The sequence below is a fragment of the Amycolatopsis sp. NPDC043889 genome, assembly GCF_056435645.1.
Window position 1 is genome coordinate 57,672 of the sequence record NZ_JBWKEC010000006.1, and the last position, 54,530, is coordinate 112,201.

The window sequence follows — 54,530 nt, forward strand, 5'->3', positions numbered from 1 at the left end:
ACTCGAGCGTCATCTCGCTTCAGGAGCACATCGCCGATCTGTGGCCGGCCCATTCCTGGCAGGATTCCCCACGGGGGAAACCAGTCTGACCGACCAGGAGAAGATGTGACACACCGCCGAGACGGTCGCACGTCGACGAGATCTGCGAGCTCGTCGGCTGGCGGGCCGGAGACTTCCGGCCGGAGCTGGACTGGACCACCGTCGAACGCGAACTGGGAACACCGCTGCCCAGTGACTACAAGGAGTTGCTCACGCGGTTCCCTTCCGGCGGTTTTCGTGACGTCATCGAGATTTCGAATCCCGGCCAAAGCGCCGAGGAATGCGCGAACGTCAAGAGGAACAACCACCAGATGCTGGGGTTCTTCCGTGACGAAGACCTCGGCTACCTGCGCGGTGTCCCTTACCGGTTGTTCCCGGAACCCCGGTGGCCTCTACCCCTGGGGGAACGACGGTGCGGGCGGAACGTTCTGGTGGATCACCGGGCAGGCGGATCCGGACGAGTGGCCGGTCGTCTACCACGATCGGGATGCCTGGCACGAGGAGCATCCCGGGCCGATGACGAGCGTCATCCGGGACGTGCTGGTGAGTATCGGGGAGGACAACATCTTCGGCTGGAGCATCGCGGAAAAACCGGTGGAGTTCGGCGGCTTCTGGGGAAACCGGTTCGTCGCCCGCCCTGGCTGAGGCCCGCTTCCGGAACCGACAAGGGTTTCCGAACGTCGAACCACCGACAGGCCGACAGCCCGCTCGGCCCGTCGGATCCGGCGCCTCGCGCCGCAAGAGAGGGAAGGACGTGTCGATGCGCGAAAGCATCAGCAAGATCGGCCTGGCCAAAGGAACGATGGTCATGATCGGAGCGTTCACCGCCGCGAGCCTTGCGCTGCCCGCCACCGCGAACGCCGCACCCGCCGCCGGGTGCTCGGCCTTCATGAACTCCGCGGTCAACGGCGGTTACAAAGCCACCCTCAACTGCAAGGGCATCGGGCTTTCCTTCATCGACGGGCTCGGCACCACCCTCACCGATGCCAGTACGGAAGCGCGTGCCCTGGCACAGATCGCGCTCGGCGGTGGCGACACCTGCAGCGCCTTCGTGTACGCAACGACTCCGGGTGGCTACAAAGTCACCCTCACCTGCGTCGACACCGGTCTGGTCTCCGGTGTGGGCACCACCTTGACCGACGCCTCACGGGCTGCCCGCGCGTCCATTTAAGAACGATCCGCCGTCGGCGACCGCCATCGAGATCCGGTGGTACCGCACCGGCCGGTGCATGCTTGACCGGTCCGGGGCGCACTACCTCGTCAACGGCGATGTGACCGGAACTGTCGTGCATGCCAAACGGCGGGTTCCGCATCGGCGAGCTGTGCGGGATGCACTTGGTCGATCTGCACTTGCGTGAGGGGGCGGCGTGCGGGGACTGCAGGTCGCCCCACGCGCACATCTGCCATCGGGAGACGAATCCGAACCGGGCGCGGGTCAAAACGAAGCAACTCTGGCTGATCGAGGACAGGATCGTGCGCGGAGGAGGTGTCCGTCGGGTTAGCCCGGCGATGATCCGCACCGACTTCGAGTACATGACCACCGAGTACCCGCGCGACGCCGAGCACGACATGCTCCTGGTCCAACTGCACGACGCTCGCCGCGGACAGCCGTGGGCGGCCGCGGCGGCCCACGGCGTGCTGCGCCGTGCCGGAGTGCGGCTGGACCTTGGCAGAATCCGGCCGCATTCCTGGCGGGCCCTTCTGTCGCCGTGCGGCAGCCATTGTCATCGCTCCCATCGTCGCGTGCCTGATTGGCAGGGCATGTATCGGCCCACGCACGTCGTCGTGTTCTTCTGGTCTGGACGAGTTCACCGGTCCGGTGTGTCCGTGCGCTCGAGCGCGTACCCGATCTCGTAAAGGTGGCCTGGCAACGCGGTCTCGTTGACCTCGCAGATCCGTCCGTCCGGGCTGCGGGCGATCCGCCGCAGTCGCAGCATCGGCGCACTGGGTGGGAGGGCCCACAGTTCGCGCTCGCGCGCGGACGGCGGGCGGGCGCCGACTCGCTCCTCCATGTCCAGCTCCGCCTGCAGGTGCTCCTCCATCCGGTCGAGGATCCCGCCCGGCCCGGTCTCGGCTTCGGCGATGACAGGGAGTTCGTCGACCAGCCACGGTGGCAGGTAGCTGAGGGAGACGTGGTGCACCTGGCGGGTGTCGGGGTCGCCCATCACGCGATCGCGGATGACCACCGGTTGACCCGGTGTGGTCCCCAGTAGCACGGCGAGATCGGCTGGGGGTGGCACTGTCCGGACCTGCGGCTCACGAACAGCGACCCAGGACTGTGCCGCCAGGTCGAAGAAGTATCCCCGCTCGTCGCGGAAGATTTTGCGCTCCCGCACGATCACCTCGCGCACGGGCGCGGCCGTCACCACCGTGCCGCCACCCACCCCGCGCCTCGTCTCGACCAGGCCCTCCGCGATCAACTCCCGCACCGCACGCTGGACTGTCTCTTTCGACGCGTCGAACTGGCGGGTGAGCTGGCTGAGCGGCGGAAGCATGTCACCCGGCTGGTACGTGCCGTCGACAATCGAGTCCCGCAGCTCCGCCGCGATCACCTCGTACGTCGGCTTCTTGACCATCACACCAGCCCCTCGACGCCGCCGAAACCAAAGTCCTAGGACTATTGCGCATCCAAGCTCGGCATGCAATTCTCAAAGTCCTAGGACTTTGAATCTGCGCTGGTATCCGGTCGGTACCTCGCACCACGTCGTGTACCACGTCCAGCGGGGGAGTCAGTCGTGTCCACCATCGTGTTGCCCAGCAAGCGGCCGGCCACTGCCCTCCGCGTTCAGCGAACCGCCGGTCGGCGGACGACCCCTCAGAATCGCCACCAGGCCGCGGCACCAGTCGTCACGCCCGATGTTCCCGCCGGACAGCGGAGTGACGCAGACCTGCTGCGGATCGTGCGTCAGGGAGAGCCCGCCACGAGCGCGGCCGCCTTCGGCGCGCTGTACCTGCGGCATCGCGCCTCGGCGTACCACCTGGCCGGGCAGCTGGCCTGTCCGGACCACGAGGCCCACGACCTGGTCTCCGAGGCATTCCTTCGAGTGCTGGACATCCTGCAGGGCGGGGACCGTGGTCCGGAGGACGCGAGGTTCCGCGCGTACCTGCTCACGACCCTGCGGCACGTCGCCTACGACAGGACACGCCGGGAACGCAGGATCGCCTTCACCGCGGACGTCGAGGCCGCCGCGATCGACACGGGAAACCCGGGCGCGATCACCGAGCCGTTCCGGGACACCGTGCTCGCTGGCCTGGACCGCCTGCTCGCCGTGCGTGCCTTCACCCGGCTCACCGAGCGGCATCAGGAAGTGCTGTGGCATCTTGAAGTCGAGGAACTGACTCCCCTTCAGGTCGCTCCGATGATGGGGCTGACCCCGAACGGGGTATCCGCCCTGGCTTACCGGGCTCGTGAACGCCTGAGGCAGGAATACCTTCAGGCGCACGTGCCCGAGCCGGACGAAAGCTCGCGGGGCTGTGTGGAGACGGCGGCAAAGCTGGGCGCGTGGGTTCGGGGCGGGCTGCGGCATCGGGACAGCACGCGGGTCGGTCATCACGTGAGGGAGTGCGTGGCCTGCGGCGCCGTTGTCGCCGAGCTGCGCCAGGAAATTCCAGCCTGAGCCAGAGATTCCCGCCTGAGCCAGGCTGAACCACGGTGCCCTCGGCGTCTTGCCAGTGTGGGGAGGGTGTTTGGCATGGTGAGCGGCAGTTCAGCGTCGGCGCTGTATCGCTCGCGCCGGGCGGGGACGAGGGCGTAGCCGGGCACGCAGCTGACTCGGGTGGCCAGGTGATGGTCCTGTTCGCTAAGGGTGTGGGTTTGGGGCGGGCACACCCGGCTGGCGGTGAACGGCGTCGTCCAGGCCGGGCGCCGCACAGCGGATCGGCAGGTATCGGGCTGCAAGGGCGAGTGCGACGGCTATCGATAACCCGCTTCGGAGGCGATCGCGAGCAGGAACCACCCCAGCTCGCGTGGCCGTGGCACTGCGTGAACGACTTGGAAAGCATCAGCTTGACGGTCGGGAGGCCGCCGGATCAGGCGGACTTCCCGTGGCGTGCGAAGACGTCGGCGAAGAATTGCTCTGCTCCCAACGCTCGCACGAACTTGTACATCAGCCTGCTCACCACAGGCCCTGGGGCTTCCTGCAGCTCACCTGTCCCGGCTGACGTTCCTTGCACGTATCGGCTTGCGCTGTATCGCAGAAGCTGGTCGGGCTCACCCAGAGACGGTGTGCTGCTGTGGACTAGCCCGTTGAGGTTGGTCAATCCGTCGACGTGACGATCCCGCTGGGCAGCCTCATGGTTGCTGCTCACTGTCGAGAGTGGTGTGCCCCGGTAGGAGCGGTCCTTCGATGAGGCGTGTGGGTCTGAAGTTGACCCAGACCACCTTGTCGGTCACCGTCCCCAGTCGCGTGCGGGCGGTGACGAGCACCAGACTTCCCGGGGCGCCGCCGACGAAACAGCGCACGGCTGGTGCGCCGTGCGCGTTGTGCAGCCGCAGCAGGACTTTCCGATGCTGCACGATCCTGCGGTACCAGGCGATGCGCATCAGCAGCGTTCGTGGACGGAAGCGCCAGGGGTTGACCGCGGCCAGCAGGTTGGCCGCGACCGCCCACGGGACCACCAGGGTCCGCCGGTAGGCGTAGGTGTAGAGGTCGACGCGCAAGTGGGTATCCCACAGGCCACCGTTCTCGGCCACCCAGTTGTCCACGAGCGGTATCGCGACGTCCGCGGGTCCCTGGACCACCACGAAGTCGGCTCCTGTGTGCAGGGCTTCGAGAACCCCGCCCTCAAGCATCTGAACCTTGATGTCGTGTGGCAGCTCCACCATCTTTTCCCTTTCCGAGCGTCCTGAATGGACAACAGCTGTGTGGGTCCGTTCGCCGGACGGGAAAGGATTTGTGCGTCACGGGTCAGGGGGCACGACCAGGGGTGCTATGCGGTACGGCTCGGCGAGGATCCCGTAGCGGTGCATGAGGTTCGGGATGCGCTGGAGCTGAGAGACCGAGGGCCCGTGGGTCAGGTAGATGGGGATGCCCATGCGGGCGGCGGTGTCCGGGGCGATGCGGAGGTGGCGCACGGCGAGGCCGCTGAGGGCGGCCCGGTCAGTCCGGAGGTCTCGGGCGGCTTTGTGCAGGGCTCGCCGGTAGGCCGGGATGGCGTCGGGATGCTGCTCGGTCCAGGCGGTGGTGGCGACGTAGGTGGAGGTGGGGTGGATGAGGCTGGTGTCGCTGAGGTAGGCAAGGGCGGTGAAGCCGTGTGCGTGGATGGCGTCGGTGAGCCACGGTTCCCGCAAGACCGCGGCGTCGACGTCCCTGTTCGCGAGCCGGGTCGCTGCGCGCTCGGACATGTCCATGGGCACCCACTGGACCCGGTCGCTGGCGACAGCGTCGGAGTCGTTGTCCAGGCGGACCTGGGCGAGTAGGCGGTCCTGGGAGCCTGTGGAGGGTGCGCTGATGGTGCGGCCGGTGAGGGCGGCGAGATCGGGAACCGAGCTGTCACCACGGATGACGATTGCCGCGGTCCGCTCGCCGAGCCATCCGGCCTCGGCGAGGATCTTCACGTCGAGGCCGCGGTAGGCCGCCTCGACCACGACGGTGCCGTCGCTGAAGGCGATGTCGGCGCCGCCGTCGACGAGCGTGTGCAGCCCGGTGTAGGGGTCGGTCGCCGGGATCGTGGTGACGGCGAGACCTTCGGCGGCGAAATAGCCGCGCTCGATCCCGTGCCGCAAGGGCAGCGTGTCGAGATCCGGACCGGCGACGACGCGGACCGCCAGCGGGTGCTCGGGAGAGAACGCCGGCCCGCAACCGGCTGTGGCAAGCAGCGTCGTCACGATGGCCAGAACGACGCGCACGACGGCAGCGATCCGGCCGGAGAAATTGACCATGATCAGCGGTCCTTCCGGGTTCGGGGGTCAGCGGCGGGGTTCGGTGTGGACGGCGTGCTGCCCCGGTAGACCGCCCTGAATGGGTGACCGGAGGGACCGTCCGGGCCGGTGTCCAGCGACCGCGGCTCCAGTGGGGGCAGCGGGCCGTAGATCCGGGTGAACTCGCGTGTGGAGCGGCGCTCGGCGTCAGCGACGTACCAGGCGAGAAGCCCGCCGAGGACCACGACAGCGGCGACGCAGGCGGCCAGGGAAATCGCGGCCACCGCGATGATCGCGTCAACAAGGGGCATGGGAGCTACCCGCCGCCCGGTTCCGCCCGCGACAGTGACTCGCCGTTCGCGAGCTGCCGACTGCGAACCTGCTCCGACACGTCGACCCGGGCACGGGTGCTCCACTGGTAACCACATCCGGAGATTGGCGCGCCGACGACAGGATTCGCGAAGCCAGCCGGTCGGAGCGCCGCGACGACGGGGCCCCGCGCGACGCATCGCCTGAGAGGCCGCGACGACCGTGCGCGGAAGGCGGCAGTGCCGTGCATTCGGTCTCCTGTCGGTGCTGTGCGTCATGGGAGGGTTCGGCTGGGGCGGACCTGGCCGAAGTGCCGCGAGTTCGCGCGGAGCGTGTGGCTAGCACCGTCGAATCCAGTCAGGTGCGGCGTGTCACGGCCCTCGTACATGACCGGACTCCGCCGTGTTCTGCGGACTAATCGCTGGCGCGATCCACGGAAGGCCGACGCTTGTTCTCGATGTAGCGGACCGCCCATTCAAACAACTGCTCTCGCGGCATTTCCAGAGCGTCGGCAAGCCGGATGATGACGGAAATGTTGCTGATACCGTTAATACCCTTTTCGATTTTGGAGAGGGTCGCGTCTTTCATGCCCGCGCGTCGCTGTACCTCTCTCTGTGAGAGGCGACGTGCACGTCGAACCAGAGTCACAAGCTCACCAAGCGGCACAGACACCTCGGTCTCGAGGTCCGCAAAAGTCACCCTCCGCGGTGTTGCGAAATCCTCTGTCATGGCAACTTCACCAAGCCTTCCGTGTTTCATCTTGTGGTGGCGAGGGCCTGCGGCGCCGGACGGAACTGCTAGCTGCAGCCGACGGCGGCGAGTGCACGACGCGTCGCGCGGTCCCGCGGTACGACACCGCTGCCCCCGATCTCGGCGCGGCCCGGGGACGGCCACCTGTCGTCTGTTCTGGTGAACCGCAGCGTGCCGCTGCGGGAGCCGATAAGCGTCACGACGTCGGCGGTGATGCTGAGCCGGGCTCCCGCGTCGGTGAATTCAGTGCCAGTGAGGCACTTGCCGCGGTAGTCCCGGACCCCGGCCCACGTGTCCGGTGGGAAACCGGTGTCCTCGGGCAGGCCTGCGGTGACCAGGCCCAGGGTCACGAACACCAGGATGGTGGCCGTCCACGCGCGCGGTACGGCGTGTCGGACTGCACTCAGGCTCTCCAGCGCCCACCCGACGGCGGCTCCGGCGACGCCCATCACCAGGACCGTGGCAAGCCACCAGGGCATGGGCAGGTAGAACGTGCCGCTCCAGGTCGCCAGCCCGCCGCCGGCTGCGAGCATGACTCCCCAACACGCCGAGGCGACCGCGCGCAGTGCTGCGACGTCGTCGTTGTCCCGGTGAACAGTGGCGGGGCTGCGAGGGGCCAACACGTCGTGATCCGCGAGGTGGTCAGCTCGGCGAATCCGGTGCGCGGAGCGACGGAACAGCGGCTGACGCACGTCAGCGCCGGGAGGCCGTACGGGACGCTTCTTGTGTTGCGGCGCCCCTGGCTCTCTGGGTTCGGCAGGGTCTGGTTAGGGGCTGGTCGGTGGCGGGTGTTTGGCGCCGTTCGTTGGCAGTTGCCTCAGGTTTTTCAGAACGCGTGCCATGACGGCCTGGTCCGGTATGGGGAGAGGAAGGCGGGCGTGCTGTGCTTCGGCGAAGGACAGCACGCGCCGTGCGAGCGGCAGCGGTGGTGTGCGGTAGGGTCGCAGGTCCGCGGCGAGCAGTGCTGCCGCGGGCAGTCTGTGCCGGGGAACAGTGGGGGCCACCATCACGACGCGCTCTCGGTCGAAGTCCAGGGATCCGGCCAGCGGCAGGTAGGCGGTGGGCGGGTCAGGGCGGCGGGCACGGGCGGCGACGGTGGTTTCGCCTTTCCCGCAGTGACAGCGGCAGACGCAGTGTCGTCGGGTCAGGCGCACGGTCCAGGCGGTGACGTCACGTTCCGGTTCGGTGGCTGCCGGCCCCCAGGTGTGCTGGTCGCGGTCGCAGTCGCCGCAGTGGGCGGGATGCGGGTGCATGGCACGGTGGCCTAGCGGCCGAGCCGGAGGAGACGGTGCGGGACGTCAGGTTCGATGACCGGGCGGTGGGCCAGAGGGTCCAGGTCCCGGTCCGTGAGGGGCGCGGTCCGGGACAGCTGTGTCGTGATCATCGGGGACTGTCCTGGCCGGATGCGGCGTGGCGGGCCTCGAGGACCTGCGAGCGCCACATGACGAACCCGTGGTCACATTGGTAGCCGGCCCGTTCCCAGGTCCAGGTGTCGCAGCAATGACCTCCGACAGCGAAGGACACACCGCGCTCGACGACGAGCATGGTGTTGGCGGGTGGGCCAGCGGTCTGGTGTGACACTGGGATCAGCTCCTCAAAAGTCGTGGACATGCGTGGGAGTGGGTGCTCCGCGCCGGGGCGGGAACGCGCCGGACAGCGGCGGCCGCCTGCGCTGCCCGGCGTCGGGGGCCGTCCGGGCAGCGAGCTGGTCACGGCGCGCGCGGCGCGGAGCACCTGGTCGTGGTGACTGCTGGGGTCGAGAGGTCGCCCGCGGTGCCGTGGGCGAGCAGGGATCTCACCCGGTGGTTTCCGGCGGTGAGCAGAGGGATGGTTGTGCTGTGGTGGCGGGAGCGGCCGGTCGTTCGTCGGAGGCGAGGGGAAGGGTGTCGAGGACGCGGTCGACGGCGCTTCGCGAGCCGGGGGAGCTGTCGCGCAGATGACGCCACCGAACCCCGCGGACGTCCGGGGCCCGCATGCGCAGGTCGGTGCGGGTGGAGACGGTGGCCATCACCAGCGTCCCGGCCTGCACCACGCCGTGCGCGGTCTGGCTGGTGGCGCCGAGGTGATGCACCGGGGTCCGGGGGAAACCCCAATCCGACAGAAGCCACGTGGCGGCGTGCTCGATCGAACCTTGCGGTACGTGGGGGACCGAGGGCAATTGCCATTCCGGTTCCTGGAAAGGCGGTGTAAGAGTGCATTGCAGGACGTCGTCCTGGTGAATGATGGCCACGATGAGGCAGGTGTCACTGCTGTCGGAGGTCACGGTGTTCCTCGTGTCGTCGTCTATTTCCGGATCCGTCGCCGGAGGCGGCCGGGATCCGTTGGTGCTGTGCGGATAAGCGGTGGGTAACGGGGTGTCGATGCCGTGCCTCGAGCGTGCCTCGCCCGCGTCTTCCTCGGAACCCCTTGGTGTTGCAGCCAGTTGCAGCACGCTGCAATTCGCGTTGCAGCGCTATTGCAGTTCACGGTTCCGGACGGCACAGTGGAGCGGGATAGGGAGGGCGTAGATAATGGATTTCCGGTGGACGGCGCAATCGGCGATGGCTCTGAAATCGGCGCTGAACCTGAACCTGGCTACTTTTGCCGAGCATCTCGGGCTGAGCCCCAGCACCGTCAACCATTGGAGCGCGCCCGGATCGTCGGTCACACCGGGCAGGGAAGCTCAGGAGTTGCTGACCGTGGCCTTGAACCAGGCCCCTGGGGAGGTGAGGAACCGGTTCTGGGCCACCGTGGGGGCCGGTACCGACGACCCGGCCGGCGACTCCGAGCGGCTCGACCTCGGCGGGCAGATCCGGGACGGCGCGAAGCTGTCGATGACGATGGCCGACGAGGCCGCCCAGCTGGCCTCCAGCGACGAACAGCTGCGCTACCTGCGCGACGAGCTGTGCAGGATCGCCGTCGCCTATGTCCACACGCCACTGTCCACCGTGGTCGACGACCTCTGTGACGCGCAGAAGACCCTGGCGGCCATCACCCAGACCTCGCACCGCCCGCGCAGCGCGCAGGAAGCAACTGTCCTGTCCGGAGTGCTGTGTCTGCTTCTCGCGCACGCCAGCCAGAACGCGGGCGACCCCAAAGCGGCGCTGCAGCAGCTGCGGTCGGCGAGCACCTTCGCGAACGTCGCGGGCAGCGACGCGCTGCGGGCCTGGACACTGGGCTCCGCGGCGCTGATGCTCGAGTGGTCCTCGCGACCCGGGGAAGCCGCCGCACGGGCCAGGGAAGGACTCCAGTACCCGGTCAGCGCGCAATCGCAGCAGCGGCTGCTGGCGATCGTCGCCAGGTCGGCCGCGCGAGCCGGGGACTCCCCGGCCGCGCGCGACGCGCTCGCCCGGCTCGGAGACCTGGACCCGGCACCCGCAACCCGTGACGAGGTCGTCGACTTCGGCGGGCTGCTCAGTTTCCCGGTGACGAAGCTGACCTACTACCAGGGCGGTGCCCTGACGCTGCTCGGCGACTACGACGGCGCCGAACGCCACTCCTTGACCGCGATCAACGGCTACGAGACCGGTCCCCTGGAAGACCGCTCCTACGGCGACGAGGCACTCGCCCGGCTGGACGTGACCCGCGCGCGGCTCGGCCAAGGCGACGTCACCGGCGCTCTCGCCGCCGCCGAGCCCGTCCTCACATTGGATGACCAGCTCCGGATCCGGCAGATCGACACCACCATCGGGCTGCTGCGCGCGGACGCGCTTACCCTCGCCGGACGTCGTCACGGCGACGCCGCCGAGCTCACCGACCGTCTCACCGGCTACCTGACCACGGCCCGGCAGGCGCCACGAGCGCTACCATCAGCTCGTGCCTGATCTCCCGGACACCGCCGCCCTGGTCCAAGCGTGCCGCGAAGCGGGCCTCGACCCCGGTGACGCGGTCCTGCTGCGGCGGCACGCCACCACCGTCTACCGCATCCCCGGCCCCGGCCAGGGCCTGATCGCCAAGATCGCCCCGCACACCGCCTGGGCCAGCGCGCAGCGCGCCATCAACCTCACACGCTGGCTCCGCGCCCACGACTTCCCCTGCACCGAACCAGCCGACGTCAGCCAGCCCATCGACGCAGGCGCCTTCGTCGTCACCTTCTGGAAGCACTACGACCAAACCCAGCGAGACCTGCCCAGCGCCGCGCACCTCGGAGCGCTGCTCCGGAAGCTGCACGCCCTGCCCACACCGCCCATCGACCTGCCCGCGGCCGCGCCGCTACGACACTTCGCGGACCTCGTGACCTCCTCGGCCGCCTTGTCCAGCGACGACAAAGCCTGGTTGGTGGCCGAACGCGACCGCCTGCTCGCCGAATACGCCGACCTCGACTTCCCCCTCGGCGTCGGGATGCTGCACGGAGACGCCTACCCCGGCAACACACTCTGGGACGGGAACACCGCACTACTCGGCGACTGGGACGAACCGGCCTTCGGCCCCCGCGAACTCGACCTCGCGCCGACCCTGCAGGGCGGGATCAGGTTCGGGCGCAGCACCGCCGAACTCGACGCCTTCATCACCGCCTACGGCTACGACCCCCGCGGCTGGCCCGGCATGGCCACCCTGACCGGCCTGCGTGACCTGCACACCCTCGGCTCTTTCATCCGCCGCGCCCAGCACGGCGACACCGACGCCGTCAACGAACTTGACGTTCGGATCGCGTCCCTGCGCCGGCGTGACAATTCCAGCTGGCGCGCCGCCTAGACCGGCGAACCGATGCCGGATCTCACTGTCACATCAGCTCAGCGCCCAGCCGCCGACACCAGCGACGACAGAATTTTCAGCACCCTCAGCGCGGTCATCGTTCTCGACGGCGCCAGTGCCTACGCACCCGTCCCGGTCAGCCCCTCCACCTACGCCGACAGCCTCGGCCGACACCTGCACGACCACCTCGACCACGACACCGGCATCGACCTGGCCGACGCCCTCGCCGACGCGATCACCGCGACCACCACCCAACTGGACCTGACCGCGGGAGCATCTCCATCTAGCACGGTGACCATCCTGCGCCGCCGTGACGAGCACGTCGACGTGCTCATGCTCGGCGACAACATCCTCGTCGCGCCCGGCCGCACGATCACCGATCCCCGGCTCGGCCACCTCGACATCCCCGAACGCCACCTGTACAAGCAGCGCCTCGCGACCGGAACGGGATTCGACGACACCCACCGCGGACTGCTGGTCACACTCCAACGCCGGCAAGCGGCACGCCGCAACCGGCCGGGCGGCTACTGGATCGCCGAAACCGACCCCGCCGCGGCCTACCACGCCATCCGCGCCACCATCCCCGTCCACCAGATCCCGTGGGCGATTGTGGCGACCGACGGCGCCTACACACCCATGGAACACCTAGGCATCACCGACTGGCCCACCATCAGCGCGATGACCACGGCAGACCTGCACGACATCGTGACCCGCTGCCACACCTGGGAACACGACGCCGATCCCGACGCGCGGACGCTGCCGCGCGCGAAACGCCACGACGACAAAACCCTTGCAGCAGTGCGGATCCAGCTGCAGGGATGCTGACGTTCGACGAGGAACGGACGGCGTGGTGCCTGCGACCCGACGGCAGCTGGCCACTGTTGTGAGACCGCGAGAAGTACACGGTTCACCGCTGCTGTCCTCGATCGCGGTAAGGAGAGGTGAGAGCAGATCCTGCTCGACGATGTGCTCGCCTCGCGTGTCTCCAGCCGACCTGTGCGGCTGTCGCGGGAGGTACTCGCGGCACGCTCTGCACGTGCTGACTGGAATCATGCGGGCATGTCCGAGTTTCCGACCGCGTTGACGAAGCTGTGGCCGCTGGCCCCGGCCGGTGTCACAGACTGGTTACTGACGGTGTGCGGCGACGGCCTGACCGGGTTCATGCCACCGGCGATGCCTGACGCGGCGTGGGTGCTCAACGCTATGTACGAGCACGAACGAGGGCCGATGGAGACGTCTCATCACGAGTACCACCAGGCGCGCCTCGCGGATGGAAGCGTCCAGCCCCACATCATCGACGGCGTCGACCTCGACGCCGTCAGCGTGACCACCGGAGGCGGGCTGGGCCGTGCCGAGCACCCCGGTTCCGGGTGGCGACGCTTGCGCTGGGCGGAGCTTGCCCGGCGCACCGACGACCCTGTGGTTCCCGACGGATTGCTGCCCTCGTACCGATGCTTTCCCTCAGTCAGGAAGGAGGGCAGTTGGCCGCTCGGTATCGTTCCGCCCACCGAGGGAAGCCTGGACCGCGAGACCTGGACGCGGCTGCTCGAGATCCTCACCGAACATAGTCCCGCAGGTCCGGTCACCCGCTGCCTGGCCTATTACAGCCCGCTGACGCTCGGGGCCAGGGACTTCGAGAATCTCCATGTGCGTGTGGGGAAGCTCGGCGACGCCGCGATCTTGTACGACGATCCTGAGACCGACTTCAGCCCGTCCAACCTGTGGGCTGAGGATCGCTCCTGGTGCCTGTGTACCGACTATGACCTGTGGGCCACCAAGGTCGTCGGCTCGGAGGCGCTGGTCGAAGCGTTGGTGAGCGACTCCGAGATCGAAGCGATACGGCTACCCTGGACAACCACCTGAACGCCCGGAGGCGAAGCGCGCCGTACAACGTCGCTCACGAAAGTTGCGGCTTTCCAAGGGATGTCCGGAGAACCGGGGCAACATCACCCTCTCCGTCAAAACGGGGCAGGCCCACAGCCTGCTCAGTGAATGTGGCCGTGACCGGCCATGCCCCACGGCCCAAAAGATCGAGGACGATTGCGGCGATGTTCCACGCGTCGTCCTCGCCGCGGTGATGGCGTCCCTCCAGCGGCAGTCCGGCGATCTGCAGAGCGTGATCCATGCCGGGTTTCTTGCGCAGCCCGTAGGCCGCGGCGAACACGGCCTTGGCGTTGGTGTGGGTGCGCTCAGTCGGATAGCCGAACGGGTAGGCCACCCCGTCAGCTTGACTCTGCCGCGCGAATTGCCGACGGTCGTACTCGCCCCAACTCGCCCAGGGGCGCTCCCGAGCCTCGTACTCCTCGACGAGGATCCGGCATGCCTCGCCGAAGGAGACGCCCCGCTCCACCTCAGCTTGCGTCAGTCCGGTCAGTTCAGTGCAGAAGTCGCTCACCGTCGACCGGACAGGTCGGATCAAGACACGATGCCGGGACACACGGCGCCCTGCCGACACATCCACGACGGTGAGACCAATCTCGATGATCTCGTTCACAGAGCCGGGCGGCGGCTGCCCGTCCCAGCAGGTGGCTTCCACATCAATGACGTTCAGCAGGGCGGATTCATGGTGCATGGGGCCGACGGTAGGGATGCTCGGCCTGTCCTGGCACCTCAATTTCCGCGTGTCCGCGTTGTCGCCGCCAGCACCCACTTCTTCCAGGCGAACCTCACGCCTTGATCTGAGCTAGGTCTCACCTGCGTCAACAGGGAGGATGTTCTGGTGCCTGCACCACACCCGCCTGAGTTTCGTCAGCGTGCCGTCGAGTTGGCCCGTCTGGGTGACAAACCGGTCGCCGCGCTGGCGAATGATCTCGGGCTCAGCGAGTCCGGCCTGCGGAACTGGATGGCCCCGGCCGACGCCGATGAGAACGGCTCGGCAACGAGACTGATCAGCGGAGAGAAGAAAGAACTCGCCGAGCTGCGCCGGAAGAACCGGCAGCTGGAGAACGCGATCCTGACACGCGCGGCCGCGTACTTCGCGCGGGAGAACATCCTCCCAAAGTAACGTTCCCGCTGGTCCACGAACTCGCCGCGGACGGCATCGATATCGTGATGGCTTGCCGGGTGTTGCACGTGTCCCGTTCCGGCTATTACGAATGGCGGGACCGCCCAGCCTCGCCGCATCAGGAAGAGAACGCGTTGCTGCTGAAAACATTGAACAAATCCATGCCGACTCGAGGGGCACTTACGGCTCCCCGCGGGTGCACGCTTGGGATGCACGCCCTGGTCACGTTTGAGGCCATCCACACGCCCCCAGACGCGACTGCCTGACCCCACACCCGCCGTCTCCGGCGAACAGAGGAACCTCAGACACGGGGCAAGAAGGAAACCGAGGCGTCCTGAATGGCCATCAAGGTGCCGCGTCTGTCCGGTTGCAGGATCGAGGACGTCAGGGCACTGACCGCACTGTCCACGTCCCGCTACCTCGGACTCGCCAACCCACCTTGCCGGACGCCTCGCCGGCTAGACGACAATGTGGACATGGGGTATCGCCTGCAAGCAGTCATCGCGAGCGACAACGTCCTTCGAGACTTGGCCGACACCGTCGAGGATGCGCATATCGTGCCCCTCGGCCAGCACCTGGCGCTGTTGCCGATGACCGACGCGTACGTCGACGCGGTCACCGTCCCCGGGGCGCCGAAACTCGACGGATTCTGGAAAGTACCTCGTGGCTTCGGCAGTGCCTTGGCCGCGTGTTCCGCAAAGGGCCCCACGGCCTATGTCGAGGCCGAGTACTTCGGCGGCACCGGCACACAGGCCGCCCAGGTGTGGAACGACGGGGAGGTGGTCCTTGGACCTCTGCAGCTGGCAGTGAAGGAACCCATCCCCGCAAGTGGCAGCGTCTGTGCCGGGTCTTCGACCGGAACACCGCCGGCATCGGAGGCCAGCGCGGTCAGCGCCGCGTCCGCGACCGGGTCCTCGGAGTCGGGTTCCGTCACCTGATCGCGCAGCCACGAGACGAGTCGGTCCTCGGCCCGATCGCGGGCCTTGAACGCGGTCTTGAGCGCTGTCCCACGGCGCTGTGCCCACTCGGCCACCGACTCTTCGCCGAGCCGTGTCGCCGAGATCAACTCCGCTTCGGCGGGGGTGAGAATCTGTTCACCGACTGCCCGTGCGAGCACCAAGTCCGGGTGCCCGTAGGGCGGCCGCGGCGCGGTGGAGCGATAGCCCGAGCCTGCGGGCAGTGGAGCGTCGAGCGACTCTTCCAACGCCGCCTGCCCGGCGCGGCGGGCCGCGAAATGCAGCCGGACCGCGATGCCCGGATCGGTCAGGTCCACCGTCGCAAGTGCCTGGATGAACCCGGCGAGAACCGCCGCGTGCACGTCCGCGCGATCACCGCGATACCTTGCCGCCAGCCAGCGTGCGCTCGAGGCCAGTGACGGCAATGCCATCCCGACGCACGCCACCGTCCACGCGCCACCTCGGGCACGCGACTGCAGCACTAGATGCGCCCAGACGTCGTCGCGTGCGCGGGGCGGGCATTGCTTGCTCATCACCCGGTCCCGCAGTTCGTCCAACGGCACCGGCCGCCGCGGCAGCCCGGGGAACTTCGCGCCGTGTAGCGCCATCGGTTCCGGTCCGGTCACCAGCCAACCGAAGGCATCGCGTGCCGTGTCCAAGGGTAACCATTCTCTTGTCATCGCCTGCTCCTGTCCGGGTAGTGGAATTGCCCCATCAGGAGGCCGGAGCGGCGACAAGAAAAGAACAAGAAAAGCTACTAAAGAATCGCTTCTGAAAGGGTTCAGTGCGGTGATCTCAGTGCTGGCAGAGCATCACGTTTGCGATCCTTACGTGCTCGCTGAGCTGGGCTTTAAGTGCTTCTTAGTTTGATCGCAGTCGCGCTGCTGGTCGAGGAATTGAAACACTTCTGACGGCCGGAGCTGAGAAACCTGGGGGGATGGATTGGTCGATTGACCCAGTTGGAATGTTGTTGACGAGTTTTCGAAGAAGTGTCGATTTCGGTGTCGAAAAACGGGCTCGAAACCCGCCTCTTGGAGTGACCTGGCAGACCACGCCGCGAGGAAGGGCAACCCATGACATCGACACCTCACGATGAGCCGGGACGCCGCCGACACCGAACGACCCATCGGCGAACGCCGACACCGTCGCACCGCAGTAACCACCGGCGCAGGGTTCGCCTCCGGCCGCCCGCTGCCGGACGCGGTCGCGCGACGCGTCTGACCACTCTCTGGCCCTTCGCCGACGCCGAGCAACTGCCCGGAACCGCGCTGCTTGCCGGCTGGCTCGGACGCACGATCCTCACCCTCGTCAGGACCTACACCCGTCCCGGCGACCGCGTGCTCCTCCTGACTCCACCGACGGCGACGCGCACACTGCGGTCCGCCTCCGACCGGACCTGCGGCACCACCGCCTACGCCGGACTAGCCGAAGCGGTCTGGACCGTCACCCGGCTCGGTCGCGGCGTCGACACCGCGACCGCTGCGCCGGAATCGGGTCACCTCGGCGACGACACCGGCCCGGCCTCTTCCGACCGGACTGAGTCCGAGTCGGGACCCCGACTCAGTCGGCCCGATCTTGGCTCGGTCGCCGAGCCGGATACCGACTCACGGCGCAGGCGCCGTCGGGCCGTGCACCGACTGCGGGGCCAATTCGACCTCGTCATCACCGCCGTCGATCCGCTCACCGCCGACTGGCTCGGTCACACCGATTGGGATGCCCTCCTTGCTCCGCGAGGGCTCGCCGCCGTCATCACACACTGTGAAGACCGAGGCGGACGGCTGGTTGCTCCTCAGGCGCAGATCGTGGACACGATGGGTAGGCGCGGGTTGCGTTGTATGGACGCCATCGCCGTGCTTACCGCACCGGTTACTCCGGAAGCCGCAACTGTCGCCGGGCCGGTCCGCGGCGTGCTGCCGTCGCGCAGGGTCCACCACGATCTCGTGCTCTTTGGACGACTCCCGGACGCTGCCGACCGGACGGAGATCCCGAATGCCTGAACAGCCAGACAGCCCGGCTCTGGCTTCGGTCTGGCCGACCGGGACGGCCAGTGTCGCGACCCAACTGGACGAGGGTGGATACTGCGACGCCACCGGCACCGACACCGCGTTGATGGCCCCGGCTATCGCCCGGCACGCCATCGGAGTCTTCACCCCGCCCGGCGGGGTGGTGCTCGATCCGGACTGCGGAGCCGGAACGACCATCGTCGAAGCACTGCGCTGCGGGCGGCACGCGATCGGGCTCACCGGACAACGCCGATGGTGGCGCCTGGCCCGCGCGAACGTGACCGCCACGAAAGCGCGCGGCGTGTTCGTTGACGGGATGGTTCTCGTCCTCGACAGACGTCCCGGCACGGCTGTCGCCGCGGCAACGGCAGGGCTGACTGGCCGCATCGACCTCCTACTGACCACCCTGCGCCGTGGCCCGGTCGGTGATCTCACGGCGGCGCTCGACCGGCTGAACACACTGCTGACTCAGTACCGGCACCTGGTACGGCCAGGTGGGTATGTCGTTGTCACATGTCCAGCCGAGCGGCATCCGGCCGGGCGCGAATTGCTCGACGTTCCCAGCCAGATCATGGCCATTGGCGCCGCCGTCGGGTTCGCGCCGGTCGCGCGCAGCGTCGCCCTGACCGCCGACGTTTGCCGGCGTCGAGTCCGCGCGTACGTTACCTCTGCCGAACGGCGCGCCGTGGCCCACGCGGAACGCGCTCTCGGCCACCCCATCGCACTGTCCGCGCACCACACCGCACTCGTGTTTCGCGCCGATCCCGATGCCACAAGCCGTGCGACTGCGCTCCCAATTCCGCCGCTGCCGACCCGACGTGGGCTGCCGCGGCTGGGTGACACGGCACGCGTTCTATCGAACGCGGCGTAGGGGCCCAAGATGACCGGTGACTTGTCTGAGTTCGGCATCAGAACTCGGAGGGAGCGACCGTCCACTGGGGACACGGTCGGGATGTCCGGCCGACGCGAGGCCGGCCTCGGACTCGGCCGAAACGGCATCCGGGCCGTCCACTGTGAAGCAGTCGGCGGCATTGCGGCGATAGCCGGTCTGGTGTCGAGGCCGTGCATGTCTTGTCGTGGTGGAACGGAGGTGTCGAAGTGGTTTTGAGAATCGTCCCGGTCACCTTCCGCCAGGCGTGCGAGTTCATTGCCGCACATCACCGGCATCATCGGCCGCCGCGCGGGATGAAGTTCGCGGTGGGCGTCGCTCACGAGACGGAACTCGTCGGCGTGGCGATCGTCGGTCGACCGGTCGCTCGCCACCTCGATGACGGGGTGAGTGTCGAGGTCACGCGGACCTGCACGATCGGGACCCGGAACGCCAACTCCAAGCTCTATGGAGTCTCGTGGCGCGTCGCGCGGACCCTCGGGTTCCAGCGTCTGATCACCTACACACAGGAAGGGGAGAGTGGCGCGAGTCTGCGCGCGGCGGGCTTTCGTCCGGTTGCGGACCTTCGGCCGCGTCCGGGTTGGTCCACTGTGTCCCGCCCCCGTGAGACGCGCGGTGTCGATGGGATCCGGCGAACGCGGTGGGAGATCCGGGCGGAGCGATAGTTCACGCGATCGGGTAGGTCGTCCGGTCTGCTCAGGATTGCCTTGTGCGCCAGCTGTTTCAGCTGGTACAGCTGGCGATCGGCCGACGCTACCGCGTCTGATCAGTTGATCCGTTGTCACGAGCCCTCACGTCCGCGGGTGCCGGAACCGTCCGGTGTCGCAGACGTGACAGGGCTGAGTCGCGCTGTCCGCATCGCTGGAGGAGGTGAATTGTTGTGACGGACGACAGTCCGCGAGTGAGCACTTCCGCGCTGGACTCCGTCGATGGTGGTGCGGCGCTGGCGGCTTCGATCCGGGAGCTCGCCAGCGCGATCCGCGCGTTGGCGGCGCACGCGCCTCGCGATCCCGACGCGCTGCTGACAGCGGAAGACGTCGGAGCGTTGCTCGGCTTGTCGCCGAGGACGTTGAAGGACCGTGCTGCGGCTGGGGTGCTTCCGCATCGCCGGTTCGGCAAGCACTACCGGTTCAGCCGGGAGGACGTCGCGGAGATCGTGCAGTTGACGAAGAGCGAGGTGCGTCCGTATCGCGGTGGCATGCGTGTGGCGTGAGCGTCGGCCGATCACGTCCCGGAACAAGCCGGGGCCGTCACCAAAGAAAGAGAGGTATCCGTCGTGGCCTACGCACAACCGAACGACGGTGATCCGCCGGGCTGGCGCGCTCGGTTCAAACGTCCTGACGGGACGTGGGGAAGCAGGTCCGGTTTCAACACCGAGAAGGCGGCCGAAGCGTGGGGTGTGGAGCAGGAGGCGTTGATCCGGCGCAACCTGTGGCTGGACCCGCGTGAGGCGGAGATGTTGTTCGGCGTATTCGCCGAAGAGTTCATGGACGCGGTCGGTCCGCGGCTGGAGCCGACGACATCGGCGAAGTACCGGTCTTTTCTGGACAACCATCTGCTGCCCCAGTGGTCGTCCTGGCCGCTGGCCGGGATCTTCAACAGCTACGTCGAGATCGAGAAGTGGCTCTCGGAGTTGCACGAGGACTACGCCGACTCGTCGGTGGCGTCGATCTTCTCGCTGTTCTCCACCATCCTCGGTGCCGCGGTCAAGGCGAGGAAGATTCCGGCGAACCCGTGTGCGGGGATCCGGGTCACCTCGGGCGAGTTCGAGATCGAGAACCTCGTCGCGACACCGGTGCAGGCACTGAGGGCGGCGATGCGGCTCTACGAGAGCGGGCTCGGGCTTGCCGGGTTCGTGCTCGGGCTGCTCGACTTCTACACCGGCTCGCGCTGGGGCGAGCTGGTCGGCCAGCAACGCCACGAGTACGACAGTGAGGCCCGGTCGATCCAGATCCGTGAGCCGCTGAAAGAAGTCGGTGGACGTTTGTTCAAGGGTGGCCGCAGGGTCGACACCTCGCGGCTGGCTGATCTCGGGCCGCGGCCGACTCGTCCGGTGACGCCGAGGCGGCAGGGCGGTCGGGCGAAGAAGGGCCGGACGAAGACCCCGGCTGGTACGCGAAGCGTGGAGTTGCCGCCGAGTATCGCAGTTTTCTACGAAGAGTTGATCGACAGTCACAGCTTCCCGTTCGTGCTGTGCAGTGCGGAGGGTGCGCCGTTGCGGCGGTCGAACTTCCGCAACCGCTACTGGCGTCCGGTGTGGGATGGCAGTGACGCTGAACACACGCGGTCTGCGGAAGTGGTGCAGCCGATCCTGCCGACTTGCACCTTCCACGAGGGGCGGCACAGTCACAGCACCTGGCTGGCCGAAGACGGCATCCCCGAAGTCGCCCGGCGGGCGCGGCTGGGTCAGAAGATGAAGGGGATCGCAAGGGTCTACGACCATGTGACCCCGCTGATGCGCCGTCAGATCCTGCAAGCACTCGAGACCCGCTGGATCGGCTCGTTGGTCGCGCTGACCCCGAGTGAGCGGACGAAGCTAGGGGAGTGGTTCCCGCACCCGCACGCCACGTTCCGTGATGGGCAGTTGGAGACGGCTCCGAAGGCCATCGCCATTTCATCGCCATTTGACGACTGAAGCCCCGCCCCTCCGAGGAGGAACAGGGCTTCTGACCTCCGAAAACAGATGGTGCGCGATACTGGGATTGAACCAGTGACCTCTTCCGTGTCAGGGAAGCGCTCTCCCGCTGAGCTAATCGCGCGAGGTGGAGACGGGATTCGAACCCGTGTACACGGCTTTGCAGGCCGTTGCCTCGCCTCTCGGCCACTCCACCGTGTCAGGCCCGAGAGGGCCTTCCGAGCGGATGACGGGATTCGAACCCGCGACCCTCACCTTGGCAAGGTGATGCGCTACCAGCTGCGCTACATCCGCACATCCTCGGTCCGGCTGAAGCTCAGAACCTCGTGGTTCTGTTCCTCACCTCGTCGCCGTGGTGTGTGTGAACACTATCCGATCCCGAAAACGGCCCTGCAACCGGGGTGCCACTTGCTGTTCGCAAGGCTGTCATCAGGCCAGATCGTTGGGGATCAGGTGGGTCAGGGCGTCGTCGACGTCGACCCACAGGTGCTCGTTGCCCGGGAGCACGACGTCGTAGGTCCGGTCGAGGAAGTCGGCCAGCTCCTGAGCGGACGCCTCGAACATGGCGTGCCCGGACGGCGAGTTCAGTTCGATGAGGACGGACTCGGGGTCTTCGACGGAGGGGCGGATGCGTACGTCGCCGTCGCCCGCGTCGGCCAGGAGGCCGTCCGCGAGGAGGTCGCGCGCGTAGACCCACTCGACCCAGCCGGCGCGGCCGGTGCGGAAGGCGGCCACGACCGCGTACGGGTCGCGTGTGTCGTATCGCAGTTCCACCTTGACCGGAACCGCGGGGGTCCGCGGCGCCAGGAGGTCGAACACCGCCGTCGAGCGGAGCGTCACGTGATCGTTGCGCATCGTCCTACCCTTCGTCTCCTTCCCGGCCCGGTCGAACCGAGTGGCGATGATGTGACGCATCGGCCGGCTGATCGGAACGCGGTTTTGCCGCAGATCACCCGGACGGGGTCATCGGACCCCGGGGCCATCCTCCGTCACCCCATCATCACCCGCGCGACGCGCAGCCCTACATGCGTCCTGCAGGCAGTCCACATGTACATACTGCGCGGTTTAGTCGTCACGCGATAGCACCGTCGCACGAATGTCGAAACGCGTCGCGGGCGGCCCCCTGCCGGGAAAGCCCCGGCTAGCTCGCGGTTGTTCGCTCCGTATTTGCTGGTGAGCGGAGTGTGGTCGGACGGAACCACCCGTTTGCAGGCGCCCTAAAGTCGTGGGGTAGAGTCTCCGGAACACCGCGAGCGGGCGATTAGCTCAGCGGGAGAGCGCTTCGTTCACACCGAAGAGGTCACTGGTTCGATCCCAGTATCGCCCACCGGATGAAGGCCCTGGACCGATGGTCCGGGGCCTTGATTCATTCTCGGGGTGAGCTGTCCGGCGGCATTCGATCCCCAGGTCGGACGCGGGTTATGTGGGGGCGGTACTTCTGCCGTCCCGCGCCGCGCCATCGGTGCCGCCGAATCTCTCGGCGTGGCCGCGGGCCGTCGGGGCGCCACGGTTCGAAGATCTCCGAAGCACCTCGTTCCGGCCGGTGTGGACACTCATCGGATATCTTGCGTCACGCCGTGGAAATGTCGCATGGTCGGACCATTGAGACATCTTTGTGATCCTCGGCACGAAGTGTCCGCCGAAAGGTCCAGACCATGGGGAAGGTGATGTGGGACATGGCCTGACGGCTCGCCCGTCCGGCCGCCGCGACGGGGTCGCCGTGATGCTGACGTGATGTGACGAAACGCCACTCCGGTGACCGATTGACAAGGTAGGTCGGCTCGCGGTGGCCGCGCCCGGCGAGTGGCCGCCCGCCGGTGGCGTGAAATCCACAGTGGACCGCCCGGAGGTCGACTCGCGCGAACCGTCCACTGTGGAGTTTTCTGGGCTGATCGGCCGATCGGGGCCGCGGTGCTCCAAGTGGCCGCGAATCAGGGGAATTCGTGACTACTTTGAGTAGTTGTTCGGCGGATACGGTCTATTACGCATCGTCATCATGTTGTTATCAACACGGCATTCATTTGCCGGATGCCCGCCAAGGCTGTGGCTGGAAATCCTTGTAACGATGGCCGGAGAGTGGCCGATACCTTGGCGTGTGTCGCCCCATCGGCCGCTGAGAGAGCTCGAGAATCGATCACTCTTCGAGATCGTTCTCATTTACTCAGCGTGTTGATCCGGCGTTCGGGAATCCCCACTCCGGGAGGTCTGATGGAAGAGTCGGTGCGGCCGTCGTCCACCGTCAACGGGACGCCGCAGCACATCGACCTTCAGTCGATCCCGCTCCCCCCGCAACGGGGTGCGGGGGCAGCCGTCGCGGTCGGCACGACGTCGGCGCGGCCGCCTTACGCGGCGTGGGAATCGCGGTACCGAGCATGGGTCGTCGGTAGTGACGTTTTCACCGCTTTCGTGCTCATCGTGATGAGCGCCTTCTTGATCGATCGATCCGATCCACACGACATGCACGCGCTCGGGACCGCCGCGGCCTTCCTGTTCGGGTTGTCGGTCTGCCGCGCCTGGAGTCCGCGTGTGCTGGGCGAGGGGGCGGAGGAGTACCGGACGCTGGGGCGTGGCCTGGTGACCACCGCCGTTCTGGTCGCGTTGGGCGGCCTGCTCTTCGGCGCGCTCGCCGTGCAGCCGTGGGTCTTCATCGTCGTCCCGATGATCTCCGTCTTCATGTTCCTGCAGCGGTACGCGCTGAGACAGGTGCTGCACCGGCGCAGGCGGCTCGGTGAATGCCTCCTGCCGGTGCTCGCCGCGGGAAGTCCCGACACGGTCGCCGACCTCATCGCGCGCACCAAGGCCGATCCCCATGTCGGCTGGCGGGTGGAAGCCGTCTGCACGTATTCCGGTGCCGGTGCGGAACGGGGGAGCGGTGAGGTGGAAGGCGTGCCGATCGTCGGGAAGCTCGACGATCTCGCGGGCCACGTCCGCCGCGGCGGCTACCGGGTGGTCGCCGTGACCGCCGATCAGCACTGGAACCCGAAACGCCTGCAGCGGCTCGCCTGGGATCTCGAAGGCACCTCGGCCGAGATGGTGGTCGCGCCGATGCTGATGGAGGTCGCCGGTCCCCGGCTGAACGTCTCCGGCGTGCTCGGCATGCCCCTGCTGCGGGTCACCGCGCCGATGTTCACCGGCGGCCGCCGGCTGGTGAAGGAGGCGCTCGACCGAATCGGTTCGGCCCTGCTCCTCACTCTCGTTTCCCCGTTGCTGCTGGCGATCGCGGTCGCGATCAAGCTCGACGACTGCGGCCCGGTGATCTACCGGCAGCGCCGCGTCGGCCGCGACGGCCACACCTTCACGATGCTGAAGTTTCGCACGATGGTCACGAACGCCGACAAGCTCAAGCAGGAACTCCAGGCGGACAACGAAGGCGCGGGCCCGTTGTTCAAGATGCGGAAGGACCCGAGGGTCACCCGGGTCGGCGGTCTCCTTCGCCGGTACTCCCTCGACGAGCTGCCGCAGCTGTTCAACGTCGTGAGCGGGCGCATGTCGCTCGTCGGCCCTCGCCCGCCGCTGCCCGAGGAGACCGCGAAGTACGCCCCCGACGCGCGCCGCCGTCTCCTCGTCAAGCCGGGGCTGACCGGGCTCTGGCAGGTCAGCGGCCGCAGCGACCTCAGCTGGGCGGAGAGCATCCGCCTCGACCTGCGTTACGTCGAGGACTGGTCGCTCGCCCTCGACCTGGTGATCCTTTGGAAGACCTTCCGTGCCGTGGTGCAGGGGCGAGGCGCCTACTGACGCTTTCCTGTGACCGGACCCACACGCAGAGATAGTTGAGCGAGAAATAGTTCAGCGCTCAACTAGGTTGAGATGGGTACAGGACGCGTACGGAAGGAAGATCCACCCATGACCACCAGCGTTGAGCCGACCGAAGCCTTGAACCTCCCGCAGGACGTTCAGGACCTGTTGTTCCGCGAGGCCCGCACCGCGAACAGCTTCAGCGACGAGCCGGTGACCGACGAGCAGATCCGCGCGATCTACGAGCTGGTCAAATGGGCCCCGACGTCGATGAACAATCAGCCGCTGCGTGCGCTGGTGATCCGCACCGAAGAGGGCAAGAAGCGCCTCGCCCCGCTGATGTCCGAGGGCAACCGTGCCAAGACCGAGGCCGCGCCCGTGACCGTCGTGCTGGCCGCCGACACCGAGTTCCACGAGAACCTGCCGCGCACGTTCCCGCACTTCCCGGGCGCCAAGGACCTGTTCGCCGACGAGGCGGGCCGCGTCGAGACCGCCAAGCTCAACGCGCTGCTGCAGGTCGGCTACTTCATCATCGGTGTCCGCGCCGCCGGCCTGGCCGCCGGACCGATGACCGGCTTCGACGCCGAGGGCATCGACAAGGAGTTCTTCGCGGACAAGCCGTGGAAGTCCCTCGTCGTGATCAACGTCGGCAAGCCGGGCGACAACCCCTGGTTCGACCGCCTGCCGCGGCTGGACTTCGACGAGGTCGTCGAGACCGTCTGACCTCGTTCCTCGACACGCGAAGGCCTTCTTCCGATGGGAAGGAGGCCTTCGTGCTGTTAGGGGTAATGCGTGTGAACCCTGTCTCGGGTGACGACTAGCATCACGCATATCCGAGTTGATTGAACTAAGGAGTCCATCGTGTCCCAGCCGTCGTCAGTAGCAGCCGCAACCGCCCCTCGCGTGGTGGTACCGGCGGGCACTACGGCGGGCACCGCGGTCCGCGAAGCCGGGCTGCCGACCAAGGGGCCGGACACGATCGTCGTCGTGCGCGACGCCGAGGGGAACCTCCGCGACCTCTCCTGGGCCCCGGAGTCCGAAGCCGAGGTCGAAGCCGTCGCGGCGAACACCGAGGATGGCCGCAGCGTCATCCGCCACTCGGCCGCCCACGTGCTCGCCCAGGCCGTGCAGCAGCAGTTCCCGCAGGCCAAGCTCGGCATCGGGCCGCCGGTCAAGGACGGCTTCTACTACGACTTCGCCGTCGACACCCCGTTCACCCCGGAAGACCTGCAGGCGCTCGAAAAGCGCATGAAGCAGATCGTGAAGGGCGCGCAGCAGTTCTCCCGTCGCGTCTTCGACTCGGTCGACGAGGCGAAGAAGGAACTCGCCGACGAGCCGTTCAAGCTCGAACTGGTCGACATCAAGTCCGATGTGGACACCTCCGAAGTGATGGAGGTCGGCGGCGGCGAGCTGACCATCTACGACAACCTCGACCCGCGCACCAAGGAGCGCGTGTGGAGCGACCTCTGCCGCGGCCCGCACGTGCCGACCACCAAGTTCATCCCGGCGTTCAAGCTCACCCGCGTCGCCGCCGCGTACTGGCGCGGCGACGACAAGAATCCGCAGCTGCAGCGGATCTACGGCACCGCGTGGGAATCCACCGAGGCGCAGGACGTCTACCTGGAGCGCCTCGCCGAGGCCGAGCGGCGCGACCACCGCAAGCTCGGTGTCGAGCTGGACCTGTTCTCCTTCCCCGACGAGATCGGCTCGGGGCTGCCGGTGTTCCACCCCAAGGGCGGGATCATCCGGCAGGAGATGGAGAACTACTCGCGCCAGCGGCACGTCGAAGCCGGGTACGACTTCGTCTACTCGCCGCACATCACCAAGGGCGCGCTGTTCGAGACCTCCGGTCACCTCGACTGGTACCGCGACGGCATGTACCCGGCGATGCACCTCGACGCCGAGCACAACGAGGACGGTTCGGTCCGCAAACCCGGCCAGGACTACTACCTCAAGCCGATGAACTGCCCGTTCCACGACCTGATCTTCCGTTCGCGCGGGCGTTCCTACCGGGAATTGCCGCTGCGGATGTTCGAGTTCGGCTCCGTGTACCGCTACGAGAAGTCCGGCGTGATCCACGGCCTGACCCGCGTGCGCGGCATGACGCAGGACGACGCGCACATCTTCTGCACCCTCGAGCAGGTGCCCGGTGAGCTGAAGTCCCTTTTGGACTTCGTGCTGAACCTGTTGCGCGACTACGGTCTCGACGACTTCTACCTCGAACTGTCCACTCGGAACGAAGAGAAGTACATCGGTTCCGAAGAGGTCTGGGCCGAGGCGACCGAGGTGCTGCGCACCGCCGCCGTGGACTCCGGCCTGGAGCTCGTGCCGGATCCCGGTGGCGCCGCCTTCTACGGGCCGAAGATCTCCGTGCAGGCGAAGGACGCGCTGGGCCGCACCTGGCAGATGTCGACCATTCAGCTGGACTTCATGCTGCCCGAGAAGTTCGAACTGGAGTACACCGCCGCCGACGGCAGCCGTCAGCGTCCGGTGATGATCCACCGCGCGCTGTTCGGTTCGATCGAGCGGTTCTTCGGCGTGCTGACCGAGCACTACGCCGGCGCGTTCCCGGCGTGGCTGTCGCCCGTCCAGGTGGTCGGCATCCCGATCACCGAGGACCAGGTCGAGCACCTGCGCGGGGTCGAGAAGGCGCTGCGGGCCAAGGGGATCCGGGCCAACGTCGACGCGAGCGACGACCGGATGCAGAAGAAGATCCGCACCCACACCACGCAGAAGGTGCCCTTCATGCTCCTGGCGGGCGCGAAGGACGTCGAGGCGGGCGCGGTGTCGTTCCGGTTCCGTGACGGCGGCCAGATCAACGGCGTCCCGGTGGCCGACGCGGTCGAGGCGATCGCCGACTGGGTCCAGCGCCGCGAGAACGCTTCGCCGACCGTGGCGGGCTTGGAGGCGGTACTCCGGTGACGGGCCCCGATGGCCCTGAAGTCGTCGGACAGGACGGTGTGGGGGTCCCGGACGCGTTGCAGCGCCTGTGGACCCCGCATCGGCTCGCCTACGTGCAGGGGTCCAAGAAACCCGACGAGGGCTGCCCGTTCTGCCATCTTCCCGAGAAGAGCGACGAGGACGCGCTGATCATCGCGCGCGGGAAGACCGTGTACGTGGTGCTGAACCTGTACCCGTACAACCCGGGCCATCTGATGGCCGTGCCGTACCGCCATGTCGCGGACTACACGGATCTGACGGCGGAAGAGACCGTCGAGGTGGCGGAGTTCACCCAGCACGCGATGCGGGTCATCCGGGAGGTTTCGTCGGCGCACGGGTTCAACATCGGGATGAACCAGGGCGTGATCGCCGGCGCGGGGATCGCCGCGCATCTGCACCAGCACGTGGTGCCGAGGTGGGGCGGCGACGCGAACTTCATGCCGGTGATCGGGCATACGAAGGTGCTGCCGCAGTTGCTGGGGGAGACGCGGCAACTGCTTGCGGGTGCCTGGTAGATCGATCTCAAGTACATGAAGGCCTCCTTCCTTGCGTCAGGCGCAAGGAAGGAGGCCTTCATGTACTTGGGCCCCTTCGCTGGGCAAGGGCAGAGAGACGGCCTTCGCGGCGTGGTTCTGGACTGGCCGGCAGGAGTCAGCTGCGCTCTGAGTGTCCACAAGGGACGCTTCCGGCGATGAAATGTCTGCTTCAAGGCCCATGTGCCCGGTTTGGCGAGGGGGTCGTCAGTGGCAAGTAGGGTTCTATTCAGAAGTAGGGCAAAGGGGCAGGTTGCGAAAGCCACTTTCGCGACGTCAGCGGGGATGGGTAGTGCGAGAGGTCGGCGCAGGCGGTAGTGAAGGCCTCCTTCCCTACCCTCAGGGTAGGGAAGGAGGCCTTCACTACGCGTTGGTGAGCCTCACGGCCTGGGTACATGTCGCGAAAGGCCGCGAGCTGTCCGCCCACCGCACCCGGCACGTTTGCCGTACCCCTTAATAACCCGAATCGCCACTCACGACACGGTCCGCCGTGGTCCTCACGTGCCGCCGTGGTCACCCGGAACGGGTGGGCTTCAGGCGTTGAGCGCGGCCTGCAGCTCGATGTCGATCTTGACCTTCTCCGACAGGAAGGCGTTGCCCTCCGGGCCGATGCCGAAGTCGCGACGGTTCACGGTCGCGGTGGCCGAGACGCCGAGGGTGGTGGCGTTGTCGTTGGCCGGGTTGGTGCCGATGCCGTTGAACTCGGCCTCGAGCGAGACCGGGACGGTCTTGCCGCGCCAGGTGAGCTCGCCGTCGATGACGTAGTCGCCGCCGTCCTCGCGGATGCCGGTCGAGCGGAACGTGATGACCGGGTGCTCGTCGACGTGGAAGAAGTCCTCGGACTTGAGGTGCGTGTCGCGCCCGTCGACACCGCTGGCGACCGACGAGGCGTCGATCTCGACGGTGACCGACGAGTCGAGGATGTTGTCGGCGGTGACGACCTCACCGGTGAAGGCGGTGAAGTTGCCCCGGGACTTCGCCAGGCCGAGGTGCTTCACGGTGTAGGCGATGTCGGAGTGGGCGGTGTCGATCGTCCACTTGCCTGCGACGTAGCCCGGGATCTCGGTGGTGGTCATGAGAGTCGATCTCCAAAAAGTCTGGGTGCGTTCGTGGTGAACCCTCGTCTGGTTGAGCGCTCAACCATGACTGTAGCGCAATTTGGTTGAGCGTTCAACCAGGGGTAGAATGGGTGGCATGTCCGAACCCCGATGGCTCTCCGACGAGGAGCAAAAAGTCTGGCGCGACTTCTCCGCGGCCACGCGAATGCTGCAAGCGCACCTGGAGGGCCAGCTTCAGCACGAGGCGGGCATGCCCCACACGTACTACGAAGTGCTCGTCGCCCTGTCCGAGGCGCCGGACCGGCGGCTACGGATGAGCGAACTGGCCGACGCACGGAAAGCGTCGCGCAGCAGGCTCTCGCACGCGGTCGCGCGGCTCGAGGCGAACGGCTGGGTCCGCCGTGAGTCGTGTCCCACCGACAAGCGCGGTTCCTGGGCGGTGCTGACCCCGGAGGGTTTCGCCGCGCTGGAGGAGGCCGCGCCCGGGCACGTCGAGGCCGTCCGCGAGAGTCTCTTCGACCCGCTGACCCCCGAACAGGTGAAGGCGCTCGGCGAGATCAGCGCCGCCGTCCTGGGGCGGCTGTCGCCGAAATGCGCCGCCGCCGAGGCGGAACTGGCGATGCGGGAAGAGACCCTCGCGGACCTCGGGGACTCGGCCGAACTGGCCAAAGCGGACTGACCGGAACCCGGTCCGGGGGCGGGCGCGACGACGAGTGTCGGTGCGGGTGGATAGGCTTCGGGAGGCCACCCGACCCTGCTGCTTAGGTGCACCTGAAGAACCGATGCTCAACATTTTCGCGCGCGCCTCCGTTTCCCGCGTCACCGACCCGATGGGGAAGGTGCTCGTGCGCGCCGGGCTGACCCCGAACGCGATGACCGTCATCGGCACGGCCGGGGCGGTGCTGTGCGCGCTCGGGTTCTTTCCCAACGACATGCTGCTGTGGGGCACGTTCACCGTCTGGGGCTTCGCGATGCTGGACCTGCTCGACGGCGCGATGGCCCGCGCCCGCGGGTACGGCACGGCGTTCGGGGCGGTCCTCGACGCGACCTGCGACAGGCTGGTCGACGGCGCGTTGTTCGCCGCGATCGCGTGGTGGTGCTTCGTCCACGACGACAACCGCCCTGCCGCGGCCGCCGCGCTGATCTGCCTGGTGCTCGCGCAGGTCATCTCGTACGTCAAGGCCCGCGCCGAGGCCTCCGGGCTGGAGGCGGACGGCGGGCTCGTCGAACGCGCGGAACGCCTGATCATCGCCCTCGTGGGAACCGGGCTGCACGGTCTGGGCGTTCCGTACACCGTGGACATCTCGCTCTGGCTCCTCGCGGTGCTTTCGGTGATCACCCTGCTGCAGCGGACGGCCGCGGTGGCCAAGGCGGCGAGGGCGGCCAAGGCGGCCGGGCCACCCGCCGCGGAGGGCGGGGCATGAGCGGGTTCTCCCAGCGGCTCAGCGACTTCGGCTACGCGGCGGGCTGGCGGCTCGCGCGCTGGCTGCCGGAGTCGGCGGGCGCGGTGACCTTCGGGCTGGGCGCCGATCTGGCCGTCCGGCGGGACGGCGGCGGCGTCCGCCAGCTGCGGCGCAATCTCGCCAGGGTGGTGCCGCAGGCCGACGGCGTCGAACTCGACGAGCTGACCCGCCGTGCGATGCGCTCCTACGCCCGCTACTGGCACGAGATGTTCCGGCTGCCCTCGATGGACCACAAGGAGGTCAGCCGCAAGGTCGCCCAGTCGATCACCGGCGTGGAGAACCTCGACGCCGCCCTCGCCGAGGGCAACGGCGCGGTGATGGCGCTGCCGCACAGCGGGAACTGGGACGCCGCGGGCGTCTGGCTCGCGGACTATCTCGGCGGTTTCACCACGGTCGCGGAGCGGCTGAAACCCGAATCGCTGTACCAGCGGTTCGTGTCCTACCGGGAATCGCTCGGCTTCGAGATCGTCCCGCTGACCGGCGACAGCTCCGCGATGCGCGTGCTGCTCAAGCGGCTGCGGGAGAACAAGGCGATCTGCCTGGTGGGGGACAGGGACCTGACGAATTCCGGCGTGCCGGTCAAGTTCTTCGGCGAGCAGACCCGGATGCCGGGCGGGCCGGCCAGGCTGGCCGCCACCACCGGTGCCGCGCTGATCCCGGCCGGCTGCTGGTTCACCGAGGACGGCTGGCAGATCAGGCTGCATCCGCGGATCCGGGTGACGAACCGGTCCGAGGTGCCGGCGGCCACGCAGGCGCTGGCGGACATCTTCGCCGGGGACATCGCCGCGCATCCCGCCGACTGGCACATGATGCAGAAGTTCTGGCTCTCCGACTTCGAAGCCGGGGAACAGGCCGCCCTCGGCGAAGCGAGCTGAGCCGATGGCTCAGGCGCGGGTCATGAAGATCGGGATCGTCTGCCCGTACTCGTTCGACGTACCGGGCGGCGTGCAGGGACACGTCATCGATCTCGCGAAGGCGTTGCTGGCGCGCGGGCATCAGGTCTCCGTCCTCGCTCCGGCGGACGAGGATTCCGACGTCCCGGATTTCGTCGTCCCGGCGGGGAAGGCGCTCGGCATCCCGTACAACGGCTCCGTCGCGCGGTTGCAGTTCGGCCCCGTGTCCTACGCCCGGGTGCGGCGGTGGATCCGCGACGGTGACTTCGACGTCCTGCACCTGCACGAGCCTGCCGCGCCGAGTCTTTCCCTCTTGGCGTTGAAGGTCGCGGACGGCCCGATCGTGGCGACCTTCCACACCGCGACGACGCGTTCGCGCACACTGGCGGCGTTCCAGCCGGTGCTGCGGCCGCTGCTGGAGAAGATCACCGCGCGGATCGCGGTTTCGGCGCTGGCCCGCAGGGTCCAGGTCGAACACGCCGGCGGCGATGCGGTCGAGGTGCCCAACGGCGTCGACGTCGACTTCTTCTCCCGCGCGCTCCCGCTGGACGGCTACCCGCGCGCGGGTGGCACGGTCGGGTTCGTCGGGCGGTACACCGAGCCCCGCAAGGGCATGGGAGTACTGCTGGAGGCATTGCGGATGCTGTTGCCGGAGTTCGAGGAGCTGCGCCTGCTGGTCGTCGGCCGTGGCGACGCCGATCAGCTCCGCCGCGAGGCCGGCCCTGAGCTGGCGCCGCATATCGACCTGCTCGGCCAGGTCGACGACGAGACGAAGGCGCGGGCGCTGCGAAGCGTCGACGTCTACTGCGCGCCGAACACGGGCGGCGAGAGTTTCGGGATGATCCTGACCGAGGCGATGGCGGCGGGCACGCCGGTGCTGGCGAGCGGGCTGGACTCGTTCCGGCGGGTGCTCGACGACGGCAAGGCCGGAATGCTGACCGAGACCGGCGACGCCGCGGCGCTGGCCGACGGCCTCCGCGAACTGCTCGGTGACCCGGCCCGCCGGGTGTCGCTGGCGGCGGCCGCCGGGGAACGCGTCGCGATGTTCGACTGGTCCGTGGTCACCACGCAGGTGCTGCGGGTCTACGAGACCGCGATCGCCGCCGATCCCCGGCGCGTCGGCGCGGGTGAACGTGAGTTCAGCCGATGACGACCTGGGTGTGGATCGGTGGTCTCGTGGCCGCGATCGTCGTACTGGGCGGGCTTTTCCTGCTCGCGACGGCGAACAGGCTGGACAGGCTGCACGTCCGGACGGATGCGGGCTGGGCGGCGCTCGACGCCGCCCTCGCGCGGCGCGCCGTCGTCGCCAGGGCGGCCGCGGCGATCCTGGGTGACGAGGAGCTGCGCGCGCTGGCCGAGCGTGCCGAGCGGGCGCCGAGGCCGGATCGCGAAGCCGAGGAAAGCGAGCTGACGTTGCGGCTGGCACGCGTCGACCGAGCGGCCCTGCCGACGCCGCTGGCCGAGGAGCTGACCGACGCCGAACACCGCGTCGTCATCGCGCGGCGCGTGCACAACGACGCCGTCCGGGACACCCTGCACTTGAGGCGGCGGCGGAAGGTCCGGTACTTCGGCCTCGCGGGGACCGCCCGGCTTCCGGAATACTTCGAGATCGCCGAACCCGAGCTGTAGGAGGACGAGCCCATGAGTGAGCGGCTGCTGGTGGCGGTGTTCGCGACGCCCGTGGCGTCGTTCCTCCTGCGCTACGGCAAGGACCTCGGCTTCAAGACGCTGCTGTTCGAGCCGGACGGCGCACGGGTGACCGACGTCGGGGACGGCTTGGACGCCCTCACGACGGTGCCGGACCTCGGTCCGGACGCCGACGTCGTCGTCACCGATCACGACCGGCCCGAGCTCGGCGACGTCCTCAAGGCCGTGCTGGACCGCCCCACCAGGTGGGTCGGCGTACTCGGCAATCCGCGCCACGCCGGCCCGCACGTCGCCGCGCTCAAGGCATTGGACGTTCCCGACCACGAGATCGCCCGGGTCCATCGCCCGGTCGGGCTGAACATCGGCTCACGCACGCCGCCCGAGATCGCCGTCGCCACCCTGGCCGGTCTGCTGGCCGACCGGAACGGGCGACCGGGCGGCTTCGAGTTCCCGCCGCCCAGCGTTTAGTCCTCTGAATGCGGTCCTTGCATGCGCAAGTACCGCATTCAGAGGACTAAACGCGGCGTCAGTAGGCCACCGCCCCTTCCGGCATCGGCTCGAACCGGGCATGCCTGCGGGTGAACGTCGCCGTGCCCGAGGTCAGCGAACGCAGGTCGATCGCGTAGCGCAGGAGCTCGACCGCGGGGACCTCGGCGCGGATGACCGTGCGTCCGCCTTCACCTGATTCGGTACCTAGCACGCGGCCGCGCCGGGACGAGAGATCGCCCAGCACGGTGCCCAGATGCTCGTCCGGAAGCCGTATCGCCACCTCTTCGAGCGGTTCGAGCAGCGCGATCTTGCCCGCCGCGGCGGCCTCCTTCAGCGCCAGCGCGCCCGCCGTCTGGAACGCGGCGTCCGACGAGTCGACGCTGTGCGCCTTGCCGTCGACGAGGGTCACCCGGATGTCGATCAGCGGATGGCCGTCGACGATCCCTCGCTGAGCTTGGGCCCGGACCCCTTTTTCGACGCTCGGGATGAACTGGTGCGGCACCGAGCCGCCGACGACCTTGTCCACGAACTCGAAGCCCGACCCCCTCGGCAGCGGCTGGACCTCGATGTCGCAGACGGCGAACTGGCCATGCCCGCCGGACTGCTTGACGTGCCGTCCGTGCCCGCGGCCCGGACCGGCGAAGGTCGAACGCAGGCTGATGCGGACGGGCTCGGTGTCCACGTCGGCGCCTCCCGCGCGCAACCGCGACAGCACGACGTCGGCGTGGGCCTCGCCCATGCACCACAGCACGAGCTGGTTCGTCTCGGCGTTGCGGTCCAGCCGGAGCGTCGGATCACCCGCGACGAGCCGGGAAAGGTTGCGCGCCAAAGTGTCTTCGTCGCTGCGGGTCTTCGCGACGACGGCGACCGGCAGCAGCGGTTCCGGCATCGCCCAGGGCTTCATGATCAGCGGATCGTCCGGTGAGGAAACGGTGTCGCCCGTTTCCGCCGAGCCGACCTTGGTGAGCGCGCACAGGTCGCCCGCGACGCAATACGGGACTTCGCGCAGGTTCGCTCCGAGCGGCGAGTACAGATGCGCGACCCGTTCGTCGGCGTCGTGATCCTCGTGCCCTCGTTCGGCGAGCCCGTGGCCCGAGACGTGCACCGGCCGTTCGGGGCGAAGCGTCCCGGAGAACACCCGCACCAACGACACCCTGCCGACGTAGGAGTCGACAGCGGTCCGGACCACCTCGGCCGCCAGCGGGCCGTCGGGATCGGCCCGGAGTCCGGCGTGCGGTTCGCCGGTGGGGGAGGTGACCTCCGGAGGGACGTGCTCCAGCGGCGAGGGGAAGGCGCGCACGATCCCGTCGAGGATTTCGGCGAGTCCCACCCCGGTGGTCGCGCACACGGGGATCACCGGATGGAAGGAGCCGCGGGCGACCGCGGTTTCGAGGTCGGCGATCAGCGTGTCCTCGGCGATCTCCTCGCCGGCGAGGTACCGGTCCATCAGGGACTCGTCCTCGCTCTCGGCGATGACCCCTTCGATAAGTTCGTTGCGGGCCTCGGTCATCCGGGCGAAATCGGCCTCGTCCGGCTCGCCGACCTGGGGTGGGAAACCATTCGAATAGTCGAAGTAGCGGCGCGTGATGAGCCCGACGAGCCCATCACGCGCGGGCAGGTACAGCGGCAGGACTCCGGCGCCGAAAGCCTCCTGGCAGGCCGCGATTTCGCCTTCGGGGTCGGCGCGGTGATGGTCCAGCCGGGAGACGACCACCGCCCTCGGCATGCCGACGGCGGCGCATTCCTCCCAGACCGCGATCGTGGCCGCGTCGACGCCTTCCGCCGCGCAGACCACGAACAGCGCGGCGTCGGCGGCTCGAAGCCCGGCGCGCAGCTCGCCGACGAAATCGGCGTATCCGGGGGTGTCGATGAGGTTGATCTTGTGGCCCTGATGCAGCACCGGCGCGACCGAGAGGCCGACCGACCGCTGCTGCCGGACCGCCGCGGGGTCGTGGTCGCATACCGTGGTGCCCTCGACGACCGAGCCCGCCCGGGTCACCGTGCCGGACGCGGCGAGCAGCGCTTCGGCGAGTGTCGTCTTGCCTGATCCCGACGGGCCGACCAGGACGACGTTACGGACCTTCGCCGGGTCGTCCACAGCGACGGCGGCCCCGGAGTCCCCGTTCTTGCTCTGTTTGTCGGCCATGCCGGTCTCCTCACCACACGATGCCGCGTACAGATGTGTCCTCGATCACACACCCGCGACGGGCGTCGCGGCAAGGCGGCCGGCGAGGGAACCCCCTAATGTCGACGCGCCGTTATGCTCGATGGCGGACACCCGGAGGCGAATCCGACGGTGGGGGATGAGCGATGGAGCTCGACAGGCGAACGGTGTTGCGGCTGGCGGGGGCGGTCCCGGTGATGGCGGCGGTGCCCGCGGAGCTTCCCGGGGGCGGTGGTCCGTGGGAACGGTTGCGCGCCCGGTTGGCGGGTGAGCTGTTCCGGCCCGGCGACCCCGGGTACGACGAAAAGAGGCTCGGGTTCTTCAGCCTCTACGACCATCGGCTGCCCGCCGGTGTCGCGGTCTGCGCGAATGAGGACGACGTGCGGCACTGCGTCGATTTCGCGGCCAGGCAGCGGATTCCGATCGCGGCCCGCTCCGGTGGGCACAGTTACGCCGGCTATTCCATTGTGGACAAAGGGCTGGTCGTCGACCTGTCCCGGCTGAACACGGTCGAGATCCTGCCCGGCGGCCGCGCGGCGATCGGGGCGGGCGCGCGGCTCGGCCAGGTGTACGAGGTCTTGGCCGCGGCGGGTCGCGCGCTGCCCGCCGGCAGTTGTCCCCAGGTCGGAATCGCCGGGTTGACCCTCGGCGGCGGGATCGGCGTCTTGGCCCGTAAGTACGGGCTGACCTGCGACAATGTGGAATCTGTCCGCTTCGTCGGCGCGGACGGCGAGGTACGCCCGGTGTCGGAGGAGACCGCGCCGGACCTGCTGTGGGCGTTGCGTGGCGGTGGCGGCGGCAACTTCGGCATCGTCACGTCGTTCACCTTCCGCACGGCGGCGGCCAGGACGCTGACGAACTTCAACCTGGTCTTCCCTCCGGCCGCGCTGGCGGCCTTGGTCGCGGCCTGGCAGGAGTGGCAGCCCGCGATGCCGGACGAGTTGTGGTCGGGGATGGGCCTCGGCGCCGCGGCCGCGAACTGCGGTGGCTGTTTCGTGGGCTCCGCCGCGCAGGTGAACCCGTTGCTGGACGATCTGGTCCGCCGCGTCGGCATCCAGCCGCTCAAACGCGAAGTGGCCGAGCAAGGCCACTTGGCCACCATGCGGACCTACGCGCAGGAGTCCGCCTTCCCGGCCGCGGTCGCGCAGCGCGGGGAATATGTGGCCACTTCGCGGATGCTGACCCATCCGGTGCCCGACCCCGACGCGCTCGCGACGTTGCTGAGCAGCGATCCCCATCTGTACTCGATCGTGGACGCGTACGGCGGCGCGATCGCGCGGGTGCCGTCGAGCGAGTCGTGCTTCCCGCACCGGTCCGCGCTGGGCAGTGTCCAGATCATCCGTGGCCTGGAGGGCGGCGAGGCGTACGCGCGCCAGGTGATCGGCCGGGTCCGGGACGAACTCGGCCGCGAATACGGGCGGGCCGGGTACGTCAACTACATCGACCCAGAGATGCCCGAGTGGGCGAAGGCGTACTACGGCGACAGCCTGCCGCGCCTGCGCCGGGTGGCGCGGAAGTACGACCCGGACGGCCTCTTCGCCTTCACCCAGGGCCTGGCCCGCTAGCCCTGTTCCGCATTTGGTCCTCTGGATGCGGTAGTTGCACGCGCAACTACCGCATCCAGAGGACCAAACGCGGGCCAGATCACCCAGTGGACTGCTGAAATCGCCGCGAACTGGCCTGCTTCAGAGGTCCAAAACCGGCCTACGCTCGGAGGCGTCACCCCACCTCGTGCGCTTTCCGAAAGGTCCAGCAGTGTCTGACGACTCCACGAACACGGCCAGCACCTCGCTCACCGGCACGGCCCGGGTCAAGCGCGGGATGGCGGAGATGCTCAAGGGCGGTGTGATCATGGACGTGGTCACCGCCGAACAAGCGAAGATCGCCGAGGACGCCGGCGCTGTCGCCGTGATGGCGCTCGAGCGGGTTCCCGCGGACATCCGCGCGCAGGGCGGCGTCGCCCGGATGAGCGACCCGGACCTGATCGACGGCATCATCGAGGCCGTTTCGATCCCGGTCATGGCGAAGGCCCGCATCGGCCACTTCGTCGAGGCCCAGTTGCTTCAGTCGCTCGGCGTCGACTACATCGACGAGTCCGAGGTGCTCACCCCGGCCGACTACGAGAACCACATCGACAAGTGGGCCTTCACCGTGCCCTTCGTCTGTGGTGCGACCAACCTCGGCGAGGCGCTGCGCCGGATCAACGAGGGCGCGGCGATGATCCGCTCCAAGGGCGAGGCCGGCACCGGCGACGTCTCGAACGCGACCACGCACATGCGCAAGATCCGCGCGGAGCTGCGTCGCCTCTCCTCGCTGCCCGAGGACGAGCTTTACGTTGCGGCAAAGGAACTTCAGGCCCCGTACGACCTCGTCAAGGAGGTCGCGGAGAAGGGCAAGCTCCCCGTCGTGCTGTTCACCGCGGGCGGTATCGCGACCCCGGCCGACGCCGCGATGATGATGCAGCTCGGTGCCGAAGGCGTGTTCGTCGGCTCCGGCATCTTCAAGTCCGGCAACCCGGCGCAGCGCGCCGAGGCGATCGTCAAGGCCACCACTTTCTACGACGACCCGGACGTCATCGCGAAGGTGTCGCGCGGTCTCGGTGAAGCGATGGTCGGGATCAACGTCGACGACGTGCCCGAGCCGCACCGCCTTTCCGAGCGTGGCTGGTAAAGACTCGGCTTCTGTACGGGACGGCCCGGCGCTCCTCGATGAGCGCCGGGCCGTCCCGCGTGTATCAGGGGGTGGGGCCGTTTCTGGTCAGCACGCTGCCTTGTGCCGCGGCACTGAGTGTCGTGGTCCCGTCCTGGCTGATCACGTAGAGGTCGCAGCGGCAGGTGGCCTGCCGTCGGCCGCTGTGCAGGACCCGCGCTTCCGCCACGAGCCGGATTCCTTGTGCCGGGCGCAGATAGTTGATGCTGAAGCCGCCGGTGAGGACATCCGGACCCAGTGTGGTCCCGGCCGCGAAGGTGATCGCGTTGTCCGCGGCGTAGGCGAGTACGCCGCCGTGGAGATATCCGTTCTGTTGCAACAGGTCCTCGCGGATGTCGAGTTCCAGGGTCGCGGCACCGTTACCGAATGAGGAAACCCGGGCCCCGAGAAGAACGCTGAACGGTTGCGAGGCAAGGCCCTTCCGGGCGTCTTCGAGGGTCAGTGCGGTCATCAAAGCCACGCTTTCAGGTCGGCCAAATCCACCATGGGCATTCCCCAGCGCAGTGCCGCGACTTCGAGGTCGGCGCTGCCTGCCATCGTGCCGTCGGGGTTCATCACTTCGCAGCACACGCCGACCGGGGGAAGGCCGGCGGCGGTGCACAACGCGACCGTCGCCTCCGTGTGCCCGGACCGCTCGGCGAGCAGGCCTGGCCGCGCGGCGAGCGGGAACACGTGTCCAGGACGCAGGAAGTCCTTGGCCGTCGCGTCCGGGGCGGCCAGCTTCCGCACGGTGGCGGCACGTTCGGCAGCGGAAACGCCGGTTCCTGTTCCCGTGGCCAGGTCGACCGGTATCGACCACGCCGTTCCCTGCCGGTCGCCTTCGCCGGGCATCTGCGCGATCTCGAGGCGCCGCAGCACTTCCGGCGCGCACGGCACCGCCGGAAAGCCGCAGACCTTGGTCAGCAGGAAGGTGAACGACTCCGGGCGGAGCCGCGCGCCGGCGAAGATCACGTCGCCCTCGCCCTCGGTCTCCGGATCCCACACGACGACACCGCCACCGGCGGCGAGCTGGCGCAGCACCTTCTCCACACCGGCGCGTCCGTCGACGTGACCGGCCCACGGCAGCTGGGGCAAAGCCTTACCCACAGCCGAAGGTGGTGCCTTCTCGACCAAACGGCCGACCAGGTCGAGTTCCAGGTTCACCCGGTCTCCGGCTTTCAGATCGCCGAGTGTGGTGGCCGAGCGGGTCATCGGGAGCAGCACGACCGAGATCCGGTCACGCAGGACCTCGGCGATGGTCACGCTGACACCGTCGAGGGCGATCGGGGACTTCGCGAGCAGCCTGTCCAGCAAACGCTGCGGCGGCCGGAGCCAGATCCGGCGGGAGCCGCCTTCGTCGTCGATCCGGATCACTTTGCCGACGGCGTCGACGTAACCCTGTACCAAATGGCCGTCCAGCGGATCGCCGACCTGAAGCGGCGTCTCGACGTTGACTGCGTCCCCGGCCGCGAGCGTGTCGAACGTCGACCTGTGACGGGTTTCCGCGGAGAGCACCGCCTCCAAGGCATCGTCGACCGGCCGTACGGTGAGCCGTACCCCGTTGACGCATGCCGATCCGCCATCGCGGACGCGGCTTGCGCTCTTCGGCGCCCGCACACGCAGCACGTCGCCCTTGATCTGTTCGACGGCACCCAGCTCGCCGATTCGCCCAGTGAACATGAATCATCACCCCAATTGACGCCGTACCCCGGGAAGTCCGGCGACGGCCGGACGAAGGGGACGCGGGGTGTCACCGCCTGGTCCCGGAATCGCGCCGGGTCGTTCCACCCCGTCGGCGGAACCGGCCGACTGTACGGCCGCACCGTGGAATCGCACCACGAGTCGATCATAGCCGGAGCCAGGATCGGTTTCGAGGCCGAGGAGAGTCGAGCCCCTCAGTGCCGCGGCCGCTTGGCCGGCGGTCCCGCCGATCCGACCGGGCGGACCTTGCCCCATCGGGCAACCAGGACTGGCCGGGGATCAGGTGGACGAGATCGTGATCACCGGGCGCTGGGGATTCGGCGATTTCGGACCATGCGGACGGGCCGGCTTATAAGGTCCGGACATGAGTCAGTCGATCCGGTTCACCGATCCCAACTTCAAGCTCGCGGTCGTCCAAGAGCTGATGTACAACCAGGAACTCCTGCCGAAGTTCGACCTGGGGCAGTACGCCGCCGAGAAGGGCTTCACCTACGACGCCGGCAGCGTCGAGGCGGTCCCTGAGGCCTTGGCCTACTTCGCGGCGCTCGAGGTCCCCGCTGAGTTCGCGGAGAAGATCACCGAGATCGAGATGGACGGCGGCAACGAGATCTACCTTCAGATCGCGCCGAACTGGGACGGCGAAGACTCCCTGTTCGACGTCGACGAGTTCGCCGACGTCGAGCATTTTCCCCATCTGAAGTCGATGACCCTGCTCTACACGGGCAACGACGAGGCGCTGGAGACGCTGCGCGCCCGCGGCATCGAGGCGGACTGGGTCTGACCGGTCACCTGCGGATCTAAGCGGACGCACCTCGTTCCCTTTTCGACCGCTTAAGCATCGGGTAGCGGATCACGGGACCTTGATCCCGGCGTGCGGAGGGCACGCCGGGATCAAGGAGGACAAATGCGCAAACTTCGGTTCGTTTCCGCGGCCTTGGGCGCCGCCGCGATCGCGACAGCACTCGTCGCGACACCTGCTTCGGCCGCGACGGACGAGGCGGCCGCCTTGAAGTCGGCAGGGGTCGACGCGGCGAAGCTCGCTCCCGGGTGGAAGGTCGTCGGGGACCAGATCGTCTGGAACGGTGGGGAGACCACGCTGTCGTTGTCGCCCAGCGCGGCCAGCAATTGCCAAGCGAACTACGTGTGCCTGTACGAGCATCGCGACTTCGGCGGACGGCGACTGCAGTTCCGGGACCCGGGGCTGAAGAATCTGGTCGATTACGGATTCAATGACCAGATGTCGTCCTGGCACAACCGACGCGGAGTCGACGCCCGCTGGTACTACAACATCGGCAGCGGGACCAGTCGCTGCATGCAGGCGGGAGCCCGATCGTCGTACGTGGGCAACGCCGACAACGACCAGGCGAGTTCGTTGAGAATTTACACCTCGGCCAGTGCCTGCTGAGTAGGACGTTCCTTCGAATGCCGGACGCCACCCTCGGATATTTGTGACACTCTCGGGAATGGGTGTCTCGAATACTGGGGGAGAAACGGTGAAGGAAAAGAATCATTTCTATCGTTTGTTCGGTGAACCCGCGGCCGAGTGGCAGGGCGCAGACCTGCCACTCGGCCCACCGCAGGCGCGCCGGGTCTTCGCGCTCCTGCTGATCGAGGCTGGACGCCCGGTGCCCCTCGACCGGATAATCGACGAGCTTTGGGGCGAGACGCCACCGATTTCGGCGAAAGTTCAGGTCCAGGGTCTGATATCGGGTCTTCGCAGGGCTTTGCGCGCGTCGACCGGTGGAACGCCGATTCTCACCAGGGGGGCGGCATATCTTCTCGACGCGGGGCCCGAGGAGACCGACGCCGGCCGGTTCACCTGCCTCACCGCCCAGGGTCGCGGACTGCTGGCCCGTGGCTGCCATCTCGAGGCGGCCCAACGGTTCCGGGACGCGCTCGGACTCTGGCGCGGGCCGGTGCTCGCCGGGATCCCGGCGGCGGCCGAGGTCGTCGCGCACTGGGAGGAAGAGCGCCTTTCGGTGCTGGAAGACAAGGCCGACGCCGAACTCGGGCTCGGCGAACACGACAGGCTCGTTCCCGGGCTGCGTGACCTGCTCGCCGCGGCCCCGTTCCGTGAACGGGTCTGCGGGCAGCTGATGACCGCGCTCGCCCGCGCCGGCCGGGTGGCCGAGGCGCTCGACGTCTACGCCGGATGGCGCCGCAGGCTGGTCGACGAACTCGGCGTCGAGCCTTCGCCGTCGATTCGCGCGTTGCAGTGCGAGATCCTGCGCGAGGGCCAGGGCAGGGCCACCCGCGAGTATCCCGCGTACCAGGAACCCGCTGTGCCGAGCCAATTGCCGCCGGGGATCCCGGACTTCGTAGGCAGGGACGCGCTCATCGCGGACCTGCTCGGGGAACTGGGCAAGGACGGCGGCCGCTACACCCCGCCCGTGCTGCTGCTGACCGGCGCGGGCGGGGTCGGGAAGTCTTCGCTGGCGATCCGGCTCGCGCACCGGGTCGCGGACGACTACCCCGACGGGCGGCTGTTCGCGGCCCTGCGCGGGACCACGAACGAGCCGAGGCCGTCGGAAGCCGTACTCGCCGGTTTCCTGCGTGCCTTCGGCGTTCCCGCCGACGAGATCCCGGCCGACGTCGACGAATGCGCCTGCCTGTTCCGCAGCCTGGTCCACGGCCGTCGCGTGCTGCTGGTCCTGGACGACGCAGCCGGCGAGGCGCAGCTGCGCCCGTTGCTTCCCGCGTCCGGCGGCTGCGCGGTGATCGTCACGAGCCGGTTCTCCTTGGCCGGACTCGAACTCGGCCGCAAGGTCCCGGTCGGTCTCCTGCCACCGGAGGACGCGGAGGCCCTGCTCTCGAAGCTCACCGAGATCGACGAAGACCCCGTCGCCGCCCGGCAGGTTCTCGACCATTGCGGCGGGCTCCCGCTGGCCTTGCGGATCGCCGGCAGCCGGATCGGCGACCGTGCGGGCTGGCGGCTCGCCGACGTCGCGGGCGAGCTGTCCGTCGAACGGCGACGGCTGGACTGGCTGCGCACCGGGGATCTGGCCGTCCGCGGCAGCCTGTCCCTCGGGTACCGGCAACTGGCGCCGGACCGGCAGCGGCAGTTCCGAAGACTCGGTCTGCTGCCCTCGGCCGATTTCCCGGTCTGGGCGGCGGCGCTGGCGGACGGCGGCGAGCCAGAGGCGACGTCCCGCGCGCTCGAAGACCTGCGGCATCGGCATATGGTCCAGCCGGTTCCGCGGGCCACCGGCGCACCCCGTTACCGCCTGCACGACCTCTTGCGCGCGTTCGCCGTCGAGCAGGTCGCGGCCGAGCAGGAACAGGTACGCGCGGAGACGATCGAGCGGGTGCTCGGCGGTTGGCTCTGGCTCGCGGAGAAGGCCGCGGATCGGTTGTCCCGGAGCGTTCTGCGGCCCGAGCCCGGCGGCGCGACCAGGACCTCGCTCGACGAAACGCTGGTGACTGAACCGCTTTCGTGGTTCCGATGCGAACTGCCCGCGCTGGAGGCCGCCGTCTCGCACGCGGCGGATGCCGGACTGGGCGAGCTCGCCTGGGAACTCGCCGTCGTGACCGGGTCTTACTTCGACCACAATGGACTGTATGCGGAATGGTCGCGGTGCCATCGGTGCGCGCTCACCGCGGCGAGGGAGTCGGGGTGCGCCCGCGGGGAAGCCGCGCTGCTGAGGGGGATCGGCCAGATCGACCTGTACCGGGACGACTTCAGTGCGGCGGGTGAGGCGCTCGCCGAGTCTTGCCGGATCAGCGAGCGGATCGGCGACTCCGCCGGGCGGGCCAGGGCGCTGACCGGACTCTGCGTCCTCGCCCGCGCCGCCGGACGGCCCGAGGAATCGCGCGCGACCGCGAGGCGGGCACTGGCGCTCTTCCGCGAGATCGGTGACGTCCTCGGCATGGCGCACGCCCATACCTCGTACGCCGTCGCGAGCGCGGAGCTCGGCCTGCTCGACGAGGCGGAGGCGGCGCTGGACGAAGCCGGACGGCTGTGCGCCGAGCTGAACGACCCGCACCGCACGGCGCTCATCCTGCGCAGGCGGGGCCAGTTGTACTTGCGGCGCGAAGACCGGCGGAGCGCGATGTCCTGCCTGCGCCGCGCGCTAGAACTGCTGGACTCGCTTTCCGACGAGATCTGTGCCTCGCGGGTCCGGCTGGATCTCGCGCGGGCCCCCGCGAAGGTGCTGATCGGGACCTAGCTATTTGCGCGGTAAGGCGAATATGGCGTGATCGAGCTTCCGCGGTGAACGGCTTCTTCGCCTGAGTGTCCACAGGGGACAGCCTCTGGCGACCGAATGTCCGATTGATTCCCCTATGCGGAGTTCGGTGCAGGGGTCGTGAGTGGCGTTTCGGGTTAGAACCCTCATTGCCACTCACGACCCTGCGCGAAGTGCCCAAAACGGACGCCTGGATCTGGTTCTGTGTACCTTGTGGACAGTCAAGTCGCGCCAGGTTCTTGGAGTGCTGGTCCTGTCGCCGGCTTCATCACGACACGTCTGCCTTACCTGTCAATTGGTGGTGCGCCACCGCCCCGTCGGCAGTGCGGGGACTCGGTGGCCGCGGTGACCGGTCATCTCCTCGTTCGCGAACAGGGCGTTCAGCACCGCTTCTTCGGTCGCCTGCACCACGGCCTCGAAGAACGGGTCGAGCCTGCCCCACGGGACGAACCGCAGGCTTTCGTACTCGGCCTCCTCGGTCCGGGGGAACCGGCTGGTGAGCGCTCCCGGATTCGCCGTGCTGAACGCCAGGAAGAGATCGCCGGAGAAGTGCGACCCCGCGGTGCCGGTGCGGGCGAGGCCGAGCGGGACACGGCGGGCGAGCGCGGTGCACTGGCCGGGCAGCAGGGGAGCGTCGGTACCGACGATCACGATCACCGATCCCGCGCCGGACGGCGCCGCCCAGTCCGCCTCCATCGGGTTGTCGGCGCCGAGTTCCACGCCGACGTGCTCGCCCGCGACGGTGAGTTCGCGACGTGAGCCGAAGTTGGCCTGTACCAACGTTCCCACGGTGTACTCGTCGTCCCCGTAGGACACGACGCGGGAGGCCGTGCCGGTTCCGCCCTTGAAGCCGTAACAGGTCATCCCGGTACCGCCGCCGACAGAACCTTCGCTGACCGGACCCGTGCGCGCGGCGTCGATCGCGGCGATGGCGTGTCCACTGTGGATAGTCGGTGCGGTGCTGTCGTTCAGATAGCCGTCCCAGGTCTCGGCGACCACCGGCAGCAGCCATTCGGCGGCCACGTCGGGCCGTTCCCTTACCAGCCAGTCGATCGTGCCGCGATGGCACGCGCCGACGGCGTGCGTGGAGGTGATCAGCACCGGCAGGGTCAGCGAACCCGTCTCGGCCAGCCACGCGGTGCCGGTCATCTCGCCGTTGCCGTTGAGGGCGTACGTCCCGGCCGCGCACGGCACGGCGAAATCCTCGCGTCCGCGCGGCAGGACGGCGGTGACGCCGGTGCGCACCGATTCGCCTTCGACGAGGGTCGTGAAACCGATCTCGACGCCGGGGACGTCGGTGAGCGCGTTGTGCTCGCCGGTCCGGCCGGGCAGCGGGACACCCAGATCGCGGGCGCGGGTCATGGACGGTCCTCCAAGGGGTTCGAGGTGGCTGTGCGGGCGTAGGAGAGCAGCATCGCTTCGGCGGTGGCGGTTTCCAGCGTCGGCACGGCCTGCGTGAGGTGCAGGCCGTAGCCGTCTTCCAGTGCGACGAGGTTCCGCGCGATCGACACCGCGTCCGCGGTCAGCGTGAACTCGCCGGTGGCGGCGCCCGCTTCGAGGATGCCGGTGTAGATCCGGACCTGCTGCTCGTAGAGCGTGATGTGCCGTGCGGCGTACACGGGATCACGGCGGGCGATCGTGCCCAACTCGTAGAGGAGTACGCAGAGTTCGTCGTCAGGGCCGGTGGGCAGGCCGCTGCGGATCATCGCCAGCAGCCGGCCGGACGGGGGCGTCTTCGCACCCGCGGCCTGCTCTCTCGCCGAACAGAACCGCGCCACCGCCTCGCGCTGCACCTCCTGGAGCAGAGCGGTGAGGGTGGGGAAGTAGTACAGGACCGAACCCGGCGACAGGCCCGCGCCCTCGGCGACGTCCCTCAACCGCAGGTTCAGCACGCCGCGTTCGAGGACGGCCTGTCTGGCCACCTCGATCAACTCGGTACGCCGCTCCGCTGCCTTGCTCGGTCTCGCCATGCGTTCATTCTTCGAATCTTGTTCGAAAAACGCAAGAGCTGCGCGCGATCAGCTCTTGACGTCACACGGTGGAGGGCCTTTGATGCGTGCTCAACGGTTTTTCGAAGGAGATTCAAGGAACCTACCTTGTAGGAGGTCGGCCGTGTCCACTCCCGCCCTGCGCCGCGGTCTGCGCACCCTCGGCACGCTGCTCATCACGCTCTCCGCGATCAGTCCCGCTTCGTCGGTCTTCATCATCGCGCCGGGGGTGATCTCCGGTGCCGGGACGGGCGCCTTCTACAGCTTCGTGGCGGCCGCGGTGGTCGGAGTCTTCATGGCCTTCGTCTACGCCGAACTCGCGTCGGCGTTCCCGCTGGCGGGCGGCGAGTACGCGATCGTCACCCGCACTCTCGGCCGCTTGCCAGGGTTCGCCGTACTGGGTCTGATGATCATCACGCAGGTGCTCATCGTCGCGGTGATCGCGCTCGGCGTCGGCACCTACCTCGGCGTGCTCCTGCCCGGCGTGCCTGGTTCGGTCATCGCCGCCGTGACCTGCGTGGTCGCGGCCGTCGTCGGCGTGTTCGACATCAAGCTCAACGCCTGGGTCACCGGGATCTTCCTGGCGATCGAGATCCTCGCGCTGATCGTGGTCAGCGCGCTCGGACTGCTGAACCCGGCGCGGTCGTTCGCCGATCTGCTGGCGCATCCGGTCGCCTCGGACGGTGGTCCGGCCACCGTCGGTGCCATCGCGATCGCCACGTCGGTCGCGATCTTCGCCTACAACGGCTACGGCTCGGCCGTGTACTTCGGCGAGGAGACGCAGGACGCCTCGCGGGGGATCGCCCGGGCGATCCTGCTCGCGCTGGGCATCACCGTGCTCGCCGAGCTGGTCCCGGTGACCGCGGTCCTGCTCGGCGCGCCCGACCTGAACGCGCTGTTCGCCTCGGGGAACATGCTGTCCTACTTCATCGATTCGCGTGGCGGCGGAACCCTCGACACGGTGCTCGGACTGACCGTCGCGCTCGCGATCATCAACGCGGTGCTGGCGATCGTGCTGATCAGCTCGCGGATGCTGTTCAGCAGCGGCCGCGACCGCGCGTGGCCCCGGCCGGTCAACCGGGCGCTGGCCGCGGTGCACCCGAAGTTCGGGACGCCGTGGGTGGCCACCGTCGGCACCGGACTGGTCGCCGCGCTGCTCTGCTTCGTCGACCCGAAACTGCTGCTGGTGGTGACGAGCACGTCGATCGTGGCGGTCTACGCGGCGCTCTGCCTCGGCGCGATCGTCGGAAGGCGCACCGGCGCCACCGCGCACGCCGAGTACCGGATGCCGTGGTTCCCGGTCGCGCCGGTGCTGGCCCTGGCGGTCCTGGTGTTCGTCGTCTACCAGAACCTGCTCGACCCGGCGGTGGGACGGCCGAGCCTGATCGTCACGGCCTGCGTCGCCCTTCTGTCGATCGCGTACTACGTCCTGGTTCTGCGGCGGAAGGGCGGCTGGAAGCTCGCCGATGTCACCGAGGAGAAGGCCGAGGAGCCCGCCTGATCAGGTGTACTCGGCGATCTCCACGCCGTACGTGCCCGGTTCGAGCGCCTCGAAGATATGCGGGACGTCGCCGGGGTAGCAGATGTAGTCGCCGGGCAGCAGTTCGACCGGCTCGTCCAGCGGCCCGACCTTGGCGCGGCCCGCGCTGAGGACGATGTGCTCGACGATGCCGCTCATATGCGGATCCGAGAGTCGCGGTTTCCCGGGCTCGGCGCGGATCAGGTACACGTCGCGCCGGGCGCCGGGCGGGCACGAACTGAGCAGCGTGCAGGCGTAGTCGGCGTGCTCGGCGAACACTGTCGGCCCGCTTCCCGAGCGGATGACCTGCACGCGGGGGCGTTCGGGTTCGACCACACGGGAGAACGGGACGTCGAGCGCGACGCACAGCGCCCAGATCGTCTCGACGCTCGGGTTCCCGGTCCCGGACTCCAGCTGCGAGAGTGTGGATTTCGCGATGCCGGCGCGTTTGGCGACCTCGGTGAGGGACAGCCCGGTGCGGGCGCGTTCCCGGCGCAGGGACATGGCGATGACGTCCAGGGGTGCGCCGTCGGACGCGGTCGGGGACATGCGTTCGCTCCATCGGTCGTTGCGTTCGCCTTGACGAACACGGCTGCGTTCGTTCATTGTATGACGCTATGCGTTCGATATGGCGAACAACCACTCGTGTCCTGGGGCGCGATCTTCTCCGTGACATCGGGCTGGTCTGCCTCGCCGACACCATTGTCGGCATCTCCTACGGCGCCATCGCGGTGGGCTCCGGCTTCCCGATCTGGGCGCCGATGCTGCTTTCGGTACTGGTCTTCGCGGGCGCCTCGCAGTTCATGTTCGTCGGCATCATCGCCGCCGGCGGCAGCCCGGTCGCGGCCGTCGCGGCGGGACTGCTCGCCAACGCGCGACATCTGCCCTTCGGCTTCGCGATCGGCGACGTCCTTGGCAAGCGGTGGGCGTCGAGGATCGTCGGCAGCCACCTGATGATCGACGAATCGGTCGCGTTCGCGCTGGCCCAGCGCGACGAGGAGCGGCGCAAGGCGGCGTACTGGGTGTGCGGAATCGGGCTGTTCGTGTGCTGGAACGTCGGCGTCCTCGCCGGGGCTTACGCCGGGACCGCGATCAGCGACACCGACGCCTTCGGTCTCGACGCGGCCTTCCCGGCGGTCCTGCTCGCGCTGGTCCTGCCGTCGCTGCGCGACCGTGCCGCCCGGCTGCCGGTGCTCATCGGCGTGGCCGTCGCGCTGGCCACGACGCCGTTCCTGCCCGCGGGGCTGCCGGTGCTGCTCGCGCTGGTCGGCGTGCTGGCCGGAGTGGCCGCGAAGGAACCCGTCGAGCGTGAACCCGAGGGAGTGCACTGATGGACCCGCTGGAACTGATCATCGCCGGTGGTGTGCTCGCCGCCGGGACCTTCGCCTTCCGGTTCGCCGGACCGGTGCTGAAGGCGCGGTTCACCGTGTCGTCCAAGGCCGAGAAGCTGATGGCGCGTTCGGCCGTCGTCCTGCTGGCCGCGCTGGTCGCGGTCGCCGCGCTCACCGAGGGACACGAGTTCGCCGGCTACGCCCGGCCCGCCGGGGTGCTGGTCGGCGGCGTGCTCGCCTGGCGCAAGGCGCCGTTCGCGCTGGTCGTCGTCGCGGCGGCCGCGACCGCCGCCCTGCTGCGGCTGGCCGGGGTCCCCTGACCTGGTCCTTCCCCGAGGCGCCTAAGCTAAGGGGAAGGTCTTTCGGGAGGTCGGGTGGCGATCGCGACGGGGGCACGGCCGGTGGTCGGCGTGCTCGCACTGCAGGGCGACGTGCGGGAGCACGCCGCGATGGTGGAACGCGCCGGCGCGCGTGCGCTGCCGGTCCGCCGCGCGAGCGAACTGTCCGAAGTGGACGGTCTGGTGCTGCCGGGTGGCGAGTCGACCACCATGTCGAGGCTGCTGGAGACCTTCGAACTGCTGGAGCCGCTGCGCGAGCGCATCGCGGACGGGATGCCCGCGTTCGGCTCCTGCGCCGGGATGATCCTGCTCGCCCGCCAGGCCCTCGACGGGCGGCCTGACCAGCGGCAACTCGGCGGGCTCGACGTGGTCGTCCGGCGCAACGCGTTCGGGCGGCAGGTGGACTCCTTCGAAGCCGACCTCGACTTCACCGGCATCGAAGGCGGCCCGGTGCACGCTGTGTTCATCCGCGCCCCATGGGTCGAAAAAGCGGGCGACGGGGTCGAGGTACTCGCCAGTGTCCCCGAAATGCCGGGCTCCGAGGACGCGGCCGCTAGGATCGTCGCGGTCCGGCAGGGGGCGGTACTCGCCACGTCGTTCCACCCCGAACTCACCGGGGACGAACGCGTGCACAGGCTGTTCGTCGACCTCGTGCGGCAGGCTTAAGCAAAACCGACACTGTGCTCAGCGGCGGGCACAGGAGTAGATGGAGGAGAGATGAGCGGCCACTCCAAGTGGGCCACCACGAAGCACAAGAAGGCCAACCTGGACGCGAAGCGCGGCAAGCTCTTCGCCCGGTTGATCAAGAACATCGAGGTGGCGGCCCGGACCGGCGGTGGCGACCCGGACGGCAACCCGACGCTCTACGACGCCATCCAGAAGGCCAAGAAGAACTCGGTCCCGCAGGACAACATCGAGCGCGCCCGCAAACGCGGCGCCGGTGAAGAGGCCGGTGGCGCCGACTGGCAGACCATCACCTACGAGGGCTACGGCCCGAACGGGGTGGCCGTGCTGATCGAATGCCTCACCGACAACAAGAACCGCGCCGCCATGGAGGTGCGGACCGCGCTCACCCGGAACAACGGCTCGCTCGCCGACCCGGGCTCGGTCGCCTACATGTTCAACCGCAAGGGCGTCGTGATCATGCCCAAGGGTGACGCGGCCGAGGACGACGTTCTCATGGCCGTGCTCGACGCGGGTGCCGAGGAGGTGAACGACCTCGACGAGAACTTCGAGATCGTCTCCGAGGCGACCGACCTCGTCCCGGTCCGGAAAGCCTTGCAGGAAGCCGGTTTCGAGTACGAGTCCGCGGATCTCACCTTCCTGCCGTCGGTCAGTGTCCCGCTGGACGTCGAGGGCGCGAAGAAGGTCTTCAAGCTCATCGACGCGCTCGAGGATTGCGACGACGTGCAGAACGTGTACGCGAACTTCGATGTGTCGGACGAGGTCATGGCGGAAGTCGGCTGATCGATTTTCCCGCCATGCCGCGGAAAATCGGTCCCGGGGCTAGGTGCGGGCGCTCGCGTGGGGCACAATGTCGCGCGTGACGACCTCCGAAGCCGACGCCCTCACTGCCGAAGAAACCGAACTCATCCAGTGGATCGAGGCGCAGGCGAAGGCGAGAGGGAACGCGGTCATCGCGGTCGAAGGTGACGAGGAGGAAGCGGCCTTCTGCTTCACCGCGTGCGCCTGGGCGCTGCACAACGTCGCGGAAGCGGTCGTGATCGGATTGCCCGGGAACATGGGGCCGGTCCTGCTCGACGCCTACGTGGACCGCGCGGCCGCCGGCGAGATCTTCGAGGTCGGCAAGCAGTACGACGATTTCTTCGAGGGCGCGCCGGTGGTCTTCGAGCGGGTCGCGAAGGGGCACTATCCCGAGTACTTCGGGAGCGCGTTCCTGATCTATCCGGACGGGGACTTCCCGGCGCTGCAGCTGATCGTCGCCACACCGGACGGGCACTTCCCGTGGCATCCGGACGCGCCCGAGGGCTTCGCGCGGTACCAGCCGGTGCTGACCGAATCCGGTGACCCGGAGAGCTGGACGCCGGGCGTCGATGGCCCCTGAGTCACCACTGCGCGTGCTGATCGCAAGTCCGTGAAGGCCTCCTTACCTACCCTGAAGGTAGTGAAGGAGGCCTTCACGGATTTCAGGGGTGCTCCAGCCAGGGCGCCAGATCCTCAGCCGCCTCCTGCCACTCGGCGGCCAAAGCCGCCGCGGACCGGAACTCCACGCAGTCGTCCGTATAAGGCGGTACCACCACCGTCCCGACCAGGCTCCACTCACCGGTGCTCACCGACGCCTGCCACACCCCGGCGGGCACCACCACCTGCGGACGCTGACCGGCCGCGACGTCCGGCCCCAGCACCGGCCGCGAGATCCGCCCGTCCGGGAACAACAGCAGCATCCGCACCGGCGCCCCGGCGTGGTGCGCGTAGATCTCCAGCCGGTCCAGCCGGTGCGGCGCCGACGTTTCCGGAGGCGCCAGCAGATAGTAGATCGCCGAAGCGGTCTCGTCGCGCCAACTCTGTGCCCAGCGGCCACCTTCCACCGGCAGCGGCTGGAGACCCAGATGAACGGTGAACTCGTCGAGGCTCGGCATGTCCTCATCTTGCCCGGCGGTGGCTCCGGGTAGCCTCAGCCTCGAACGGATGTTCGCTGGAGCGGCGGAGGGAAACGCGTGCGGGTACTCGGGGTCGACCCCGGTCTGACCAGGTGCGGGCTCGGAGTGGTCGACGGCGGCACGGGCCGCACCGTCCGCGCCGTGGCCGTCGACGTCGTGCGCACCCCGCCGGACGCCGATCTTTCCGTACGCCTGCTGGGGATTTCCGATGCCGTCGAGCGGTGGCTGGATCGCTACAAGCCCGAAGCCGTCGCCGTCGAGCGGGTCTTCGCGCAGCACAACGTGCGCACCGCGATGGGCACCGCGCAGGCGGGCGGTGTCGTCGCGCTCGCCGCGGCCAAACGCGGGCTGCCGGTCGTGTTCCACACCCCAAGTGAAGTCAAGGCCGCCGTCACGGGCTCCGGCCGCGCGGACAAGGCGCAGGTCACCGGTATGGTCATGCGGCTGCTCGGCCTCGAGGTCAAACCGCATCCGGCGGACGCCGCGGACGCGCTCGCGCTCGCCATCTGCCATCTGTGGCGCGAACCGATGCGGGTCCGGCTCGCCGAAGCCGAGGCCAGGGCCGCCGAGATCGCCAAGAACCACAAGGCCAGGCTCGCCGCCGCGGCCAAACAAGCAAAGACGCAGGGAGCGGCTCGATGATCTCCTCGGTACGCGGTGAAATCCTCTCCATCGGTCTTGACCACGTCGTGATCGAGGTCGGGGGAGTGGGCTTCGCCGTGCAGGCCACCCCCGCCACCCTCGCGACGCTTCGCCGTGGCGAGGAGGCGATGCTGCACACCGCGCTCGTGGTCCGCGAGGATTCCTTGACGCTGTTCGGTTTCGCCGACGCGGACGCCCGCGAACTGTTCGGCCTGCTGCAGACAGTCTCCGGGATCGGTCCGCGGCTCGCGCTCGCGACACTGGCCGTCCTCGATCCCGACAAGCTGCGCTCCGCGCTGGTCGAAGGCAACATCACCGTGCTCACCCAGGTGCCCGGCATCGGCCGCAAGGGCGCCGAGCGGCTCACGCTCGAACTCCGGGACAAGGTCACCGCGCTCGCGGGGCCGACGGACGGCTCCCCGGCGGTCGTCGCGCCCGGCGCGCTGCGGGGCGAGGTCGTCGAGGCGCTCGCGGGTCTCGGGTTCCCGGCCAAACAGGCCGAACAGGCCGTCGACAAGGTGCTCGGCGAGGGCGAAGGCCACACGACCTCGTCCGTGCTGCGCGCCGCGCTGGCCACCCTCGGGCGTAAGCGGTAACCGGCCACATGGACTATGAGGCCGTGACGGAATTCGACGCCGACGACGAGACGCTTTCGGCGCTGCCGCAGACCGGCGAACGCGAGGTCGAGACCACGCTGCGCCCTCGCAAGCTGGAAGAGTTCGTCGGCCAGCCACGGGTGCGTGAACAGCTCGAACTCGTCCTGGAAAGCGCGCGACGCCGGGGTGTCCCGCCTGATCACGTCCTGCTCTCCGGTCCGCCGGGGCTGGGCAAGACGAGTATGGCGATGATCGTCGCCGCCGAACTCAACGCCGCCATCCGCATCACCTCCGGACCAGCGCTGGAACGCGCGGGCGACCTGGCCGCGATGCTGTCGAACCTGGCGCCCGGCGACGTCCTGTTCATCGACGAGATCCACCGCATCGCCCGCCCGGCCGAGGAGATGCTGTACCTCGCGATGGAGGACTTCCGCGTCGACGTCGTCGTTGGCAAGGGGCCCGGCGCCACCAGCATCCCGCTGGAGATCGCGCCGTTCACACTGGTCGGTGCCACGACGCGATCCGGTGCGCTGACCGGTCCGCTGCGTGACCGATTCGGTTTCACCGGCCAGATGGAGTTCTACAGCGACAGCGAACTCGAACTCGTCGTCCGGCGGGCGGCGACGATCCTGGAGATCCCCATCGACCGCGATGGCTGCGCCGAGATCGCGCGCCGATCGAGGGGCACTCCCCGGATCGCGAACAGGTTGCTGCGCCGGGTCCGCGACTACGCCGAGGTCCGCGCGGACGGGAATGCCACGCGCAAGGTCGTGCGTGCCGCGCTGGAGGTCTACGACGTCGACGAACTCGGCCTCGACCGGCTCGACCGCGCGGTGCTGACCGCACTGGTCCGCTCCTTCGGCGGCGGCCCGGTCGGCGTG

General features: G+C 68.4%; 57 protein-coding genes, 4 tRNA genes and 1 pseudogene (2 of these 62 cut by a window edge). 41 read left to right on the forward strand and 21 right to left on the reverse strand.

Annotated features, from left to right (window positions below; all coding sequences use genetic code 11):
• The 4 genes and pseudogenes from AC0685_RS14215 to AC0685_RS14230 form a co-directional block, all read left to right on the forward strand.
• Window positions 1–89: pseudogene (locus AC0685_RS14215) on the forward strand (ATP-binding protein) (its annotated part extends 835 nt beyond the left edge of the window); the annotation flags it as partial.
• Window positions 90–366: 277 nt separating this feature from the next.
• A complete protein-coding gene (locus tag AC0685_RS14220; protein ID WP_478225899.1) occupies window positions 367–684 on the forward strand; it encodes a hypothetical protein in 318 nt (105 codons plus the stop codon).
• A 109-nt stretch (window positions 685–793) separates the two neighbouring features.
• A complete protein-coding gene (locus AC0685_RS14225; RefSeq protein ID WP_478225900.1) occupies window positions 794–1,210 on the forward strand; it encodes a hypothetical protein in 417 nt (138 codons plus the stop codon).
• Between the two features lie 338 nt (window positions 1,211–1,548).
• Entirely contained in the window at window positions 1,549–1,896 is a 348-nt protein-coding gene (locus tag AC0685_RS14230) for a hypothetical protein (protein WP_478225901.1), read from the forward strand.
• Here AC0685_RS14230 and AC0685_RS14235 read toward each other — a convergent pair.
• A complete protein-coding gene (locus tag AC0685_RS14235; RefSeq protein ID WP_478225902.1) occupies window positions 1,848–2,615 on the reverse strand; it encodes a GntR family transcriptional regulator in 768 nt (255 codons plus the stop codon). The two genes, AC0685_RS14230 and AC0685_RS14235, sit on opposite strands and share 49 nt — an antisense overlap.
• A 324-nt stretch (window positions 2,616–2,939) precedes the next feature.
• On the opposite strand from AC0685_RS14235, the gene AC0685_RS14240 reads away from it, so the two are divergent.
• Complete coding sequence (locus AC0685_RS14240; RefSeq protein WP_478225903.1) at window positions 2,940–3,656, forward strand: sigma-70 family RNA polymerase sigma factor; 717 nt, start codon at window positions 2,940–2,942, stop codon at window positions 3,654–3,656.
• A 674-nt stretch (window positions 3,657–4,330) separates the two neighbouring features.
• On the opposite strand, the gene AC0685_RS14245 is transcribed toward AC0685_RS14240, so the two are convergent.
• The 5 genes from AC0685_RS14245 to AC0685_RS14265 form a co-directional block, all read right to left on the reverse strand.
• Window positions 4,331–4,864 (reverse strand): hypothetical protein, encoded by a 534-nt coding sequence (locus AC0685_RS14245; RefSeq protein WP_478225904.1) that lies wholly within the window; start codon window positions 4,862–4,864, stop codon window positions 4,331–4,333.
• Window positions 4,865–4,939: 75 nt separating this feature from the next.
• Entirely contained in the window at window positions 4,940–5,920 is a 981-nt protein-coding gene (locus AC0685_RS14250) for an ABC transporter substrate-binding protein (RefSeq protein ID WP_478225905.1), read from the reverse strand.
• Window positions 5,921–5,922: 2 nt separating this feature from the next.
• Window positions 5,923–6,210, reverse strand: coding sequence for a hypothetical protein (locus tag AC0685_RS14255; protein WP_478225906.1), 288 nt, complete (start codon window positions 6,208–6,210; stop codon window positions 5,923–5,925).
• 412 nt (window positions 6,211–6,622) lie between these two features.
• Window positions 6,623–6,937 carry a helix-turn-helix domain-containing protein gene (locus tag AC0685_RS14260; protein ID WP_478225907.1) on the reverse strand — a complete coding sequence of 105 codons (315 nt, stop codon included), beginning with the start codon at window positions 6,935–6,937 and terminating at the stop codon, window positions 6,623–6,625.
• A 68-nt stretch (window positions 6,938–7,005) separates the two neighbouring features.
• Window positions 7,006–7,491 carry a hypothetical protein gene (locus tag AC0685_RS14265; RefSeq protein WP_478225908.1) on the reverse strand — a complete coding sequence of 162 codons (486 nt, stop codon included), beginning with the start codon at window positions 7,489–7,491 and terminating at the stop codon, window positions 7,006–7,008.
• A 1,076-nt stretch (window positions 7,492–8,567) separates the two neighbouring features.
• Between AC0685_RS14265 and AC0685_RS14270 the strand changes: the two genes are divergently transcribed.
• Window positions 8,568–8,705, forward strand: coding sequence for a hypothetical protein (locus AC0685_RS14270; protein ID WP_478225909.1), 138 nt, complete (start codon window positions 8,568–8,570; stop codon window positions 8,703–8,705).
• 48 nt (window positions 8,706–8,753) lie between these two features.
• Here AC0685_RS14270 and AC0685_RS14275 read toward each other — a convergent pair whose 3' ends face one another.
• Complete coding sequence (locus AC0685_RS14275) at window positions 8,754–9,221, reverse strand: hypothetical protein (RefSeq protein ID WP_478225910.1); 468 nt, start codon at window positions 9,219–9,221, stop codon at window positions 8,754–8,756.
• Between the two features lie 277 nt (window positions 9,222–9,498).
• Between AC0685_RS14275 and AC0685_RS14280 the strand changes: the two genes are divergently transcribed.
• From AC0685_RS14280 to AC0685_RS14295, 4 genes are all read left to right on the forward strand, one after another.
• Window positions 9,499–10,761, forward strand: coding sequence for a hypothetical protein (locus AC0685_RS14280; RefSeq protein ID WP_478225911.1), 1,263 nt, complete (start codon window positions 9,499–9,501; stop codon window positions 10,759–10,761).
• The gene (locus tag AC0685_RS14285) at window positions 10,754–11,632 is read left to right on the forward strand and encodes a phosphotransferase enzyme family protein (protein WP_478225912.1); all 879 of its coding nucleotides are present in this window, start codon (window positions 10,754–10,756) and stop codon (window positions 11,630–11,632) included. Before AC0685_RS14280 ends, AC0685_RS14285 begins: the two co-directional genes overlap by 8 nt.
• 12 nt (window positions 11,633–11,644) lie before the next feature.
• Entirely contained in the window at window positions 11,645–12,457 is an 813-nt protein-coding gene (locus AC0685_RS14290; protein ID WP_478225913.1) for a hypothetical protein, read from the forward strand.
• Window positions 12,458–12,691: 234 nt separating this feature from the next.
• Complete coding sequence (locus AC0685_RS14295) at window positions 12,692–13,495, forward strand: hypothetical protein (RefSeq protein ID WP_478225914.1); 804 nt, start codon at window positions 12,692–12,694, stop codon at window positions 13,493–13,495.
• Window positions 13,496–13,529: 34 nt separating this feature from the next.
• Here AC0685_RS14295 and AC0685_RS14300 read toward each other — a convergent pair whose 3' ends face one another.
• Complete coding sequence (locus tag AC0685_RS14300; protein ID WP_478225915.1) at window positions 13,530–14,204, reverse strand: 3'-5' exonuclease; 675 nt, start codon at window positions 14,202–14,204, stop codon at window positions 13,530–13,532.
• 147 nt (window positions 14,205–14,351) lie between these two features.
• On the opposite strand from AC0685_RS14300, the gene AC0685_RS14305 reads away from it, so the two are divergent.
• Entirely contained in the window at window positions 14,352–14,636 is a 285-nt protein-coding gene (locus AC0685_RS14305) for a transposase (RefSeq protein WP_478225916.1), read from the forward strand.
• A 712-nt stretch (window positions 14,637–15,348) separates the two neighbouring features.
• Here AC0685_RS14305 and AC0685_RS14310 read toward each other — a convergent pair.
• Entirely contained in the window at window positions 15,349–16,218 is an 870-nt protein-coding gene (locus AC0685_RS14310; protein ID WP_478225917.1) for a hypothetical protein, read from the reverse strand.
• A 447-nt stretch (window positions 16,219–16,665) separates the two neighbouring features.
• Between AC0685_RS14310 and AC0685_RS14315 the strand changes: the two genes are divergently transcribed.
• The 5 genes from AC0685_RS14315 (at window position 16,666) to AC0685_RS14335 (ending at window position 21,119) form a co-directional block, all read left to right on the forward strand.
• Window positions 16,666–17,589: a hypothetical protein gene (locus AC0685_RS14315; RefSeq protein ID WP_478225918.1), complete on the forward strand. Its 924-nt coding sequence runs from the start codon at window positions 16,666–16,668 to the stop codon at window positions 17,587–17,589.
• On the forward strand, window positions 17,582–18,466 hold the full coding sequence (locus AC0685_RS14320) for a DNA methyltransferase (RefSeq protein ID WP_478225919.1): 885 nt from the start codon (window positions 17,582–17,584) through the stop codon (window positions 18,464–18,466). Before AC0685_RS14315 ends, AC0685_RS14320 begins: the two co-directional genes overlap by 8 nt.
• A 227-nt stretch (window positions 18,467–18,693) precedes the next feature.
• Window positions 18,694–19,149, forward strand: coding sequence for an XF1762 family protein (locus AC0685_RS14325; RefSeq protein WP_478225921.1), 456 nt, complete (start codon window positions 18,694–18,696; stop codon window positions 19,147–19,149).
• Window positions 19,150–19,385: 236 nt separating this feature from the next.
• Window positions 19,386–19,697: a helix-turn-helix domain-containing protein gene (locus AC0685_RS14330; protein WP_478225922.1), complete on the forward strand. Its 312-nt coding sequence runs from the start codon at window positions 19,386–19,388 to the stop codon at window positions 19,695–19,697.
• A gap of 63 nt (window positions 19,698–19,760) precedes the next feature.
• Window positions 19,761–21,119, forward strand: coding sequence for a tyrosine-type recombinase/integrase (locus tag AC0685_RS14335; RefSeq protein ID WP_478225923.1), 1,359 nt, complete (start codon window positions 19,761–19,763; stop codon window positions 21,117–21,119).
• A gap of 49 nt (window positions 21,120–21,168) precedes the next feature.
• Here the strand turns inward: AC0685_RS14335 and AC0685_RS14340 are convergent.
• From AC0685_RS14340 to AC0685_RS14355, 4 genes are all read right to left on the reverse strand, one after another.
• Window positions 21,169–21,243: transfer RNA gene (locus tag AC0685_RS14340), tRNA-Val, on the reverse strand.
• Window position 21,244: 1 nt separating this feature from the next.
• Window positions 21,245–21,315: transfer RNA gene (locus AC0685_RS14345), tRNA-Cys, on the reverse strand.
• Window positions 21,316–21,340: 25 nt separating this feature from the next.
• Window positions 21,341–21,413: transfer RNA gene (locus tag AC0685_RS14350), tRNA-Gly, on the reverse strand.
• 135 nt (window positions 21,414–21,548) lie between these two features.
• On the reverse strand, window positions 21,549–21,974 hold the full coding sequence (locus AC0685_RS14355; RefSeq protein ID WP_005159130.1) for an SsgA family sporulation/cell division regulator: 426 nt from the start codon (window positions 21,972–21,974) through the stop codon (window positions 21,549–21,551).
• Window positions 21,975–22,374: 400 nt separating this feature from the next.
• Between AC0685_RS14355 and AC0685_RS14360 the strand changes: the two genes are divergently transcribed.
• The 5 genes from AC0685_RS14360 (at window position 22,375) to AC0685_RS14380 (ending at window position 28,309) form a co-directional block, all read left to right on the forward strand.
• Window positions 22,375–22,446 (forward strand) — tRNA-Val (locus tag AC0685_RS14360).
• 881 nt (window positions 22,447–23,327) lie between these two features.
• On the forward strand, window positions 23,328–24,854 hold the full coding sequence (locus tag AC0685_RS14365; protein ID WP_478225924.1) for a sugar transferase: 1,527 nt from the start codon (window positions 23,328–23,330) through the stop codon (window positions 24,852–24,854).
• 108 nt (window positions 24,855–24,962) lie between these two features.
• Window positions 24,963–25,577: a malonic semialdehyde reductase gene (locus tag AC0685_RS14370; protein WP_125683095.1), complete on the forward strand. Its 615-nt coding sequence runs from the start codon at window positions 24,963–24,965 to the stop codon at window positions 25,575–25,577.
• Between the two features lie 180 nt (window positions 25,578–25,757).
• On the forward strand, window positions 25,758–27,776 hold the full coding sequence (thrS, locus tag AC0685_RS14375) for a threonine--tRNA ligase (protein WP_478225925.1): 2,019 nt from the start codon (window positions 25,758–25,760) through the stop codon (window positions 27,774–27,776).
• On the forward strand, window positions 27,773–28,309 hold the full coding sequence (locus AC0685_RS14380) for an HIT family protein (protein WP_340681448.1): 537 nt from the start codon (window positions 27,773–27,775) through the stop codon (window positions 28,307–28,309). The genes thrS and AC0685_RS14380 overlap by 4 nt, the downstream gene beginning before the upstream one ends.
• Window positions 28,310–28,860: 551 nt before the next feature.
• Here the strand turns inward: AC0685_RS14380 and AC0685_RS14385 are convergent.
• Entirely contained in the window at window positions 28,861–29,403 is a 543-nt protein-coding gene (locus tag AC0685_RS14385; protein WP_034307837.1) for a YceI family protein, read from the reverse strand.
• Between the two features lie 118 nt (window positions 29,404–29,521).
• On the opposite strand from AC0685_RS14385, the gene AC0685_RS14390 reads away from it, so the two are divergent.
• The 6 genes from AC0685_RS14390 (at window position 29,522) to AC0685_RS14415 (ending at window position 33,856) form a co-directional block, all read left to right on the forward strand.
• Window positions 29,522–30,064: a MarR family winged helix-turn-helix transcriptional regulator gene (locus tag AC0685_RS14390; protein ID WP_478225926.1), complete on the forward strand. Its 543-nt coding sequence runs from the start codon at window positions 29,522–29,524 to the stop codon at window positions 30,062–30,064.
• 103 nt (window positions 30,065–30,167) lie between these two features.
• Window positions 30,168–30,809, forward strand: coding sequence for a phosphatidylinositol phosphate synthase (gene pgsA, locus AC0685_RS14395; protein ID WP_125683102.1), 642 nt, complete (start codon window positions 30,168–30,170; stop codon window positions 30,807–30,809).
• Window positions 30,806–31,723, forward strand: a complete 918-nt coding sequence (locus tag AC0685_RS14400) for a phosphatidylinositol mannoside acyltransferase (RefSeq protein WP_034307832.1) — start codon at window positions 30,806–30,808, stop codon at window positions 31,721–31,723. The genes pgsA and AC0685_RS14400 overlap by 4 nt, the downstream gene beginning before the upstream one ends.
• 22 nt (window positions 31,724–31,745) lie before the next feature.
• Window positions 31,746–32,891, forward strand: a complete 1,146-nt coding sequence (locus tag AC0685_RS14405) for a glycosyltransferase family 4 protein (RefSeq protein WP_219153844.1) — start codon at window positions 31,746–31,748, stop codon at window positions 32,889–32,891.
• Window positions 32,888–33,370, forward strand: coding sequence for an NUDIX hydrolase (locus tag AC0685_RS14410; protein ID WP_478225927.1), 483 nt, complete (start codon window positions 32,888–32,890; stop codon window positions 33,368–33,370). The genes AC0685_RS14405 and AC0685_RS14410 overlap by 4 nt, the downstream gene beginning before the upstream one ends.
• Window positions 33,371–33,382: 12 nt before the next feature.
• The gene (locus AC0685_RS14415) at window positions 33,383–33,856 is read left to right on the forward strand and encodes an XdhC family protein (protein WP_478225928.1); all 474 of its coding nucleotides are present in this window, start codon (window positions 33,383–33,385) and stop codon (window positions 33,854–33,856) included.
• Between the two features lie 58 nt (window positions 33,857–33,914).
• Here AC0685_RS14415 and AC0685_RS14420 read toward each other — a convergent pair whose 3' ends face one another.
• The gene (locus tag AC0685_RS14420; protein ID WP_478225929.1) at window positions 33,915–36,023 is read right to left on the reverse strand and encodes an elongation factor G-like protein EF-G2; all 2,109 of its coding nucleotides are present in this window, start codon (window positions 36,021–36,023) and stop codon (window positions 33,915–33,917) included.
• A gap of 164 nt (window positions 36,024–36,187) precedes the next feature.
• Between AC0685_RS14420 and AC0685_RS14425 the strand changes: the two genes are divergently transcribed.
• Window positions 36,188–37,606 carry an FAD-binding oxidoreductase gene (locus tag AC0685_RS14425; RefSeq protein ID WP_478225930.1) on the forward strand — a complete coding sequence of 473 codons (1,419 nt, stop codon included), beginning with the start codon at window positions 36,188–36,190 and terminating at the stop codon, window positions 37,604–37,606.
• A 190-nt stretch (window positions 37,607–37,796) separates the two neighbouring features.
• Window positions 37,797–38,711, forward strand: coding sequence for a pyridoxal 5'-phosphate synthase lyase subunit PdxS (gene pdxS / locus AC0685_RS14430; protein WP_478225931.1), 915 nt, complete (start codon window positions 37,797–37,799; stop codon window positions 38,709–38,711).
• 64 nt (window positions 38,712–38,775) lie between these two features.
• Here pdxS and AC0685_RS14435 read toward each other — a convergent pair whose 3' ends face one another.
• Together AC0685_RS14435 and AC0685_RS14440 are read right to left on the reverse strand one after the other, a co-directional pair.
• The gene (locus AC0685_RS14435) at window positions 38,776–39,201 is read right to left on the reverse strand and encodes a PaaI family thioesterase (protein ID WP_478225932.1); all 426 of its coding nucleotides are present in this window, start codon (window positions 39,199–39,201) and stop codon (window positions 38,776–38,778) included.
• Window positions 39,201–40,409, reverse strand: a complete 1,209-nt coding sequence (locus tag AC0685_RS14440; protein WP_478225933.1) for a riboflavin synthase — start codon at window positions 40,407–40,409, stop codon at window positions 39,201–39,203. The genes AC0685_RS14435 and AC0685_RS14440 overlap by 1 nt, the downstream gene beginning before the upstream one ends.
• A gap of 385 nt (window positions 40,410–40,794) precedes the next feature.
• On the opposite strand from AC0685_RS14440, the gene AC0685_RS14445 reads away from it, so the two are divergent.
• The 3 genes from AC0685_RS14445 to AC0685_RS14455 all read left to right on the forward strand — a co-directional run bounded on the left by AC0685_RS14445 (window position 40,795) and on the right by AC0685_RS14455 (window position 44,596).
• Window positions 40,795–41,211 carry a DUF6892 domain-containing protein gene (locus AC0685_RS14445; protein ID WP_478225934.1) on the forward strand — a complete coding sequence of 139 codons (417 nt, stop codon included), beginning with the start codon at window positions 40,795–40,797 and terminating at the stop codon, window positions 41,209–41,211.
• 123 nt (window positions 41,212–41,334) lie between these two features.
• Window positions 41,335–41,835 carry a peptidase inhibitor family I36 protein gene (locus tag AC0685_RS14450; protein ID WP_478225935.1) on the forward strand — a complete coding sequence of 167 codons (501 nt, stop codon included), beginning with the start codon at window positions 41,335–41,337 and terminating at the stop codon, window positions 41,833–41,835.
• 88 nt (window positions 41,836–41,923) lie between these two features.
• Complete coding sequence (locus AC0685_RS14455; protein ID WP_478225936.1) at window positions 41,924–44,596, forward strand: AfsR/SARP family transcriptional regulator; 2,673 nt, start codon at window positions 41,924–41,926, stop codon at window positions 44,594–44,596.
• Window positions 44,597–44,905: 309 nt separating this feature from the next.
• On the opposite strand, the gene AC0685_RS14460 is transcribed toward AC0685_RS14455, so the two are convergent.
• Both AC0685_RS14460 and AC0685_RS14465 read right to left on the reverse strand, forming a co-directional pair.
• Entirely contained in the window at window positions 44,906–45,976 is a 1,071-nt protein-coding gene (locus AC0685_RS14460) for a DmpA family aminopeptidase (RefSeq protein ID WP_478225937.1), read from the reverse strand.
• Complete coding sequence (locus tag AC0685_RS14465; RefSeq protein ID WP_478225938.1) at window positions 45,973–46,584, reverse strand: TetR/AcrR family transcriptional regulator; 612 nt, start codon at window positions 46,582–46,584, stop codon at window positions 45,973–45,975. Before AC0685_RS14465 ends, AC0685_RS14460 begins: the two co-directional genes overlap by 4 nt.
• Before the next feature lie 142 nt (window positions 46,585–46,726).
• Here AC0685_RS14465 and AC0685_RS14470 point away from each other — a divergent pair, with 142 nt between their 5' ends.
• Window positions 46,727–48,103 (forward strand): APC family permease, encoded by a 1,377-nt coding sequence (locus tag AC0685_RS14470; protein WP_478225939.1) that lies wholly within the window; start codon window positions 46,727–46,729, stop codon window positions 48,101–48,103.
• Here AC0685_RS14470 and AC0685_RS14475 read toward each other — a convergent pair whose 3' ends face one another.
• A complete protein-coding gene (locus AC0685_RS14475; protein ID WP_034308044.1) occupies window positions 48,104–48,670 on the reverse strand; it encodes a helix-turn-helix domain-containing protein in 567 nt (188 codons plus the stop codon).
• Window positions 48,671–48,738: 68 nt separating this feature from the next.
• Here AC0685_RS14475 and AC0685_RS14480 point away from each other — a divergent pair, with 68 nt between their 5' ends.
• The 5 genes from AC0685_RS14480 to AC0685_RS14500 all read left to right on the forward strand — a co-directional run bounded on the left by AC0685_RS14480 (window position 48,739) and on the right by AC0685_RS14500 (window position 51,855).
• Window positions 48,739–49,452, forward strand: a complete 714-nt coding sequence (locus AC0685_RS14480) for an AzlC family ABC transporter permease (protein ID WP_478225940.1) — start codon at window positions 48,739–48,741, stop codon at window positions 49,450–49,452.
• Complete coding sequence (locus tag AC0685_RS14485) at window positions 49,452–49,772, forward strand: AzlD domain-containing protein (RefSeq protein WP_478225941.1); 321 nt, start codon at window positions 49,452–49,454, stop codon at window positions 49,770–49,772. The genes AC0685_RS14480 and AC0685_RS14485 overlap by 1 nt, the downstream gene beginning before the upstream one ends.
• 54 nt (window positions 49,773–49,826) lie before the next feature.
• Window positions 49,827–50,456, forward strand: coding sequence for a pyridoxal 5'-phosphate synthase glutaminase subunit PdxT (pdxT, locus tag AC0685_RS14490; RefSeq protein ID WP_038512501.1), 630 nt, complete (start codon window positions 49,827–49,829; stop codon window positions 50,454–50,456).
• Between the two features lie 51 nt (window positions 50,457–50,507).
• The gene (locus tag AC0685_RS14495; protein WP_470226705.1) at window positions 50,508–51,257 is read left to right on the forward strand and encodes a YebC/PmpR family DNA-binding transcriptional regulator; all 750 of its coding nucleotides are present in this window, start codon (window positions 50,508–50,510) and stop codon (window positions 51,255–51,257) included.
• 67 nt (window positions 51,258–51,324) lie between these two features.
• A complete protein-coding gene (locus tag AC0685_RS14500) occupies window positions 51,325–51,855 on the forward strand; it encodes a DUF4262 domain-containing protein (RefSeq protein WP_478225942.1) in 531 nt (176 codons plus the stop codon).
• Between the two features lie 82 nt (window positions 51,856–51,937).
• Here the strand turns inward: AC0685_RS14500 and AC0685_RS14505 are convergent, their stop codons facing one another.
• Window positions 51,938–52,390: a cupin domain-containing protein gene (locus tag AC0685_RS14505; protein ID WP_478225943.1), complete on the reverse strand. Its 453-nt coding sequence runs from the start codon at window positions 52,388–52,390 to the stop codon at window positions 51,938–51,940.
• 78 nt (window positions 52,391–52,468) lie between these two features.
• Here AC0685_RS14505 and ruvC point away from each other — a divergent pair, with 78 nt between their 5' ends.
• The 3 genes in view from ruvC to ruvB are tightly spaced (at most 8 nt apart) and all read left to right on the forward strand, a layout consistent with a single transcriptional unit that may run on beyond the window.
• Entirely contained in the window at window positions 52,469–53,053 is a 585-nt protein-coding gene (gene ruvC / locus AC0685_RS14510; protein WP_340681463.1) for a crossover junction endodeoxyribonuclease RuvC, read from the forward strand.
• The gene (ruvA, locus tag AC0685_RS14515; protein ID WP_125683140.1) at window positions 53,050–53,649 is read left to right on the forward strand and encodes a Holliday junction branch migration protein RuvA; all 600 of its coding nucleotides are present in this window, start codon (window positions 53,050–53,052) and stop codon (window positions 53,647–53,649) included. Before ruvC ends, ruvA begins: the two co-directional genes overlap by 4 nt.
• 8 nt (window positions 53,650–53,657) lie before the next feature.
• On the forward strand, window positions 53,658–54,530 hold the 5' portion of the coding sequence (gene ruvB / locus AC0685_RS14520) for a Holliday junction branch migration DNA helicase RuvB (protein WP_478225944.1). It continues 204 nt past the right edge of the window; the window shows 873 of its 1,077 coding nt (coding positions 1–873); the start codon lies at window positions 53,658–53,660; the stop codon falls past the right edge of the window.

Coding starts and splice junctions, on each gene's coding strand:
- AC0685_RS14475 (WP_034308044.1), bottom strand. CDS start 48,670: ATGTCCCCGACCGCGTCCGACGGCGCACCCCTGGACGTCATCGCCATG.
- AC0685_RS14450 (WP_478225935.1), top strand. CDS start 41,335: ATGCGCAAACTTCGGTTCGTTTCCGCGGCCTTGGGCGCCGCCGCGATC.
- AC0685_RS14230 (WP_478225901.1), top strand. CDS start 1,549: ATGATCCGCACCGACTTCGAGTACATGACCACCGAGTACCCGCGCGAC.
- AC0685_RS14270 (WP_478225909.1), top strand. CDS start 8,568: ATGCGTGGGAGTGGGTGCTCCGCGCCGGGGCGGGAACGCGCCGGACAG.
- AC0685_RS14320 (WP_478225919.1), top strand. CDS start 17,582: ATGCCTGAACAGCCAGACAGCCCGGCTCTGGCTTCGGTCTGGCCGACC.
- AC0685_RS14300 (WP_478225915.1), bottom strand. CDS start 14,204: ATGCACCATGAATCCGCCCTGCTGAACGTCATTGATGTGGAAGCCACC.
- AC0685_RS14500 (WP_478225942.1), top strand. CDS start 51,325: ATGTCGCGCGTGACGACCTCCGAAGCCGACGCCCTCACTGCCGAAGAA.
- AC0685_RS14260 (WP_478225907.1), bottom strand. CDS start 6,937: ATGACAGAGGATTTCGCAACACCGCGGAGGGTGACTTTTGCGGACCTC.
- AC0685_RS14365 (WP_478225924.1), top strand. CDS start 23,328: ATGGAAGAGTCGGTGCGGCCGTCGTCCACCGTCAACGGGACGCCGCAG.
- AC0685_RS14385 (WP_034307837.1), bottom strand. CDS start 29,403: ATGACCACCACCGAGATCCCGGGCTACGTCGCAGGCAAGTGGACGATC.
- ruvA (WP_125683140.1), top strand. CDS start 53,050: ATGATCTCCTCGGTACGCGGTGAAATCCTCTCCATCGGTCTTGACCAC.
- AC0685_RS14250 (WP_478225905.1), bottom strand. CDS start 5,920: ATGGTCAATTTCTCCGGCCGGATCGCTGCCGTCGTGCGCGTCGTTCTG.
- pgsA (WP_125683102.1), top strand. CDS start 30,168: ATGCTCAACATTTTCGCGCGCGCCTCCGTTTCCCGCGTCACCGACCCG.
- AC0685_RS14485 (WP_478225941.1), top strand. CDS start 49,452: ATGGACCCGCTGGAACTGATCATCGCCGGTGGTGTGCTCGCCGCCGGG.
- AC0685_RS14420 (WP_478225929.1), bottom strand. CDS start 36,023: ATGGCCGACAAACAGAGCAAGAACGGGGACTCCGGGGCCGCCGTCGCT.
- AC0685_RS14425 (WP_478225930.1), top strand. CDS start 36,188: ATGGAGCTCGACAGGCGAACGGTGTTGCGGCTGGCGGGGGCGGTCCCG.
- AC0685_RS14280 (WP_478225911.1), top strand. CDS start 9,499: ATGGCTCTGAAATCGGCGCTGAACCTGAACCTGGCTACTTTTGCCGAG.
- AC0685_RS14435 (WP_478225932.1), bottom strand. CDS start 39,201: ATGACCGCACTGACCCTCGAAGACGCCCGGAAGGGCCTTGCCTCGCAA.
- AC0685_RS14445 (WP_478225934.1), top strand. CDS start 40,795: ATGAGTCAGTCGATCCGGTTCACCGATCCCAACTTCAAGCTCGCGGTC.
- AC0685_RS14295 (WP_478225914.1), top strand. CDS start 12,692: ATGTCCGAGTTTCCGACCGCGTTGACGAAGCTGTGGCCGCTGGCCCCG.
- AC0685_RS14235 (WP_478225902.1), bottom strand. CDS start 2,615: ATGGTCAAGAAGCCGACGTACGAGGTGATCGCGGCGGAGCTGCGGGAC.
- AC0685_RS14370 (WP_125683095.1), top strand. CDS start 24,963: ATGACCACCAGCGTTGAGCCGACCGAAGCCTTGAACCTCCCGCAGGAC.
- AC0685_RS14315 (WP_478225918.1), top strand. CDS start 16,666: ATGACATCGACACCTCACGATGAGCCGGGACGCCGCCGACACCGAACG.
- AC0685_RS14265 (WP_478225908.1), bottom strand. CDS start 7,491: ATGCTCGCAGCCGGCGGCGGGCTGGCGACCTGGAGCGGCACGTTCTAC.
- AC0685_RS14480 (WP_478225940.1), top strand. CDS start 48,739: ATGCGTTCGATATGGCGAACAACCACTCGTGTCCTGGGGCGCGATCTT.
- AC0685_RS14405 (WP_219153844.1), top strand. CDS start 31,746: ATGAAGATCGGGATCGTCTGCCCGTACTCGTTCGACGTACCGGGCGGC.
- AC0685_RS14440 (WP_478225933.1), bottom strand. CDS start 40,409: ATGTTCACTGGGCGAATCGGCGAGCTGGGTGCCGTCGAACAGATCAAG.
- AC0685_RS14400 (WP_034307832.1), top strand. CDS start 30,806: ATGAGCGGGTTCTCCCAGCGGCTCAGCGACTTCGGCTACGCGGCGGGC.
- AC0685_RS14495 (WP_470226705.1), top strand. CDS start 50,508: ATGAGCGGCCACTCCAAGTGGGCCACCACGAAGCACAAGAAGGCCAAC.
- AC0685_RS14410 (WP_478225927.1), top strand. CDS start 32,888: ATGACGACCTGGGTGTGGATCGGTGGTCTCGTGGCCGCGATCGTCGTA.
- AC0685_RS14245 (WP_478225904.1), bottom strand. CDS start 4,864: ATGGTGGAGCTGCCACACGACATCAAGGTTCAGATGCTTGAGGGCGGG.
- AC0685_RS14355 (WP_005159130.1), bottom strand. CDS start 21,974: ATGCGCAACGATCACGTGACGCTCCGCTCGACGGCGGTGTTCGACCTC.
- AC0685_RS14255 (WP_478225906.1), bottom strand. CDS start 6,210: ATGCCCCTTGTTGACGCGATCATCGCGGTGGCCGCGATTTCCCTGGCC.
- AC0685_RS14460 (WP_478225937.1), bottom strand. CDS start 45,976: ATGACCCGCGCCCGCGATCTGGGTGTCCCGCTGCCCGGCCGGACCGGC.
- AC0685_RS14505 (WP_478225943.1), bottom strand. CDS start 52,390: ATGCCGAGCCTCGACGAGTTCACCGTTCATCTGGGTCTCCAGCCGCTG.
- AC0685_RS14415 (WP_478225928.1), top strand. CDS start 33,383: ATGAGTGAGCGGCTGCTGGTGGCGGTGTTCGCGACGCCCGTGGCGTCG.
- AC0685_RS14390 (WP_478225926.1), top strand. CDS start 29,522: ATGTCCGAACCCCGATGGCTCTCCGACGAGGAGCAAAAAGTCTGGCGC.
- AC0685_RS14465 (WP_478225938.1), bottom strand. CDS start 46,584: ATGGCGAGACCGAGCAAGGCAGCGGAGCGGCGTACCGAGTTGATCGAG.
- AC0685_RS14290 (WP_478225913.1), top strand. CDS start 11,645: ATGCCGGATCTCACTGTCACATCAGCTCAGCGCCCAGCCGCCGACACC.